At 35.6% G+C, this 57671-nt stretch carries 52 protein-coding genes (2 of these 52 running past the window's edge); 20 read left to right on the top strand and 32 right to left on the bottom strand.

The window, feature by feature from the left end; genetic code table 11:
- Nucleotides 1–480, bottom strand: partial view of an alpha/beta hydrolase fold domain-containing protein gene (locus tag U8521_RS02405; protein ID WP_334351749.1) — the start only. 564 nt of this gene lie to the left of the window's left edge; the window shows 480 of its 1044 coding nt (coding positions 1–480); its start codon is at nucleotides 478–480; its stop codon lies beyond the left edge, outside the window.
- Nucleotides 481–640: 160 nt separating this feature from the next.
- Between U8521_RS02405 and U8521_RS02400 the strand changes: the two genes are divergently transcribed.
- The 4 genes from U8521_RS02400 to U8521_RS02385 all read left to right on the top strand — a co-directional run bounded on the left by U8521_RS02400 (nucleotide 641) and on the right by U8521_RS02385 (nucleotide 4132).
- Complete coding sequence (locus U8521_RS02400) at nucleotides 641–1615, top strand: ROK family protein (RefSeq protein WP_334351748.1); 975 nt, start codon at nucleotides 641–643, stop codon at nucleotides 1613–1615.
- 65 nt (nucleotides 1616–1680) lie between these two features.
- The gene (locus tag U8521_RS02395) at nucleotides 1681–2496 is read left to right on the top strand and encodes a Cof-type HAD-IIB family hydrolase (RefSeq protein ID WP_334351747.1); all 816 of its coding nucleotides are present in this window, start codon (nucleotides 1681–1683) and stop codon (nucleotides 2494–2496) included.
- Nucleotides 2486–3325: a helix-turn-helix domain-containing protein gene (locus U8521_RS02390; protein ID WP_334333297.1), complete on the top strand. Its 840-nt coding sequence runs from the start codon at nucleotides 2486–2488 to the stop codon at nucleotides 3323–3325. The genes U8521_RS02395 and U8521_RS02390 overlap by 11 nt, the downstream gene beginning before the upstream one ends.
- Before the next feature lie 12 nt (nucleotides 3326–3337).
- Nucleotides 3338–4132 carry a Cof-type HAD-IIB family hydrolase gene (locus U8521_RS02385; RefSeq protein ID WP_334351746.1) on the top strand — a complete coding sequence of 265 codons (795 nt, stop codon included), beginning with the start codon at nucleotides 3338–3340 and terminating at the stop codon, nucleotides 4130–4132.
- Nucleotides 4133–4313: 181 nt separating this feature from the next.
- On the opposite strand, the gene U8521_RS02380 is transcribed toward U8521_RS02385, so the two are convergent.
- Nucleotides 4314–5033 (bottom strand): MIP/aquaporin family protein, encoded by a 720-nt coding sequence (locus U8521_RS02380; protein WP_334333299.1) that lies wholly within the window; start codon nucleotides 5031–5033, stop codon nucleotides 4314–4316.
- A gap of 113 nt (nucleotides 5034–5146) precedes the next feature.
- On the opposite strand from U8521_RS02380, the gene U8521_RS02375 reads away from it, so the two are divergent.
- On the top strand, nucleotides 5147–5716 hold the full coding sequence (locus U8521_RS02375) for a cob(I)yrinic acid a,c-diamide adenosyltransferase (protein ID WP_334351745.1): 570 nt from the start codon (nucleotides 5147–5149) through the stop codon (nucleotides 5714–5716).
- A gap of 91 nt (nucleotides 5717–5807) precedes the next feature.
- Entirely contained in the window at nucleotides 5808–6419 is a 612-nt protein-coding gene (locus tag U8521_RS02370) for a sugar O-acetyltransferase (protein WP_334351744.1), read from the top strand.
- Between the two features lie 627 nt (nucleotides 6420–7046).
- Here U8521_RS02370 and U8521_RS02365 read toward each other — a convergent pair.
- The 3 genes from U8521_RS02365 to U8521_RS02355 are packed head-to-tail and all read right to left on the bottom strand — an operon-like array spanning nucleotide 7047 to nucleotide 10094.
- Nucleotides 7047–7715 carry an ECF transporter S component gene (locus U8521_RS02365; protein ID WP_334351743.1) on the bottom strand — a complete coding sequence of 223 codons (669 nt, stop codon included), beginning with the start codon at nucleotides 7713–7715 and terminating at the stop codon, nucleotides 7047–7049.
- Nucleotides 7705–9297, bottom strand: coding sequence for an ABC transporter ATP-binding protein (locus tag U8521_RS02360; protein WP_334351742.1), 1593 nt, complete (start codon nucleotides 9295–9297; stop codon nucleotides 7705–7707). Before U8521_RS02360 ends, U8521_RS02365 begins: the two co-directional genes overlap by 11 nt.
- Nucleotides 9231–10094: an energy-coupling factor transporter transmembrane component T gene (locus U8521_RS02355; protein WP_334351741.1), complete on the bottom strand. Its 864-nt coding sequence runs from the start codon at nucleotides 10092–10094 to the stop codon at nucleotides 9231–9233. The genes U8521_RS02360 and U8521_RS02355 overlap by 67 nt, the downstream gene beginning before the upstream one ends.
- A gap of 122 nt (nucleotides 10095–10216) precedes the next feature.
- On the opposite strand from U8521_RS02355, the gene U8521_RS02350 reads away from it, so the two are divergent.
- Nucleotides 10217–10597: a DUF4430 domain-containing protein gene (locus tag U8521_RS02350; RefSeq protein WP_334351740.1), complete on the top strand. Its 381-nt coding sequence runs from the start codon at nucleotides 10217–10219 to the stop codon at nucleotides 10595–10597.
- A 289-nt stretch (nucleotides 10598–10886) separates the two neighbouring features.
- Here U8521_RS02350 and U8521_RS02345 read toward each other — a convergent pair whose 3' ends face one another.
- The 4 genes from U8521_RS02345 to U8521_RS02330 are packed head-to-tail and all read right to left on the bottom strand — an operon-like array spanning nucleotide 10887 to nucleotide 13498.
- Nucleotides 10887–11627, bottom strand: a complete 741-nt coding sequence (locus U8521_RS02345) for a hypothetical protein (protein ID WP_334351739.1) — start codon at nucleotides 11625–11627, stop codon at nucleotides 10887–10889.
- A gap of 24 nt (nucleotides 11628–11651) precedes the next feature.
- Nucleotides 11652–12422, bottom strand: coding sequence for a hypothetical protein (locus U8521_RS02340; RefSeq protein WP_334351738.1), 771 nt, complete (start codon nucleotides 12420–12422; stop codon nucleotides 11652–11654).
- Nucleotides 12415–13128, bottom strand: coding sequence for an ATP-binding cassette domain-containing protein (locus tag U8521_RS02335; RefSeq protein ID WP_334351737.1), 714 nt, complete (start codon nucleotides 13126–13128; stop codon nucleotides 12415–12417). The genes U8521_RS02340 and U8521_RS02335 overlap by 8 nt, the downstream gene beginning before the upstream one ends.
- Complete coding sequence (locus U8521_RS02330; RefSeq protein ID WP_334333309.1) at nucleotides 13121–13498, bottom strand: GntR family transcriptional regulator; 378 nt, start codon at nucleotides 13496–13498, stop codon at nucleotides 13121–13123. The genes U8521_RS02335 and U8521_RS02330 overlap by 8 nt, the downstream gene beginning before the upstream one ends.
- A gap of 162 nt (nucleotides 13499–13660) precedes the next feature.
- Between U8521_RS02330 and U8521_RS02325 the strand changes: the two genes are divergently transcribed.
- On the top strand, nucleotides 13661–14887 hold the full coding sequence (locus U8521_RS02325; RefSeq protein ID WP_334351736.1) for an SLAP domain-containing protein: 1227 nt from the start codon (nucleotides 13661–13663) through the stop codon (nucleotides 14885–14887).
- 40 nt (nucleotides 14888–14927) lie between these two features.
- Here U8521_RS02325 and U8521_RS02320 read toward each other — a convergent pair whose 3' ends face one another.
- Nucleotides 14928–16292, bottom strand: coding sequence for an NCS2 family permease (locus U8521_RS02320; protein ID WP_442886111.1), 1365 nt, complete (start codon nucleotides 16290–16292; stop codon nucleotides 14928–14930).
- 368 nt (nucleotides 16293–16660) lie between these two features.
- On the opposite strand from U8521_RS02320, the gene U8521_RS02315 reads away from it, so the two are divergent.
- Together U8521_RS02315 and U8521_RS02310 are read left to right on the top strand one after the other, a co-directional pair.
- On the top strand, nucleotides 16661–17104 hold the full coding sequence (locus tag U8521_RS02315; protein ID WP_334351734.1) for a hypothetical protein: 444 nt from the start codon (nucleotides 16661–16663) through the stop codon (nucleotides 17102–17104).
- A gap of 481 nt (nucleotides 17105–17585) precedes the next feature.
- Nucleotides 17586–17936, top strand: coding sequence for a GNAT family N-acetyltransferase (locus U8521_RS02310; RefSeq protein WP_334351733.1), 351 nt, complete (start codon nucleotides 17586–17588; stop codon nucleotides 17934–17936).
- 45 nt (nucleotides 17937–17981) lie between these two features.
- Here U8521_RS02310 and U8521_RS02305 read toward each other — a convergent pair whose 3' ends face one another.
- Together U8521_RS02305 and U8521_RS02300 are read right to left on the bottom strand one after the other, a co-directional pair.
- The gene (locus U8521_RS02305) at nucleotides 17982–20066 is read right to left on the bottom strand and encodes an ATP-dependent Clp protease ATP-binding subunit (protein ID WP_334351732.1); all 2085 of its coding nucleotides are present in this window, start codon (nucleotides 20064–20066) and stop codon (nucleotides 17982–17984) included.
- A 12-nt stretch (nucleotides 20067–20078) separates the two neighbouring features.
- Entirely contained in the window at nucleotides 20079–20300 is a 222-nt protein-coding gene (locus U8521_RS02300; RefSeq protein WP_135373868.1) for a transcriptional regulator, read from the bottom strand.
- A gap of 140 nt (nucleotides 20301–20440) precedes the next feature.
- Between U8521_RS02300 and U8521_RS02295 the strand changes: the two genes are divergently transcribed.
- On the top strand, nucleotides 20441–22156 hold the full coding sequence (locus U8521_RS02295; RefSeq protein ID WP_334333314.1) for a DUF6792 domain-containing protein: 1716 nt from the start codon (nucleotides 20441–20443) through the stop codon (nucleotides 22154–22156).
- Nucleotides 22157–22226: 70 nt separating this feature from the next.
- Here U8521_RS02295 and U8521_RS02290 read toward each other — a convergent pair whose 3' ends face one another.
- Genes U8521_RS02290 through U8521_RS02270 form a run of 5 tightly spaced genes read right to left on the bottom strand, consistent with a single transcriptional unit; the run spans nucleotide 22227 to nucleotide 27783 of the window.
- The gene (locus U8521_RS02290; protein ID WP_334351731.1) at nucleotides 22227–22982 is read right to left on the bottom strand and encodes an ABC transporter ATP-binding protein; all 756 of its coding nucleotides are present in this window, start codon (nucleotides 22980–22982) and stop codon (nucleotides 22227–22229) included.
- Entirely contained in the window at nucleotides 22970–23977 is a 1008-nt protein-coding gene (locus U8521_RS02285) for a taurine ABC transporter substrate-binding protein (RefSeq protein WP_334351730.1), read from the bottom strand. Before U8521_RS02285 ends, U8521_RS02290 begins: the two co-directional genes overlap by 13 nt.
- Nucleotides 23977–24738: an ABC transporter permease subunit gene (locus U8521_RS02280; RefSeq protein WP_334333317.1), complete on the bottom strand. Its 762-nt coding sequence runs from the start codon at nucleotides 24736–24738 to the stop codon at nucleotides 23977–23979. The genes U8521_RS02285 and U8521_RS02280 overlap by 1 nt, the downstream gene beginning before the upstream one ends.
- A gap of 18 nt (nucleotides 24739–24756) precedes the next feature.
- Complete coding sequence (locus U8521_RS02275; protein WP_334333318.1) at nucleotides 24757–26463, bottom strand: FAD-dependent oxidoreductase; 1707 nt, start codon at nucleotides 26461–26463, stop codon at nucleotides 24757–24759.
- Nucleotides 26464–26475: 12 nt separating this feature from the next.
- A complete protein-coding gene (locus tag U8521_RS02270; RefSeq protein WP_334351729.1) occupies nucleotides 26476–27783 on the bottom strand; it encodes a YeeE/YedE family protein in 1308 nt (435 codons plus the stop codon).
- A 252-nt stretch (nucleotides 27784–28035) separates the two neighbouring features.
- On the opposite strand from U8521_RS02270, the gene U8521_RS02265 reads away from it, so the two are divergent.
- Complete coding sequence (locus tag U8521_RS02265) at nucleotides 28036–28869, top strand: LysR family transcriptional regulator (RefSeq protein ID WP_334333320.1); 834 nt, start codon at nucleotides 28036–28038, stop codon at nucleotides 28867–28869.
- Between the two features lie 66 nt (nucleotides 28870–28935).
- Here the strand turns inward: U8521_RS02265 and U8521_RS02260 are convergent, their stop codons facing one another.
- Together U8521_RS02260 and U8521_RS02255 are read right to left on the bottom strand one after the other, a co-directional pair.
- On the bottom strand, nucleotides 28936–30276 hold the full coding sequence (locus U8521_RS02260) for a glucose-6-phosphate isomerase (protein WP_334351728.1): 1341 nt from the start codon (nucleotides 30274–30276) through the stop codon (nucleotides 28936–28938).
- A gap of 58 nt (nucleotides 30277–30334) precedes the next feature.
- Nucleotides 30335–30955 (bottom strand): VanZ family protein, encoded by a 621-nt coding sequence (locus U8521_RS02255; protein WP_334333420.1) that lies wholly within the window; start codon nucleotides 30953–30955, stop codon nucleotides 30335–30337.
- A 113-nt stretch (nucleotides 30956–31068) separates the two neighbouring features.
- Here U8521_RS02255 and U8521_RS02250 point away from each other — a divergent pair, with 113 nt between their 5' ends.
- Both U8521_RS02250 and U8521_RS02245 read left to right on the top strand, forming a co-directional pair.
- On the top strand, nucleotides 31069–33222 hold the full coding sequence (locus U8521_RS02250; RefSeq protein WP_334333322.1) for an LTA synthase family protein: 2154 nt from the start codon (nucleotides 31069–31071) through the stop codon (nucleotides 33220–33222).
- A gap of 89 nt (nucleotides 33223–33311) precedes the next feature.
- Nucleotides 33312–35477, top strand: a complete 2166-nt coding sequence (locus U8521_RS02245) for an LTA synthase family protein (RefSeq protein ID WP_334351727.1) — start codon at nucleotides 33312–33314, stop codon at nucleotides 35475–35477.
- 48 nt (nucleotides 35478–35525) lie between these two features.
- Here U8521_RS02245 and U8521_RS02240 read toward each other — a convergent pair whose 3' ends face one another.
- The 4 genes from U8521_RS02240 to U8521_RS02225 form a co-directional block, all read right to left on the bottom strand.
- Nucleotides 35526–37190, bottom strand: coding sequence for a 6-pyruvoyl-tetrahydropterin synthase-related protein (locus tag U8521_RS02240; protein ID WP_334351726.1), 1665 nt, complete (start codon nucleotides 37188–37190; stop codon nucleotides 35526–35528).
- Nucleotides 37191–37213: 23 nt separating this feature from the next.
- Complete coding sequence (locus U8521_RS02235; protein WP_334351725.1) at nucleotides 37214–37837, bottom strand: GyrI-like domain-containing protein; 624 nt, start codon at nucleotides 37835–37837, stop codon at nucleotides 37214–37216.
- 200 nt (nucleotides 37838–38037) lie between these two features.
- Nucleotides 38038–39531: an ATP-binding protein gene (locus U8521_RS02230; RefSeq protein WP_334333326.1), complete on the bottom strand. Its 1494-nt coding sequence runs from the start codon at nucleotides 39529–39531 to the stop codon at nucleotides 38038–38040.
- Complete coding sequence (locus tag U8521_RS02225; protein ID WP_334333327.1) at nucleotides 39531–40277, bottom strand: winged helix-turn-helix domain-containing protein; 747 nt, start codon at nucleotides 40275–40277, stop codon at nucleotides 39531–39533. Before U8521_RS02225 ends, U8521_RS02230 begins: the two co-directional genes overlap by 1 nt.
- A gap of 94 nt (nucleotides 40278–40371) precedes the next feature.
- Between U8521_RS02225 and U8521_RS02220 the strand changes: the two genes are divergently transcribed.
- The gene (locus U8521_RS02220) at nucleotides 40372–41148 is read left to right on the top strand and encodes a Cof-type HAD-IIB family hydrolase (RefSeq protein WP_334333328.1); all 777 of its coding nucleotides are present in this window, start codon (nucleotides 40372–40374) and stop codon (nucleotides 41146–41148) included.
- Nucleotides 41149–41250: 102 nt separating this feature from the next.
- On the opposite strand, the gene U8521_RS02215 is transcribed toward U8521_RS02220, so the two are convergent.
- A complete protein-coding gene (locus tag U8521_RS02215) occupies nucleotides 41251–42246 on the bottom strand; it encodes a zinc-binding alcohol dehydrogenase family protein (protein ID WP_334333329.1) in 996 nt (331 codons plus the stop codon).
- Nucleotides 42247–42620: 374 nt separating this feature from the next.
- Nucleotides 42621–43328 carry a hydrolase gene (locus U8521_RS02210; RefSeq protein ID WP_334351724.1) on the bottom strand — a complete coding sequence of 236 codons (708 nt, stop codon included), beginning with the start codon at nucleotides 43326–43328 and terminating at the stop codon, nucleotides 42621–42623.
- Nucleotides 43329–43645: 317 nt separating this feature from the next.
- Here U8521_RS02210 and U8521_RS02205 point away from each other — a divergent pair, with 317 nt between their 5' ends.
- Nucleotides 43646–44194, top strand: coding sequence for an NADPH-dependent FMN reductase (locus U8521_RS02205; RefSeq protein WP_334351723.1), 549 nt, complete (start codon nucleotides 43646–43648; stop codon nucleotides 44192–44194).
- 54 nt (nucleotides 44195–44248) lie between these two features.
- On the opposite strand, the gene U8521_RS02200 is transcribed toward U8521_RS02205, so the two are convergent.
- Complete coding sequence (locus tag U8521_RS02200; protein ID WP_334351722.1) at nucleotides 44249–44965, bottom strand: GntR family transcriptional regulator; 717 nt, start codon at nucleotides 44963–44965, stop codon at nucleotides 44249–44251.
- A 161-nt stretch (nucleotides 44966–45126) separates the two neighbouring features.
- Between U8521_RS02200 and U8521_RS02195 the strand changes: the two genes are divergently transcribed.
- Both U8521_RS02195 and U8521_RS02190 read left to right on the top strand, forming a co-directional pair.
- Entirely contained in the window at nucleotides 45127–46470 is a 1344-nt protein-coding gene (locus tag U8521_RS02195; RefSeq protein WP_334333333.1) for a PTS sugar transporter subunit IIC, read from the top strand.
- A gap of 14 nt (nucleotides 46471–46484) precedes the next feature.
- Nucleotides 46485–49103 carry a glycoside hydrolase family 38 N-terminal domain-containing protein gene (locus U8521_RS02190; RefSeq protein WP_334351721.1) on the top strand — a complete coding sequence of 873 codons (2619 nt, stop codon included), beginning with the start codon at nucleotides 46485–46487 and terminating at the stop codon, nucleotides 49101–49103.
- Between the two features lie 47 nt (nucleotides 49104–49150).
- On the opposite strand, the gene U8521_RS02185 is transcribed toward U8521_RS02190, so the two are convergent.
- Nucleotides 49151–51781 (bottom strand): glycoside hydrolase family 3 protein, encoded by a 2631-nt coding sequence (locus U8521_RS02185; RefSeq protein WP_334351720.1) that lies wholly within the window; start codon nucleotides 51779–51781, stop codon nucleotides 49151–49153.
- 370 nt (nucleotides 51782–52151) lie between these two features.
- On the opposite strand from U8521_RS02185, the gene coaBC reads away from it, so the two are divergent.
- Nucleotides 52152–53345, top strand: coding sequence for a bifunctional phosphopantothenoylcysteine decarboxylase/phosphopantothenate--cysteine ligase CoaBC (gene coaBC, locus U8521_RS02180; protein ID WP_334351719.1), 1194 nt, complete (start codon nucleotides 52152–52154; stop codon nucleotides 53343–53345).
- A 44-nt stretch (nucleotides 53346–53389) separates the two neighbouring features.
- Here the strand turns inward: coaBC and U8521_RS02175 are convergent, their stop codons facing one another.
- Both U8521_RS02175 and U8521_RS02170 read right to left on the bottom strand, forming a co-directional pair.
- Nucleotides 53390–53728, bottom strand: a complete 339-nt coding sequence (locus U8521_RS02175) for a type II toxin-antitoxin system PemK/MazF family toxin (protein WP_334351718.1) — start codon at nucleotides 53726–53728, stop codon at nucleotides 53390–53392.
- Nucleotides 53725–53976, bottom strand: coding sequence for an AbrB/MazE/SpoVT family DNA-binding domain-containing protein (locus U8521_RS02170; protein ID WP_334351717.1), 252 nt, complete (start codon nucleotides 53974–53976; stop codon nucleotides 53725–53727). The genes U8521_RS02175 and U8521_RS02170 overlap by 4 nt, the downstream gene beginning before the upstream one ends.
- A 232-nt stretch (nucleotides 53977–54208) precedes the next feature.
- Here U8521_RS02170 and U8521_RS02165 point away from each other — a divergent pair, with 232 nt between their 5' ends.
- A complete protein-coding gene (locus U8521_RS02165; RefSeq protein WP_334351716.1) occupies nucleotides 54209–55303 on the top strand; it encodes a hypothetical protein in 1095 nt (364 codons plus the stop codon).
- Nucleotides 55304–55376: 73 nt separating this feature from the next.
- Here the strand turns inward: U8521_RS02165 and lpdD are convergent, their stop codons facing one another.
- The 3 genes in view from lpdD to U8521_RS02150 are tightly spaced (at most 12 nt apart) and all read right to left on the bottom strand, a layout consistent with a single transcriptional unit that may run on beyond the window.
- On the bottom strand, nucleotides 55377–55784 hold the full coding sequence (lpdD, locus tag U8521_RS02160; protein ID WP_334351715.1) for a prenylated flavin chaperone LpdD: 408 nt from the start codon (nucleotides 55782–55784) through the stop codon (nucleotides 55377–55379).
- Nucleotides 55784–56356, bottom strand: a complete 573-nt coding sequence (locus U8521_RS02155; RefSeq protein ID WP_334333341.1) for a UbiX family flavin prenyltransferase — start codon at nucleotides 56354–56356, stop codon at nucleotides 55784–55786. The genes lpdD and U8521_RS02155 overlap by 1 nt, the downstream gene beginning before the upstream one ends.
- Nucleotides 56357–56368: 12 nt before the next feature.
- Nucleotides 56369–57671, bottom strand: the 3' portion of a protein-coding gene (locus U8521_RS02150; protein ID WP_334351714.1) for a UbiD family decarboxylase. The gene runs 173 nt beyond the window's last position; the window shows 1303 of its 1476 coding nt (coding positions 174–1476); its start codon lies beyond the right edge, outside the window — the gene reads right to left on this strand; it ends in the stop codon at nucleotides 56369–56371.

Genomic DNA, 57671 nt, shown 5'->3' with positions numbered 1-57671 from the left:
CCCCGCAGGATAAGGTTTTTCAGGTGCCAAACCATAATCAACGCTATAAATAATTCCGTTAAATTTAGTTGCAAGTAATTTCAAAAATGGCAAGGTATCTTCAACATTACCGCCATAATAAGCTCCGCCATGAATATAGACGACTGCCTTTTGAGTTGAAATTTCATCATTGTTACGATAGATTCTTAAATACCGAACATTCCTACCTAGCTTAGTACTGGCTTCAATATCAACTTGAATATTCATGTAAGGAATGTTGGGAACATCAGTCGGTTTAGTCCCATTTCTTAATTCCAATAAATCGTTTGATAAATGTGGCTCATCACTCAAATTCTTCAAATGGTCCCAAATAATTGGGTCATATGAATGTGAATCAACACGGTCTTTAACGATCATCGAAACATTTTTCAAATGAGGAATATCTACTGATTCAATTTGATTAAGTCGACTTAATTCAATATTATAATCGTTATTTATCATAATCGAGCCATCCTTTATTTATACTACAGTCAGTATACTTCTTGTTTAAACACCCAATAAACTAAATTATAATAAATATTTTTATTGATTTTGAACTATTACTCTAATGTTGACCCAATTATGGTTTACTCAATATAATCTTTAACAAGGAGGTGTCGCCTTGACACTTGAGAATCAATTTTCACGCCGCCAAAGAAATCTTTTAACTGTTTTACAATTACTCGACACTAACGGAGCTCTTTCCGCAAAACAATTATCAAATATGACCAATTTGAGTGTTGTCAGCATCAACAAATTAATTGATGTTTTATCTCAAAATAATTTAATTGATCTTAACTTTATCAATACCCGAGGTCGTCGTGCTAAAATTTATCAAATCAATTATAAAAATATTAATCTTGGTTTGATTCAAATCTCGCAAGTTAATTCAGAAATTATCATCGACTATTCTTTGACCGATTTATCTGGAGAAACCCTACAAAAAGCCAGCTTAAGAAAAAAAATGAATTCAATTTCAGAGATTTTAAATTTCATCAAAGATCAGACCCAGTTGAACAAGCCTTACAAATTAATTGTTGGTGTTTCTGGAGATGAAATGAATGACATCATGCAGTTGAGTGACGTAGCAATCTTAGAAGGCATCAACTTATCAAAAGCTCTAAAAATTAGTACCGATATTGATTCAATTATCGTCAACGACATTAATGCTGCTACCTTGGGAGCCGCCACACAATTGAATCAGAATCAAAATTCTGCAGTTGGGATTTACTTCCCGAAAGATTTTGGACCTGGAGTTGGAATCGTCATCAACAATCAGTTAATCACCGGTGCCGATGGCCTGGCCGGAGAAATCGTCTATAGCTCTATTAACCATAATTCCGAAGTCCACGAACAAATCACTGCCCACTTACAAAATATTATTGCCTTTCTAAATCCTAACCTCTTAATCGTTTACATTGACGAGTTAAATTTTAATTCCTTCCAAATCACACAAATTATTCAAGCTCTACATCGAAATTTACCATTACACCAAAATTACAAGCTCGACTTCAACCGAAATTTTCAACAAGATTATTCATTAGGCTTGGCTACAATCGGTAAAAATGATTACTTTAAAATCATAAGTTCCAATTGAAAACGTTTTACCTATTTGGTACAATATCCATATCTTAATTAACTAAGTTTAAAAAGAGGTTGAAAATGGATATAAAATTAATTGCTTTAGATATTGATGATACTTTATTAACTTCCGTAAGCAAAATTGCGCCATCTACAAAGTTAGCTTTAGATAAAGCCCTTGACCAAGGCATCAAAGTGGTTCTTTGTTCTGGCCGCCCCTTAGCCGGAGTAAGTCCTTACTTGAGAGAATTAGAAGTTAGCGGTGATGATCAATATGTCATTACTTATAACGGAGCATTAGTTGAAACTGTTTCTGGGAAAGTCTTAGCAAAAAAGGCTATTAAAAATGCTGGTTTCAAGAAAATTGTTAAATATGTTACCGATCACAATATGCCTTATTACTTCTTAGACGATCAGAGTCGCGTCTACACTGCTGACAAAGATATAAATCGTTTTGCCGTAGTTCAAGCCTGGGAAAATCAAGCCGGAATTTACGTCAGAACACCAGCTGATTTCGATGATGACTTTGAAATCACTAAAGTTGCTGTAGTCGGTGAAAAAGATGAATTGGATCAATATGAAACACCACTAAAAGCTGAATTTTCCGATGACTATTATGTCGTCCGCGCTGGAGCAAATTTCATTGAAATTATGAATTCAACAGCTAATAAGGGTAGCGGGTTAAAGAAATTAACGGAAATCTTAGGTTTGAAACCAGAACAAGTCATGGCCTTTGGCGATGAACAAAATGATTTACCTATGTTTGATTTTGTTGGTCACGCCGTCTGCATGGGCAATGGTTCTGATCTCGCTAAAGAACATGCTAACTACGTCACTGACACTAATGACAATGACGGAATTGCAAAGGCATTGGATAAATTAGTCTTTGACGATTAAACACGAAATTGTTCAAACAACCCCCAAATTACCCTTCAAATATTATTTTCATAATGGTAAAGACGTTCAACACGTCCCTGCTCATTGGCACCAAAGTTTGGAATTAGGCTTTTTAGTCTCTGATAATGTTTTAAAAATACGGGATAATAATGCTACTTTTACCTATAAAAAAGGTGATATTTGGTTGATCAATTCGCGTGATATCCATGAAGCACAATTTGAGAGTGTCGAAAACGTCTTTGAATTTTGTCTATTAATCGATTACGATTTTCTCAAGCGGATCTATCCTAATATTGACCAGATTCATTTCTCTTTACACGGGCGACCCACTCAGCTTAAGCAACTTATTGCCTATCAAGAGATTGAAAAACAATTGCGAATCATGATTCAATTACTTCAAGAAGAGCGAACTGATAGTAATAATCTTTCTTTAACGGGACATCTATATATCCTAATTTCACTTTTTTTGAAAAATTTTTCACGGCATGTCAATTCGGACACTTTAGTCAACGAAAGCTTGATCGACAAAGCCTTGAATACGATCAATACTAATTATGCAGAAAACTTAAATGGCACAATTTTAGCCAAGCGGCTCAATACTTCAGTCACAACCTTGAATTTGCAATTTCATCAAACTGTCCAAATGCCGATCAACAAATATATCACGACCGTGCGTCTGCTGATGGCACAGAAAAAGCTGCTCAATACCGACCGTAATATTGATTGTATTGCGATTGAATGTGGCTTTTCCAGTACAAAATCTTTTGTTCGTAACTTCAAAAATTGGAAAGGTACGACCCCTTTTCAATATCGAAAAAATTATGTATAGTGAGGACTTACCATGACGATAAAATTAGTAGCCACTGACATGGATGCAACTTTTCTAGATGATACGAAGCATTTTGATAACGAAAGATTCAAACGGATTTCTCAGTATATGGATGACAACAATATTTACTTTGTCTCCGCTAGTGGAAATCAGTATTACCAATTGAAAATTTTTTTCAAGGACTATCCTAAAACACTCTTTGTAGCTGAAAACGGTGCTTTAGTTGCCAGTCATACAGAAATTTTTCAAGCTTGGCATTTCCCAACAGATCTAGTTACTAGGATTTTGAACATTTTGGATCAGACACCAAACATTCAGTACGTCGTCTGCGGTCAAAAATCGGCCTATGTCTTGGAATCAGCACCAAAAGAATTCTTTGATATGACGTGTTTCTATTTTCCTAAAACTCAAAAAATTGCTAATACTGCTGAAATCAATGATAATATTTTAAAATTTTCAGTTAATTGCCCAGCAGCAGAAACTCAAAAATACATGCAATTATTACAAGCTGGTATCGGAAATGAGGTTTCGATTGTTTCTAGTGGACATGGCGACATTGATATTATCCAAACTGGCATCAATAAAGCAACTGGTCTAAATTATTTAGGTAAAAAGCATCACATCAAACCTGAAGAAATGTGTGCTTTTGGAGACGGTGGTAATGACTTAGAAATGTTAAGTTTTGTCGGTCACGGTGTTGCCATGAAAAATGCCAGTCCCATTGTCTTAGAAACCGCTCCATATGCGACTGTTGATAATAATGAACAAGGTGTTTTACAACATCTTGAAGAAATATTTGAGATCTAACTTCAATAAAATTTCACATTAAGACTAAAAAAGAATCAAGAAATTCTAATAATTTATTCATAGGTGGAAGTTATTATATAAACATAATCAAATGAATGTTTGATTACCTCCCCCTATAAAGAATAATCCTTAACAAAAACAGTCTCAAAATTCGGATATGAATTTTGAGACTGTTTTTAAATTATGGAATTAATAAATAGATAAAGGCCCCAACAGCACCGCCGGCCATTGGTCCAAGAATTGGCACCCAGCTGTATGCCCAATCCGAATCACCCTTGTTAGCGATCGGTAAAATTTGATGAGCGATTCTTGGTCCGAGATCTCGAGCCGGATTAATGGCATAACCGGTTGTTCCACCAAGTGAGAAACCAATAGCAGTGATCAAAAGACCAACGACGATTGGATTTAATCCTTGAGTGAATTTACCTCTAGTAAAGGCTAATAATGCAAAGACTAACACAAAAGTTCCAATAAACTCACTGATGAAATTCATTGGGTAATTTCTGATGGCTGGTCCAGTAGCAAAAACACCTAAAATAGCTTTAGAATCTTTGGTTTCCTGCCAATGTGGCAAATAATTGATCCAAACTATAATTGCCCCGGCAATAGCACCTAAAATTTGGGCGATAATATAAGGAATTACATAACTCCAATTAAATACACCGGCAATAGCCATACCTAAAGTAACCGCTGGATTCAAATGAGCTGGACTCAAAAAGGCAGAACAATAAACACCTAAAGTGACTGCTAAGCCCCATCCTAACGCAATTGCAATCCAACCGGCGCCCTCAGCTTTTGATTTTTTTAGACTAACTGCGGCAACAACTCCATCACCTAATAAAATCAAAATCATCGTACCGATGAACTCCCCGATTAATTGTAGTGTTAAACTATCATTCATAAGCTTTCCTCCAAATTGACAATGTTCACGCTTACAGTATTTGATTATACATACAAGCAGAAGAGATTGCCATGGTTAGCAATTGTGAAAATATTACTAAAAGGAGCAACAACATGAGAATCTATACTAGAACTGGCGACAAAGGCAAGACCAGAATCATAGGAAACGACGTTTTATATAAATCAGCTCCCCGAATTGAATCTTACGGAACTATCGATGAACTAAACTCCTTAGTCGGAGTCGTTATTGCTAATTTGTCTGACAAAAATAAAGTTTTGAAAGATGAATTAACTGAAATCCAACAACTATTGTTCGATTGTGGAACCGATCTAGCAGTTTCACCAACCGATAAAAAACACGAATTCATCTTCACTGAAGACAATCATGCCGTCGATTGGCTAGAGAAAAAAATCGATGAATACACAAGTAAAGTACCTGCCACACAAGTCTTCATCCTCCCTGGCGGGTCCAAAACAGCATCCAATTTACATTTGGCAAGAACTGTCACTCGTCGAGCAGAACGGTTAATTGTTGCGTTAATGCAAGAAGAACCTATCAACGATTACGTCTTGAAATTCATCAACCGCTTATCTGATTACTTCTTCGCAGCCGCCCGTTACAGCAACGTTTTAGATGGCGTTGAAGACATTAAATACCGCAACAGTAAACCAGTTTTCAGATAATAAATTTTGTACCCATTTGCTTTTAAAAATGGGTATTTTTTTAGAAAAAAATTGTTATCCTTGAACTATCAATTTTAAAAGAGGAAATAATATGCGTTCACAAAAAGAAAAAATGTTAGCCGGAGACTTATACGTCGCCAATGATCCCGAATTAAAAAAAGACTTTTTAAAAGCAAAAAAATTACTTCGCGAATACAATCAAACGACTGAAGAACAAAACAACCGTCGCAAAGAAATTTTAAAAGAACTATTTAAAAAGACCGGCAAAAAATTGCCATCCATCACCCCACCATTCTTTACTGACTACGGCTGTAATACTGAAGTGGGTGAAAACTTTTACGCCAATTACGAATGTATCATTTTGGACATCGCCAACGTTAAAATCGGTGACAACGTAATGTTTGGACCCCGCGTTGGACTTTACACCGCCGGTCATCCAATTGACGCCGCAATTAGAAATGAATATTTAGAATATGGCAAACCCATTGAAATCGGTGATAACGTTTGGGTTGGCGGAAATGTTGTTATCAATCCTAACGTTAAAATCGGCAATAATGTCGTCATTGGGTCTGGTTCAGTCGTAACTAAAGATATTCCTGATAACGTCGTCGCAGTCGGAAATCCTTGCCACGTATTAAGAGAAATCAATGATAACGATAAAAAATACTGGGAAATGGAAAAAGCCCGCTACTACGAAAACTAAATTAAATTTATTCTTTTTAGGGGTGGGATGTAGTATGCCGTCCTCCATAGCAAAGCCAATTTTGGGTGGTGGGCACGAGCCACTGAGCCAAATCGGCTTTGCTATTCCGGACTGAATTTCACTTCTTTTAGTTATTTGCTTTCCATTCCTTTAAAAATAGTAATTCTATTCTGATTTAGGATTTTATATTTTAATGGATTATTGTGTCCCCTTATTCAAAAAAGGCATAATAATTCAAAAAGAAAGAGGATCTTACTAAACTGCAGCAAATCTGCGGTTACTAGTAAGATCCTCTTTCTTTATAATTTAAATTAATTAAAAATTGAAAAAACATAACATATCCAAACTATAAACCAGTTCTTCACTCATTCTAAATAGAATGGTATCCACTTCATAATTTACTGATCAATTGCAAAGAATCGGATCCAGTCTGGAGCAACAGCTCTGGGAAATTCAGAAGCGAAATTTGACTTGGTGCTTTAGCACCTAGACAAAGGCCAATCTTGGAGACAATTCCCGGGTTTGGAATTGGCTTCAAGTTGTGCCCACATCGTTCCAGCAATTTTCCAGAGCTGTTGCGGAGGACGGCATCATAACCTCCCCAAAAAACTATAAACTTACACAAGTTCATTTAAACAAATCATACTTATTTTTATAGTTACCAAACAGCTTAATCCAACGCTGCCCAACTAACAACACTAAAACAGCCGTAAAAACAGCATGAACAAAATCGAAATAGAAACTAGCCGCAATTGAAGTTAAAACACTCTTGATAGTAATCGGATTGACAAAACCGATGATGTAATAAACATCCATGATCCAGCCCATGATAAAGCCAGTTAAAAAGCCCCATATGACTAATTGCCAGGTTTTTGGATGGTGCCCACTCATTAATCCAGAAACCAATCCAATCACTCCTAAGGCAAACATTTGCCAAGGAGTCCAGGCCCCTTGACCAAAATACATATTAGAAGTTAAAGCGATAATAGTTCCCATTAAAAAACCAGTTTCTGGTCCACTGACGATGGCACCCAAAATTAAAATAAAAAGCTCTGGTTTAACTGAGGGAATCGCTGCAAAAATAATCCGACCAACTACTGCCAATGCACAAATAATCGCGATAAAGACAATTTCTCGTGAAGTATGAGCCGATTTTTCGAACTTCCAAAAATAAACCCCTAAAGTCAAAATCAAAAAGATGAAAGAGAATAATAAGTAATTTTGACTAGAAAAAATACCCATCAAAATCAATAGTAATACTGACACAATTAATAACAAAATAGATTTAAGATTCACGTTTTAAAATATCCTCCCAAATTAAGGCTGTTGGAAATGTATCCCGCAAAGCCTGATTGATTTCTGTTGTATAAAAAAATTTATCCTTAAAAAATTGGCGTGGTTCCATAAATTGACTAAGTTTGCCATCAAACATCATCGCAATAAAATCAAAGTATTTAGCCGCAAACAATAAATCGTGACTGTTGACAAAAATCGTGCCACCATTTTCTTGATACTCATTCAACATCTTCCCTAATTCGATTCGTTTGTTAGGATCCAGTCCCTTCGTGGGCTCATCGAGAAATAATAATTGTGGTTGTTTGATAAAACCTAGGGCCAGTGCCAAGAATTCCTGTTGACCACCACTAAGATCATAAGGACTAGTCTTTTCCAAACCGACTAGAGAAAACTTTTGAAGAACTTCCTTCAACGTTAAATTGGATTGATAGTGCTCAATTTGGTATGTTAGTTCTTCAGCCACCGTTTCTTTCATGAATAAGATAGCTGGATTCTGTGGTAAAACAAAAACTTTCTGATAAAAATCTTCTTTAATTTTGTGTCCAGCAAATCTTAGTTGACCGGCTTGCTGCTTTAACTGTTGCGTCAAGATTTTCAGCAGTGTAGTCTTCCCCATCCCATTAGGACCAACGACACAAAAAGATTGTCCTGACTTTAAATTCAAACTGACATTATCAATAATTTGACGACCGTTATAATCAAATCGGAAACTAATCTTCTTTGCCTGCAAGATTATCTCACCAATGTTGTGTGATGGGACACTTGCCCGAAGTACCAAACTTTTATTTTGACTAACTAATTGACCAACTTTCTTATTGCTCAAAGGCAAATCAGTGGACAATTTTAGTTCCATTGCCAAACGGTCGACTTGAGTCAAATAATTTTTAAACTTTGGCAACGTGTAAATTTTCTGCAAGCCGTCACGCACAGCTTCATCCAGTATCAGGCGGCCTGAATCCATTACCAACAAACGATTCGCCAATCCAATTGCGTGGTCGATCTCATGTTCGACTAGTAAAACGGTGATATTTAGTTCTTCATTCACCTTTTTGATCATCTGCATCAACTTTTCTGAAGCAATCGGATCGAGTTGCGAAGTCGGCTCGTCCAGTAACAAAACTTTTGGTTTCAAAATCAAAGCACTCGCCAAATTGACCAATTGCTTTTGACCACCAGACAAATGTTTTTCATCGAGATCCAATAAACCAACGATTCCCAAGTAACTAGCAATTTCCGTAATTCGCATCTGACTCTGATTTTCATCGAGGCCTTGATTGTCCAAAACAAATTTCAACTCGTCTCTAGGAGTTTCCATGATCATTTGATTATCGACGAATTGCGAAACATACGCAAAATTATGATTGTCTAATTCCAAATCAGTTACTAATCGCCCACTAACAACTGATCCAACAACTAAATCTTGCAATAACTGTTTTAAAAGCGTACTTTTGCCACTACCAGTTTGACCAATCAGAACTAAAAAATCACCTTTCTCAACAGAAAGATCTATCTTATTTAGCGATAATTTTTGGCTGTTGTTGTATCGGAAACTGTAGTCTTCGAACCGTAAAATTTCCACCATAATAGATTAGTTCCTCCTGTTAAAATTGGTAATAAAACCAAAATGATATTCGTTAGTGCAATAAATTCAATATTTTTTGTTTGAGAAAAAATCCCGTCGGCAATTAAAATTAAACCAATAATCGTTAAGATCCACCAGTCGATTTGCTTGAATTCGACTTGACCCATTCGTTTTTGGCGATTATGAAATCCTCTTAAAATCAGAGTATCTGAAACATTCATAAAACTAGCAATGGACTTATTCAAAATATTTTCCGTTAAATCCATCGTTGATTTAATTCCAGTGGCTTTCTTTTGAGTGCGAAATTTTTGAATCGCTTTAGTTTCTGAAAAAATATCGACAATTTTAGGAATGAATTGAATTGTCAAAATAAAAATAATTGCAATACTCTTAAAGACACTTGCTAGCAATTCGAAGACTGTTTTTACTCGAATCAAAGCATCATACAAGTAAAAAGTCCACAATAAATTGACAAAAGACAAGCCAAAAGTTATTCCATTGCTGATAGATTCAGTAGTAATTTTCAAAAAAGTAGTCGTCCACAAAACGTTAGTACCTCGTTGATTCAAAATCAAATTGAAAATTACGGTTACTATAAAGATTACGCAAGAAAATTTTAAATAAGTGAAGAATTTTTCTCGACGTACCAAAATCGACATCAACAATAACGAAATCAAAGTCGCAACTGACAAAAGAATTTGCTTAAATAACAAGGCAATTAAAATGACCGCAATCAAATAAATAAAAACTGTTACACTGTTTGTTCGCTTCAAAAAGTTTAAAACTAGCGAATTCATTTTAACCACCACCTTTATTATCAATATTCCTATTTTAACGTATAAAAGAAAAAAATCTATTTGATTCAAACCATTTTATCTTTGCTATAATTGAAAATGTTGTAAATTCGAGGAGGAAAAGTATGAAAAAATTCACAGCATTTTTATTGTCATTCATCATGTTACTGGGAGTATTTGCCCCTGCAACTGCTACCACAGTTCAAGCTAAGTCAACAAAGAGTATCAAAGTGACTTACGTTCTAAAAAAGAACAAGAAGCAAATTGCTAAAAAAACTATCAAATTGAAAAAGGGTTCTACTGTAACTAAAGGCTTGAAGAAGGGCTGGAAAGTTACTGATAAGGGTGGTTTTATTTCAGCTATTGATGGTCACAAGCAAAACAACAAAAAGAAGATCTATTGGACATTTACTGTCAATAAGAAACAAGTTAATGTTTCAGCAGACAAAAAGAAATTGCATAACAAAGACAAGGTAGTCTTCACACTTGCCAAGTACAAAGGTTAATATTGACTTAATTTGAACCATTAAAATAAGCTGTACTAATGAAAAAAATATCATTAGTACAGCTTATTTTCGTTCCTCAATCAAGAAAAATACTGTGAAAAATTAAATAATGACCTTAAAACTAAGATAATTCCCACAACAATGATAATTAGAAAAGTTATTCCCTTGGTCGTACAAACATTTTGCCATGGAAAGCCTAATAAAAAACTAATTCCTATTAATCCTAACCAAAAAAATTTTACTTTGTAAAATTCACGGTTAAATTCCATACAACCTCCTTCTCAACCCATTATTTTTCAGTTTCTGATTGATTCTCTAGTAAATATAAATTACTAAGTAACGCAATCACTATAACTGAGATTTCAAATAAGCAAGCACTCAAAAAATTGTCGTTTGTAACGTCGATATAGCGGCTCATACCCACTTGAGTCATTTGAATTGTCAATAAATACGACATGGCAACTGTAAATATCGTCATTATCAAATTAAAAATACTTGTCATAACTTTTTGACCCTTAATCGCGAAAAAATTATCAATTGATTTTAAACCTAGATGAATCAAGGTACTAACTACGAAAATAACTAACATGCTTAAAATTATTAAAATCGTATTTTGCACCAACAAAATGATGTGGGTATTGTCATCAATTATTACGTGCTGAAAAGTATACCTGGTCATGTAATAATATAATGACATTATCAAGATAACTAATTGAACGACACTGAAATAAAGATAAGTCACAATAGTTGAAATCAAATTGCTCAAGTATAGCCGCTTAGTCGTTATCGGAATTAGTCGATACTGATTTGATACCAACACCCGCTCATTTTCTCTAATCAAAACAACTATGCCGCTGATGTAACCAATAACACTAATCACAATTAAAAAAGATTGTAAAGATTGACTTTGCTTGAAAATACCAACGATCATCACGCTTAAAAATCCAATGATTACCATTAATAAAACTTGATTGATGCGTTTAAATTTATTATTAAGTATAGATTTACTTACGTTCAAGACATTTCTCATGTTGAACCATCCCATTTGTTATTTTTAACGAATTGTTTCTACCCAGCGTTTCAATAAATAAATGTTGACCATTGAAAAAATCACGATCCAAACGAAGAATACTCCTGAAGAAATCCACAATACTTGATTTATTCTCATCATGCTTGAAGCATTGAATAAGTCGTAATAATTAAGGCCACGGAAAATGTTGATTGTTAAACCATTGAAAATTGCCAATGCAATCCAAATAACGATTAGATAAAGAATGAAATTAAACCACTTTTGTGATTTAAATGGCAAGGCAGCTTTGATCCAACTAGTCAAGAAATGGATCGCCGTTATAGCGCTATACAGCATCAAAGTGATAATAATAAACATCAAACTTGCCGACGCGATGAAACTGCCTAAATGTGGCACTTCACCTAGTTGGACTTCACCAATATCTAATCCGCTGAGCCAAAAAAGAATCGTTGAAATGATTTGACTAATTACTTGTAAATAAACGAAGGCTAAAAATGTAGTTAATAGATTACTAAAATACAATTTGACGTCAGTAATTGGCAATAGGCGATAATTGTTGCTAGTAAAGATATGTTCATTTTTCTTAGCTAATAAAATAAAACTAACGATATTCATAATCGACATACTGATTAAAAATAGATCAAGGATATATTTCATTTGAATATTTAAGCCATTACTGATCCAGTACATAATGGCGGAAACAATTACGGCTAAAATATCAATTCCAAAGACTAAATTTATTAACTTGAATTTTTCCATAAATAAGTTCTTACTTAATCCCATTAAATTACTCATTTGTTAGTCCTCCTTCATAAATTTTTTCGTAATACTCTTCAATTCCTAAATGATACTTCTCCTGAATATTCTCGACTGAGTTAACTTCGTAAATAGTTTGATCTTTAATAATTACTACATCATCAAGCAAACTGGCAATCTCAGTCACATAGTGATCACTGATCAAAATGGTCGAATCATCACTCTTCCAACGAATAATACTGCTAATAATTTTCTTACGTGTCATGCTGTCGATGCCGCTCAAAGGTTCATCCAGCAAGTACAATTTTGTCTCCCTTGACAAGGTCAATGCAATAACTAATTTGCCTAATGTACCCGTTGAGAGACTGGCAATACGTTTAGTCATGTCTAAACCTAAATAATCAGAAATTTCTTGAAACTTCTCAGTTGAGAAATCAGGATAAACGTTTTGGTAGAATTTTTCGATATCACTCAATTTTGTTCCCCGGGGGAATCCAGCCAAGTGATCGGTCATGCTGACATTTTGCTTAATGTCAATTTTCTTCACTGCCCCATCAACCGTTATAACGCCTTCTTTGATGGCATTGACTCCGACAATCAAGCGCATCAAAGTCGTCTTACCGGCCCCGTTCTCTCCTAATAGACCAACAATTTTTCCTTTATCTAGCGATAAATTAACATCTGATAGGATGACTTTATTATTTTTCTTATAATTAAGATTCTTTATCTCGAGTAGCTTACTCATTCTTCTCATCCCTTTTCTTAACGTAGTTATTGAAGCTAGCTACAATTTCTTGATCATTCATATTTAATGAACGTAGTTTTTCATAGGTTGTATCAAACATTTCTGTAACGATATGTTCTTTCATTTCGTCAATAATCTCCTCATCTGAAGTGATGAAGTTTCCCTTACCACGTTGTGGTGTAATAATATGTTCATCGGTCATTTCTTTAAGTGCTTTTTGAACGGTATTAGAATTTGCAGAAAACTGAACCGCTAACTGGCGTACAGAAGGCAATTGAGAACCTAATTCGTATTCATTGCTAATAATTCTTCGACTTAAAATGTCTTTTATTTGTAAATAAATCGGTATGTTGTCGACAAAGTGCATCATTTTACCTCCTATCTGTATTAATACACTAATACAGTATAATAAAACAATCAAAATAACAATAGAAATGTTCTTTAAATTTTTATTAATTAATCAAATTCGTTACTGCAGCCCAACTCAAGAAGACTATCTTTAAGTTGAATGAAAAAATAGGGGATCATAAAAATGAACAAGAAAAAAATCGTTTTAGCTTCTACTTTAGCAATTTTGATGGCACCAAGTGTACTCAATAATTTATCAGCAAATCAGCCAGTCCAAGCTGCTACAACCCAACTAATTGGGACAGTTAAACGTGGTGGTACTCAAGTCGTTGATGCCAATGGTAAATTCGTACCCGGAGCTATTTTAGGTAACTACACTTCTTGGAAATTAGGACCTGAAATTTCAATTAATGGTAATAATTATTACGAAGTCGCAACTAACCAATATGTTGACGCGACAGCTTTAAGTATCAGCGGTGGCCAACCTACCACTCAAACTTCACAACTGATTGGAACAATCAGACACGGTGGTACTGTAGCCGTCGATGCCAAAGGAAATCTGCTTACCAATGCAGTCTTTGGTAACTACACTTCCTGGAAATTAGGTCAAAGAATCTTAATCAATGGCAATCCATATTATCAAGTTGCAACAAACGAATACATCAACGCGACCGCTATGGATATCACACAAAATGGTAAACTGCTTAATCCAGTCGATTCTGAAATCTCAAACGTCAATGAAACAAAAACCGTCGGCAACACCGCTGCATCCGTCGTTAACGCAAATGGGGTCAGCTTAGGAATTACCTTACCAGCTGGATCATCCTGGCATGTCGATCAAACAAAGATCATTAACTCCTACCCTTATTACCGTGTCGCTACTAACGAATGGGTCAAAGGATTAGACTTTGTCATTGATGGTTCTGCAACAACCACAACTACTCCAACAACTGTTCTAAAAACTATCACTCTAAGGACTAATTCAGCAATTTACAACAGTCAAGGAGTCAATACCGGTAGTACTTTGCCCGCTGAATCTGCTTGGAAAGTTTCCCAAGTCAAGAACATTAACGGACATGAATTTTATCAAGTAGCAACAGACGAGTGGATTCTAGCAACCGAGGATAAAAATACCTCTATTTTTGCTAAAGGGAATCCAACTATTACCCTGTCTCAAAACACGCAATTGTATAACACTGCTACTAATTCTATGACAAGGTCACTAACAGCAGGAACATCGTGGAAAATTTCAAGCTCGGTTGAAAACAGCGCAGGCTATTATTTTGCACAAGTTTCCAACAATGAATGGATTCCATTAGGCGGTTCACTTTCAAAGGATAGTTTTATTCAAGAAGAACTTGCCAATTCTGCCGTTTACGAACCAAGCTTTGCAATTTCATTATTTAAATAAAAAAATCCAAGCATCTGCGAAAACAGATGCTTGGATTTTTTTATGCCAAACTAGCTTTTGGCAAAATATTGATAATATATAGCAGAATAACAAAGACGACGAACAATCCGTACATGATTGGATTGATCTCTTTTCTCTTTCCAGCGGCAAGCATTGTAATTGGATAAACTAAGAATCCAAAAGCGATACCGTAGGAAATATTATAAGTTAGTGGCATACCAACGATAGTCAAGAATGCTGGTAGCGCAATTTCAAACCTATCCCATTGAATTCCCCGCATCGATTGAGCCATTAGTGTACCAACGATGATTAGTACAGGAGCCGTTACATTTCCTGTAACGACAGTTAACAATGGTGAGAAAAACATTGATAGAGCAAATAAAACGCCAACTGTCACGGATGTTAAACCAGTTCTACCACCCACAGCAATACCGGCTGATGACTCAACATAAGCAGTAGGAGGAGTCGTTCCAAACACAGCCCCACTAACCATCGAAATTGAGTCAGCCATCAAAGCGTGACCAATACGTGGCATCTTACCGTTCTCATCTTGCATCACATCAACTTGTTCGGCTAAACCGATCAATGTACCAGCAGTATCAAAGAAAGCAACTAATAAGAAAATAATTACGACCGCCCAAAGTTGTGGTTGCTTGATGTCTCCCAAATGCGCAACCCCAACACCAAAAGTTGGTTTCAAACTTGGAATCGCTGAAACAATATGAGCTGGCATTGGAATCAACTTAGTTACTAAACCGGCAACTGTGGTGAAAACCATCCCGATGAAAATTGCACCAGGAATTTTACGTGCCATTAAAATTGCTGTAACTAACAATCCAGCAATCGTCAAAAGTGTTGTTGGATTAGTAAATGAACCAATCGCAACGAGTGATGATTTGCTTGAAGTAATCAAGCCCCCACCTTGTAAACCAACAAAAGCAATGAAGATTCCCAATCCTGATGCTACTGCTAATTTCAAGTCTTTTGGAATTGCATTAATAACAATTTCTCTGAGTTTAAGTAATGAAACAACTAAGAAAATCAAACTGGCCATAAATACTCCGGCCATAGCTGTTTGCCATGGAATACCCATTGCAATAACAACTGAATAACTGAAGAAAGCATTGTCACCTAATCCTGGCGCAATCGCAATCGGATAGTTGGCCAAGATTCCCATCAAAACTGAACCAACTACCGCGGTCAATGCTGTAGCTGAAAATAAAGCTCCTTTGTCCATCCCCGAGTCTCCCAAAACCTGGGGATTGACGAATAAAATATAAGCCATCGAAACGAAAGTCGTTAAACCAGCTAATAATTCTCGTTTAACATTCGTTTGTGCTTCTTCGAGATGAAACAAGCGCTCTAAAAAGCTCAAATTTCCTCGATTATTTAATGAATCCAATATAAACGCCCCTTACCAAATAATCTCTTTGGAACTCATCTAGTATTGCAAAAGATGGAACATTTTTCAAGAGAAATAGAAACATTTATATAAAATTCTTCAAAATAGTTCGTATATGTACATAAATATTTTTATTAAATAGTAGAATTAAGTAAAATTGACCCATTTTATCTGAATTATCACCCATTTTTCTAAAAAACAGACTCACACGAACATTATTTACATAAAAAAATATTTCAATAGCAATTAAACGAACTTTAGAAATTTTCTATTTAAAAATTAAATATCTTTGGGAACGTTCTTTCGTAAAAACCGGTTTCACTTAATGACCCCTTTGTGCATAATAAAAAAAAAGATCATTGGAGACAATTATGCCGACAACAATTAAATTGCTATTCATTGCAACTAGCCTTTTACTAATTCTAATCTTCTTATTTCAAATCTACTTATCAATACGTAATCAAAATACTAAATTCTCATTTTTATTTGGCGAAGATTCCAAAAAGCTTAAATTTAAAAATATGACTGATCTTTGCGATTTACACTTTGATTTGGAAAATAAAATCAATCAATTATTCGGACCAAGTTTCATGCCATTAACCAATTTATTTTGCGTGATAGCTATTTTCTTCGATTTCAAATTAATTTTAAAATTAATTAAAGACCCTAATCTTATTATTAGTGATAGTTATTATTTTCAAACACTCGCCAATCTAAGCTTAATCATCACTTATCTATTTTTAATTCAACTGATTTTTGAGCAGAAAAAATTCATTTACAGTTACTACAGTAAATATAAAATAAATTCTAAATAATAAACAAGTTCGCTTTTAAAAACAATTATTAAATATTTAATCAAATTAAAATGTTTATAATTTGAAAGAGGTGAAACCATTTGTTATTCCACTTTTTCAACAGGGAAGTATCAATTGCTATAAACAGTTTGTCAATTCATCATTGCAATCTCACTTTCACTGATGATCAAACCGCTATTAAGTTTTCTAATTATCCTGCTATGTTTGCTAGGACTCCTCTTACCTTTTTACAAACAGAAAAATCTAAAAAACAATAAACACCATTTAATCGTAGTTTCTCAAAAATACACTAACTATTTGCAAGATTTCACAAACTGAATTTACACTAACTGAAAGAAGATGACTGAAGTGACAAAACGTCGTAATTAATCTATCATCCCAAATTTTAAATAAAAGGACGAATTATAATGATAGATTACACATTCAAAAAGCCAAATTTTATTGATTCTAAGCAAATATTAAACCTATACCAAAGTGTTGGTTGGCTCGCCTATACACACAACAGCCTCAATCAACAATTGAAGCTCTTGATAATTCTGTTGTACTCTGGGCAATCAATGGAAAAAATCTAATTGGTCTATGTCGCGGAATTACTGATAATCAAACTATCCTTTATATCCAAGATATTTTAGTTGATCCAGCTTATCAGGGACAAAAAATCGGTACTAACTTAGTTAATAGATTTTTAAAGAGCTACCAAAATATTGGACAAACCGTATTAATTACTGATCCTGAGGAAAAGACGTTAAACTTCTATAAATCGTTGCATTTCTTAGAAGTTACCCCCGCTGAATACGGTCGCGCTTTTGTTATGGATTGCCGATTTAATTAAAACCAAAAAAAATGACCGTTACAAATTTTGTAACGGTCATTTCTATTATTTGGCTTCAGAAATTTTAATCGTTCCATCCACCAAATCAGCTTGTAAATTCTTAACATCCAAGTGATCGAGATAAAATTCCGCAACTTTATCTCTAATTTGTTGTTCGATAACTCGACGTAATGGTCTTGCGCCCATAGCTTCATCGTATCCTTCATCGATCAACCATTCCTTAGCTTCAGGAGTTACTTTCAAAGTAATTTGCTTCTTAGCTAAGTTAGTGTTGACGTCATTTAACATTAAGTTGACGATTTGATTTAAATCATCTTTTGATAGATGGGTGAATTCAACGATACCATTGAACCGATTGAGAAATTCAGGTTTGAAGTATGGTGCTAATTTATCCATCAATTTTTCATCTTCAGTAGCTTTGTTACCAAAACCAGCATTTGATGTGGCAATGATAATTGTGTTCTTGAAGTCGACCACGTTACCTTGGCCATCCGTCAAACGTCCATCATCCATTACTTGCAAAAGCAAAGTTAAAACTTGCGGATTTGCCTTTTCAATTTCATCTAATAAAACGATGGAATATGGATTACGACGAACCTTTTCTGTCAAAGTGTTTCCATTATCTTCGTAACCAACATATCCTGCTGAAGTACCAATCAGTTTAGATACGGCTGTCAAATCAGAATATTCACTCATATCTAAACGTACTATAGCGTCTTTTCTACCGAACATATCCTTAGCTAATTGTTTAACTAATTCTGTTTTACCAACACCAGTTGGTCCGACGAATAAGAAACTACCAATTGGACGATTGCCATCATCAAAACCAGCCCGATTACGACGAATGGCACGTACAACCATATCGACGGCTTCATCTTGACCAATAACCTTACTCTTTAATCTCTGACCCATTGTCTTGAGACGTTCAATATCACTGGCACCCATTTGTGAAACTGGTACACCAGTCAATCTTTGAACGGATTGAGCAATATCATTGATTTTAGCAACTGGTTCATCAGGATTTTCATCCCCATTGTTGAGTTTTGTTTGAACTTCCTCGATATGTTTCTTAAGTTTTGCAGCTTTTTCGTAATCTTCTTTTTGAGCGGCAACTTCCTTATCTTTTTCAGATTGCTTCAAGTCCTTTTCTAGACTGACCTTGTCAGTTACCGGATTCTTTGCGGCCAAGTGAGCAGCCGTCATATCGATCAAGTCAATTGCTTTGTCTGGTAATGATCTTTGTGGAATATATTGAACTGAATAATCCACTGCAGCTTTTAAAACATCATCTGGTAACTTGACATGATGATGATTTTCGTAAGCCTTACGCAAACCCTTCAAGATTGCCAAAGTTGCTTCTTTACTTGGTTCGTTAATAGTTACATCGTTGAATCTTCTAGCTAAAGCGGCATCTTTCATAATCGTATTACGATACTCATCTTGAGTCGTTGCACCAATGATTGAAATTTCACCACGACTCAAAGCTGGCTTGATAATATCGGCTAACCCTTTACTACCGGAATCTGAACCAGATGATCCTGCACCAATGATTTGATGAATTTCATCAAAGAATAGGATCACGTTGCCAGCTTTTTTAACTTCTTTCAACAAGTTTTGAATATTTTCTTCAAATGAACCACGATATTGTGTACCAGCTTCAAGTGAAGAAAGATCGATAGAAATAATTTGTTTGTCCTTGATAGCTTCAGGTACGTCACCTTTAACAATTGCTTGAGCTAAACCTTCAACTACCGCAGTCTTACCAACACCAGCGTCACCTACTAGAATTGGATTGTTCTTCGTTCTTCTGCTTAAAACTTCTGCTGTTTCTTGAATCTCTTTATCACGACCAATAACCGGATCAAGTAAGTTGTCTTGAGCTTCTTTAGTCAAGTTACGACCGAGTTTTTCTAAAATAGTACCCTTTTTACTTTTAGTATTTTCTGTAATTGGAATATTTTGTCCTATTGTTCTTGCCTCTTGATATTTTGCTAATTCTTCTGGAGTCAACTCGTGACCATTCACATAATACTTAGCTCGTGAATTGCCACTTTGTTGATTCATTAAACTTCTGAAAATGTCGTCCATATTATCGTTAAATGGATCGTTGTCCCAAAATGATCTTGCCATATAAAGCCCTCCTCATTTTAGATAATGCAACTCCAATTCACGCAGAACTTTCCACATTTCAGTATCCTGCGCTTTGGCAATTGCTTCTATATCGCGCAAATTAAGTGATGTGGCGGAGGATTGTTTCTTATTAAAAGATTTATGCAGAGTCGTGTAACCATACCCGCTTTTCTTCGAAATTACATAAATCGTTAAATGATTGTCTTCCAAGTATGATTTGATATCTATTTGCATATCTCTTACCTCCACAACTATATTATAGCACATCTGTGACATAACACAAATGTGAAGTATCACAATTGTGAAATAAAAACGGTTTCTAATTTCTTATATATCAACAATTTGTTAAAATGAAAATACAATGAGGTGATTTTATGAAACTTTTGAGCACCCTAAACCGTTTAAACCAAGTTTACGATCAACTTGATTTACTGAATTTTCGCGCCCATACCAATTTACCATTAACATTTAACAAAGAAGATAGTAAGAAATTACTTCCAAAGAATAAGCGACTCAATTTCAGCTATTCATATTTAAACAAAGAAAAGACACGCTTAACCAATTTATTATTGAATCAAGTAATTGATTTACGCGTTCCCGAGTTTGAATTTGACAAAACTATTCATCCCCAAATGATTGATAAAGCTTTAAAACTGAAGAATATTGATCAGAATCACACCAAGCAGCACTTGGCTCGCCCTTCAAGAAATCGAAAAATCAATAAACTGAAGCAACTGATTGAGAAAATTGAAGATGAAAATTTAGGTCTGTGTCATGGTTACTTGAACCAAATATACGTAATCTTACTGATCCATCATATCTTGCCATTGGACCTACGAAAAGAACCTTACCAAGCCGGAGAACTGCTCCAAGATAATGATTTTCGGACAAAACTGCTCCAATTTGATTACGATCGTTACTTGTATCAGGAATTTAAGCCTGAAAACTATCTACGTTTTTTAATTTATAATCATATTCATCGAATGCCCGACTATATCAGGTCATTCGATGCCCGTGATATCTTTCCTGAAGCAGCTGAATGCGGTTTCTCAGGCATTGCTTATGAAATATCGATAGACAATGTAAAAGAGTGCTACGTGACATTTAAGGGCACTGAGATCAATGTTGATTATACTGAAACTTCTCGAAGTAAGCGTTTTGAAAAAGCTATCCTTGAAACTTATAAAGATTGGGATTATAACGTCAACGCTATTTTAATCGGAAACGACAAAAGTCTTGAACAACTTTATGTCGCCCAAGACTTTATGCGTTTCATTGAAACAAAAATTGCTTCTGACTCTTTAGTATATGGAATCGGTCACTCGTTAGGTGGTCATTTCGTGCAGACATTACAATTAATGGATGATTATTTCGATGCCGGCTACACTTTGAATTCCGCTCCATTGAATCTAAAACTGGTTCAACAAGTTAAACCCACCTTGTTCAGCGATAATGTTTGGAAAAAACTCTTCACATTGACGGATGATAAAAATGATGTCAAAACTTTAACTCCTGAACTGAGAAATCAAATTAATCATCTCTTGCCACATGATTATTCTGAAATAATCAATGAAAGTTTTGAACAGGATATGACCCAAGTCTTTTATGAATTGCCTTTTACAATTTGGATCGGTCAAAAATGGGAATACAATTTAAGCAATTGGAAATACCCACTCAAAAATCATCCTCGGGCATATTTGAATAGTCAGGAAATTCATGCCTATCAGACCTTTTTTGAGCAGCTATTTGCTTACCTATCCAGTTCAAATAGTAGTAGTCAAGTCGTGCGTAACAGTTTGGGATTCATTAGATTACGCACAAAATTGTTGCGTGAAAACATTAATGATCCACTCACCGCTAAAACTTTCTACGACTTCGCCAATTACTTATATCAATCCGGTGGTTTTAAAGATCAACCACAAAAAGTCAGCCAGGAATTCATTGAACAAAATAATTCCGTTATCCGAGGATCCTTGCGAGAGTGGCCATTCTTGAAGAGTATTAATACTGATATGTTCAAGTTGGCAACTTATTTCCACGTGATTGACGGTGCTAAACATTTCCTCAATCGAACTCCACATAAGTTATAGATCAAAGTTAGATAGATAAACAGGCCGCAGTAATCACAAAAAGATTACTACGGCCTGTTTATGTTCTGACCTAACTATTAATCAAATTCAGTATTTGACTCCGGAATTTATCAATTTTCTTTTCTGTATCAAAATCATCAATATTTTCAACGTCAATACCTTGAAATTGGTTGGAAAAAGTTTGGATAATTTTTTTATCATGATTATTCATAACCGCAATTCTACTACCACAACGAATTGCTTCATTCAAATCGTGAGTGATCATAAAAATACTAGTTTTCTCTTTTTGCCAAATATCCAAAATCAATTGTTGCATTCTAAATCTTGTAAATGCATCCAAAGCTCCAAATGGTTCATCCATCAAGAGAAGTTCCGATTTGTTTGCTAAAACTCTAGCAATTGTGACTCTTTGCTTCATCCCCCCAGATAACTCAAAGGTTTTCGATTTTCTCTGTTCACTTAATCCGATAATGTCTAACAAATAATCGACCCGTTGCTGAATTTTTTCTGGAGAAAAACCACGAGCCTTTAAACCAAAACCAATATTTTTTTCAACTGTAAACCAAGGATACAGTGAAGAATTTTGAAAAACGACCCCTCGATTCCAATCAGGCTCAGTGATTTTCTGCCCACTCATCAATAATTGCCCATCAGCTGGTATAAAACCGGCCACTGCTTGCAAAATCGTACTTTTTCCACAACCCGATGGACCAACCAAGACAAAAATTTCATTATCTCGGATTTCAAAATCAGTCTTATCAATCACATTCTCCGTCGTATTGGGATATTTAATCGAGAGTTTATTAGCTTTAATCAACGTTTCCAAAATTTTTCACCACCAAATCTATAAGTAAATTTATTGAATTCTGCAAGTTTTGGCGGATAACTAATAGTTTGCTGACCATACATGAACTCCCCCGCCGTCTGCATTTCCTTGACGAATTGTCCAACCGAATCTTTATCACCTAAATAATCAGTTGAATACTCTTGGTCTATCGAAATCCAGTCTGTACCTTCCATTTGCTTATCCGCATCACTCTTGCTGATACCGGTTTGTTTTGCAGCAGCTTTAACCGCCAATTGATAATTAGATTTTCTTAAATCATGAGCCTTGGATAGTACTTTAACGAATTTTTTAACATCATTGGGACGATTTTCTAAGAACTGTTCCCTAACCAAGGTAACATTCCCCGTGGAATAGCCCCAATTAGCCAAATCTGAACTGTCTAACAGAGTTTTTCCATCGCTTTGTAATTGGGTCAAGGTTGGCTGCCAAGTGTAAGCTGCATCAATATTGCCTCTTTTCCAAGCGGCCACTATATTTTGTGTATCCATATCTAAAATTGTCACTTTATTTTCTAAGTGATATTTTTTTAGAGCAATCATCAAGCTGTAGTGTGATGTAGATGCAAATGGTGTTGCTATTTTCTTACCTTTCAAATCTTGAACAGACTCGATGTGTGATTTCTTTTTAACTATTAATTGTTCATTGCTTCCACAAATTTCATTGATCCAAAGTAGTCTCACGGGAATTTCAGCAGTTAAGGCCACAATACCATTAGTGTCCCCCATCGTTGCGAAATCAACTCCGCCTGACATCAAGGCTTTATTGGCATCAACTCCGGAATCAAAGGTGATGAACTTCAATTTTTGATTAGGAAATTCTTTTTGAAAGTAATTTAAATTTCTGGCTACAGCAACATCATTGGGTGTATTTAGAATGCCTATTTTTATTTCATCGTCACTATTTTTGCCACTACTGCAAGCGGTCAAAAATAAAAACAGCGACAAAATTAATATCAGCAATCGGCTTTTTTTCATCAGCTCTTACCTTTCCAAAAAATCCACTTTTGTTCAATTTTTTGCAAAATAAAATCTAATAATAATCCTAAGCCACCTAAAATGAAAATCCCTAAAAACATCACACTACTCTTCAGATATTTTGAAGCATCAATGACCATCCAACCGATTCCAGAAGTTGAGGCTACCATTTCAGCGGCTACTAAAGTTGAAAAAGAAACTCCCATTGCGGTCCTGATCCCGGTAAATATATCTGGCAACGCTCCAGGAAAAATGACCCATTTGAAAACCGACCACTTGTTGGCTCCTAAAGATTTCGCACTTAAAATATAATCGCTATTAAGGTGTTTAACCCCCTCCACGCAAGCTAAATAAATTGGCGCAAAAGCAGCTAAATAAAGTAACACAATTTTGGAAGTTTCACCGATCCCTAGCCACAAAATTAAAATTGTGTAATATGCCAGCGGTGGAATTGGACGATAAAACTGGATCAATGAATCAACAATTGCATTGAAGGTTTCTGACATCCCAGATAGCAATCCTAAAGGTACGGCCGTAACAATTGCCAAGATTATCGCTGAAAACAATCTAAACAAGGTGATTCCTAAGTGTTCCCAAAACGGAATATTATTATAACCATGGCTAATTATTCCGACGAACGTTTTAAAAACTTCCTGTGGGGATGGAAATAGGATGGGGGATACCCATCCTGCATTAGTCACTACAAACCAGATAATTAATATGAAAGTCCAAACAGAAATAGTTAGTGACCTTTTCTTCATTTCCACAACTCCTATTTTTTACAATAAATCGAACCTATAGCCATTAACAATTGGCTTACGATCAGTTGTTTGATCCTTAAAATATTCATATTCACAAATTTCTAAGTATGAACCAGCAATATTATACACATTGCTGAAACCTCGATTGTTTAAAGCACGTACCATATTGTAACTACGTTGGCCTGACAAACAGTGAACATAAACTGGCCTATCAGTTGGAATTTCATCCAAACGATCTCTAAATTGGCTCAATGGAATATTAATTGCACCATTAATATGGCTTTCTTCATACTCTTGTGGTTCACGAGCATCAACAATGAAAGCACCATTTTCAACTAATTGTCGAACATCACGAGCTTGAACTTCTTTGTATTCATCGTTTAAAATGTTTTCCGCTACAAGACTTGCCATGTTAACGGCATTCTTGGCTGTACTGAACCAAGGTGAGTAGCAAAGTTCCAAGTGAGTCAAATCAGAAATATTTCCATGCATTGAAATCATTGTTGCAACAATATCCATTTGTTTGTCGACATCAGACTTACCTAAAGCTTGTCCCCCCAAAAGTTCTCCATTTGGATAACCAAAAATCAATTTAACATGTAATGGTGTAGCATTTGGCATCAAGCCAACTCTGCTCTTAGGAATAACTGTTGCTATACGATAATCGATTCCGTTTTTAACACATTCTTTCTCAGTTAAACCTGTTGAAGCAATGTTCAAATCAAAAATATGAATTGCTTGTGAGCCAATAACACCAGGATTCTTAGTCGTTCTACCATACATATGATCAATCGCATCACGAGCTTGCATTTGCGCTGGGAAGGCTAAAGCTAATCTAGTTTTCTTGCGAGTCAACATATTACTTACTTCAATTGCATCCCCCACAGCATAAACATCAGGAATACTTGTTTCATAGTGGTGGTCAACTTGGATTCCACCTGTTAGACCAATCTTACAGCCAATTTTTTCAGCCAATTGAGTTGAAGGTTTAACACCGATAGCAACAATAACCATTTGAACTTTAACTTCTTTACCGGAACCTAATTTAATACTATCATCCGTGATTTCTGCTAAGCCGTCACCTAAAATCACATTCACCCCGTGGTCATAAAGTTCCTTATGAACAATTTGGGCAAAATCTTCATCAACAGTTGCTAGAACATGATCTGCTGCTTCAACTAAAGAAACCTTTTTACCAGCAGAAGCCAAGTTTTCACAAACTTCAAGTCCAATAAAACCACCACCAATAACTGCAATATCGGTAACGTTATTATCATCAATATATCCTTGAATACGTTTAATATCGACCACGTTTCTGACCGAAAAGACGTTACCACGCTCAATTCCTTCAATACTCTTTGGCATGATTGGATCTGCACCTGGGGAAAGAATTAGTTCATCATATTCAACTTCTTTAACATCGCCAGAATTAGTATCCTTAACATCAACCACTTTCTTATCAGTATCAACATTGATTACTTCAGAATTGACTTGAGCATCAATGTTGTATTGATGTTTAAATTGATCCGGTGTCATCAAAACAATATCGTCGGCGTTAGGAATTATCCCACTCAGATGATATGGCAATGAACAATTTGAAAATGAAACATTAGGTCCCTTTTCAAACATAGTGATATCTGCAAATTCATCCAATCTACGAGCTCTGGCGGCAGCTGATGCTCCTCCGGCAACTCCACCTACAACAACAATTTTTTTCTTATCCATTTTAAATTCCCCCTAATTTGCATTTAAAGTTTTTGATAATTTATTTCCAATGATTCCTCCTAGGACTAAAGCAACCAAGAAAATCCAACCTGAAACTGAGAATTGTGCGATTGGTGTGTAAAGTGCACCAACGTTACAACCATTTGATAATCTTGTACCAAATCCCATCGTGAAACCACCTAAAGCAAATAATGACGCACTCTTCATATTTAAAGTAGAAACTGAATGCATTGTTTCTTTAAACAAACCTGCTGTAAAAATGAAAATAATAGCTCCTAAGAAAATACCAAAGTCTTGAACAGTGACTCCATTAGCCAACAATGGTCCTGAAAATACTTCAGCTGGCTGATGAGTAAAATTAGCTAATGATGTAGCTGAGACTCCAAAAGTATTAAGCACTTTCCCGAACCAGAAACCATAAGGTGTAGATGCACCCCAACCAGATTTAGTTAATCCCATCATCAAAACAAAGATAATTGCCATACCAACTGCGCCTTGCTTTAATGTCCAAGGTTTTCTAAACAATACGTTATAAGTTGATTCACTATTCATTGTAAAATTAGCAATATCTTCCTCTTTAGGATTATCTTGTACACGCTCTGAAGGAACACCCACGTATGTTGATTTTTGGCGACGTTTCTTTTCGTAACGGTATGAAAAATAAATTACAACACTAACTAAAATAGTTGTTAAAACGATTGATCCGAGATAACCATCTAAACCGTCCCATTTAAATAAGTCTGGCATATAAACGCCTTGGGCAAATTTAGTACCTGTCTGTGACGTAAACATTGAACTTTTGATCCATGATTGTGTAGCTTGAAGAGGAAAACCGATAAAGACACCAAAACAGAAGAAAACCAATGTTACTCCAGCTCTTGGTAAATCAGTTGCCAAATCGGTCATAACACCAGTAGCACAACATGAAGAAAAGGCCATGCCAAAACCAAAAAGCAATCCACCCAAGATCAAACCTATATTAATTGGGTTAATTGATAGTGAATAAACCGTTAAATCTTTAGCAAACATCAAAAATGTCACATTAGCAATTGCGGTAATCAAAAACATGAACATCATAGTTCTCATTAATTTTGTCGGACCCGTATTATATGCACGATTGACACTTCCGGCAAATCCCGTATAAGATCTAGATAAAATATAACCAAGTGCAAGCCCCATTAATAACCTTAGATAATGCATATTTGAAGGTAAAACAAAAGGTGCACCGATAACTAAGATAAAAAATAAAATAAATCCAACCAGTCTATCCCAACTTCTAATAGGACTGAGTGGTTCAATACTTCGATCTAAATTTTCCATTATTGCTAGCCCCCTATCTGTTTTTGTACCATCAATGTAGCATAGATTATATTTATAGGTTACTGTAGCAGGAAGAAATAGGCTTGTTTTTTCTTGTGAATTTTTTAATTTAGTTGTGTTATTATAAAAACATTTTTGATTTTACTCATAGTAATAGCAACAATCTACTAATGTAATTTTTTCACAATCTATTAGCTCCATGATATTTATAAATCGGTTCATAAATATTATTAATAATAAGGAGAAAGCTTGATGTTTAGGGATATAAGAGCATTTCAAAAAGTATATGAAACGAGAAGTATTACGCGTGCTGCCGAGGAACTATATGTAACCCAACCGACTGTATCTATTCAAATTAAACGATTAGAGAAAGAATTAGGAGTAATATTTTTCAAGCGCAATGGCAATAAAGGATTAATACCAACGGAAAATGCCAACAGATTTTACCGTGATTCTCAACTTTTAATGAATGGATGGGAATCTTCAGTAAATCACTTAGTCAGAAAAAATTCTAATAATCACATTAAATGCTCGATTGGTGCTTCACCGATGAACGCAATTTATACCATTCCACAATTGATCAATAGTTTAGAAAAGAAAAATACATTCTTTGATTTTGAAGTTGTTGTATTGGATTCTGAGCAAATCCTCGACTCTATTTCTAAACATGAATTAGATTTTGGACTTGTTGAAAGACCCTTTGTATCTAGTAATGTCGAACAATTACCTTTTGCAAATGATGCCTTGGTTCAGGCTGGAAATCAAAACAATCCCATCTGGATTTTAGGAAAGTCTGGTTCCATTCAACGAGAGTATACCGAAAAATATTTTTCAGAAAATAAAATTAAACCAAAACAAATATTAAAAGTTAATGATACAAATTTAATCAGTCGTCTTGTTACTTTAGGAATTGGTCAATCAATTATTTGTAAAAAATCTATTGAAGACACAATTGTTCCCTTTCAACAGCTTTCAAAAGATTATTCAATCAAATATTATTTGATCAACGCAAAAATCCCTAATTCCAAGGAAATTCAAAATCTAATTCACTTAGTAAGAACGTTGTTGCCACAACTTCATTTTTAACAAAAAAAGATAGTAATTCCAAATTTGGAATTACTATCTTCTTTTAATTATCAATTAATTTTAAAATTATAGTCTCTTGTTCAATTCTTTGCCAAGTTCTTCATAGCCAGGACGACCAAGTAGAGCAAACATGTTATTCTTGTATGCTTCAACACCTGGTTGGTTGAATGGGTTGATACCATTCAAGTAACCTGAAATACCAACAGCAATTTCGAAGAAGTACATCAAGTAACCTAGGTTATAAGCATCTTGTTTTTCGATATGAACTGTCATAACAGGAACGCCACCGTCAGTATGTGCTAGAACAACACCTTCGTAAGCCTTCTTGTTAACGTAATCCATTGACTTGTTTTCCAAGTACTTCAAACCGTCAAGGTTATCTTTTTCAGCTGGAATTGTAACATCATGTCTTGGTTGGTCAATCAAAACAACAGTTTCCATCAAGTTACGACGACCTTCTTGGATATATTGACCTAATGAGTGCAAATCAGTTGAGAAGTTAGCTGATGATGGGTAGATACCCTTTTGATCTTTACCTTCAGATTCACCCATCAATTGCTTCCACCATTCACCAAAGTATTGAACGTTTGGTTCATAGTTTTCTAGCAATTCTGTTGTGTAACCCTTACGATACAAGATATTTCTTAGAGCAGCATACTTGTAAGCATCATTCTTTGTAAGATCGGCTGATGAGTAGTCACTGCGTGATTGTGCAGCACCTTCCATCAACTTGTCAATGTCGATACCAGCAACGGCGATTGGCAATAGACCAACAGCTGTAAGAACTGAGAAACGACCACCGATATCATCAGGAACAACGAATTCTTCGTAACCTTCAGCATCTGATTCTGTCTTCAAAGCACCCTTTGCACGATCTGTTGTAGCATAGATACGGCCTTTAGCACCTTCAGCACCATACTTTTCAATCAACTTAGCTTTCAAAATTCTGAAAGCAATTGAAGGTTCTGTTGTTGTACCAGATTTTGAAATAACGTTGATACTGAAGTCACGGTCACCGATTACTTCAAGCAAATCTGCCAAGTAATTTGGTGAAATTGAGTTACCACAGAAGTAAACTTCTGGAACATCTTTTTCATTGTGAACGTTGTAGAATGATGAACTTAGAAAATCAATAGCGGCACGAGCACCTAAATATGAACCACCAATACCGATTCCAACGAAGACTTCTGAGTCTGATTGAATCTTTTTAGCAGCTTTCTTAATGCGAGCGAATTCATCCTTGTCGTAATCAACAGGCAAATCGATAAAACCACGGAAGTCGGCACCGGCACCAGTACCCTTACGTAGTTCGTCGTCAGCAGCAGTTACAAGTGCTTGCATCTCGCCAAGTTCATTTTCATGAATGAACTTGTTTAATTTCGAATCATCAAATTTGATTTGTGTCATTTTTTACTCTCCTCCACATATATCATCAAAACTAGATTAATCATTTTTGAAGAAAATATCAAATTTTTATTAGCTTTTTTATCCATTTTCCAACAAAATATAATAAATATCCTAGTGCTGCACCAATCGTATTAAAGATAACATCATCTATATCAGTAACGCCAGTATTTAACACAAACTGAAGCGTTTCAATAGATATAGAGATCAAAGCTCCTAATATGATCATTTGGAAAAATCCTACAGGCTTCTTTTTTAATGCCGGTATGAAAAATCCCATTGGTACGAACCACATAATATTACCATACAAATTGTAAAAAAAGTCTACTAAAGACTGGCCGTTGACCAATTTCATCGTTTCAATGAAAGGTTTTAAATTGATCTCCGACAATGGACGATGCCAGTAAAATTTGAATTGCCATAGAAAATAGCCATCCCGAAAAACTGTTAAAGCAAAAAGTAGGAGCACATAAAAGACAAAAACAACTAGCCAAAATTCATAGTGAAAACTAGTTTTCTTCTTCTTAAACTTTATCCACAAATACCTTAAAATTATGAAAAATAAGGTATACAATATTGCTTTATCCACAGCATAAAAAGAAAGCCTTATCAATGGAAAATGATTTATCCTAGTTGCATATGTTTTATATATATAAGCATACAAAGGTCCTAAAAATATCATTTTACTCATTCTTTCCCACTTTTTACCTATTACGTATTATACTAACAATTAAGTAATTTATTTAGTACTTTAAGATATATTTATTAAAGAATTTTTACAATAAGGAATTTTCAATGAACAAATTAAAAAACTTTTTGAGTAAGCGACTTGGTTTCTTAACACTTCTCGTTGTTACTCTATGGCTCAAAACTATTATAGCTTACTATGTCGACTTTTCTCTAGGCGTTACAGATCCGTTACAACATTCAATTTTGATCATCAATCCTATCGCCACGGCAATTATTTTATTGAGTATAGCGTTATATGTCAATCGAGCTCGAATTTCATATATCGTTATGGGCGTTATATATGTTCTTGAATCGGCCCTGCTCTACGGTAACGTTCTTTATTATCGTGAATTCAGTGATTTTCTGTCTTTCAACACGATTGCTGGAGCTTCAAAAGTCTCTAAGGGCCTTGGTGGTAGTGCTGCTAATTTGGTTCAAGGACATGACTTTATTTACGGTATCGATTTTATTATCATCGCCATTCTTTTACTGACACGTTTCATCAAAATAGATCCACGTCCAATGAAGAAATTAACAGCTGTAGCGACAACGATGCTGGGAATTTTTCTTTTTTCATTTAACTTGACGATTGCTGAAAGTAACCGACCACAATTACTAGGTCGAACTTTTGACCGTGCATACATAGTTAAATATTTAGGTTTAAATACTTTCTTAGCCTATGATTCAATTAAAACTGTTCAAAATAACCAAGTCCGTTCTGAGGCTGTCGGAACAGATATGGATGACGTTTTAGCCGAAGTTGAAAAAAATTATGCCAAACCAAATAAGAAGTATTTTGGCAAAGCCAAAGGTAAAAATATCATCATCATTCACTTGGAAAGTTTTCAACAATTCTTGATCAATGATAAAGTCAACGGTCAGGAAGTCACACCGTTTTTAAATAGTCTTTATAATGATAAAAATACTATGTCATTTGATAATTTTTATCATGAAGTTGGTCAGGGGAAAACTAGTGATGCAGAAAACATGTTGGAAACTGGACTCTTTGGTTTACCTGAAGGATCCTTGTTCACCAAACTCGGCAGTGACAATACTTTCCAAGCCGCCCCGGCTATTTTAGGACAAAAACAGGGTTATACAAGTGCCGTCTTCCACGGAAATACAGGAACGTTTTGGAATCGTAACTCCGTTTACAAAAATATGGGCTATGATTATTTCTTTGATGCCAGTTATTTTAATAAGTCTAATGATTCTAGTTTAGGTTTTGGTATCAAGGATAAATTGATGTTGTCCGAAAGTGTTAAGTATCTCGAGCAATTACAACAGCCGTTTTATGCTAAATTCATCACCGTAACTAATCACTACCCATTCCAATTACCCGATGAAGATAACGATGGCTTCACAGCTCCAGATACTAGTAACAGTACTGTCAACGGCTATTTTGAAACAGCGCATTACTTAGATAACGCCTTAAAAGAATTCTTTGACTACCTCAAGAGCAGCGGCATTTACGACAATTCAATGATTGTTCTTTATGGTGACCATTATGGCTTATCAAATAGTCAAAATCCTGATTTGGCTCCCCTATTAGGCATCGATACTGATGATTGGAATGACTTCAATAATTCTCAAATGCAAAAGGTTCCTTTTATGATTCACATGAAAGGACTTAAAGGTGGCATCAATCACACTTACGGTGGTGAAATTGATGTCCTACCTACATTGTTACATTTGGCAGGAATCAACACGAAACAATACATTCAACTGGGGACTGATCTATTATCTAAAGAACACAATCCAATCGTGATTTTTAGAAATAAGAATTTTGTCACCCCACACTATACTGTTCTCAAGGACAATGAGGGCAATCCACAAGTATATCGTAATAAGACAGGCGAATTGGTCGATTTGGATAAGGATCCAATTCTAAAGAAGAAAGTCGAAAAATGGCAAAAGTATGTCAATGACAAATTAAAATTATCTGATACGATCAACAATAAAAATCTCTTGAGATTTTACACGCCAAGTGGCTTTACACCGGTCAATCCTAAAGATTATGATTATCAAAATGAAATTGAGCGACTAGTTCAAACAAGAGATGCTCTCAATTTGAAATCAACAAGTGTTTACTCACAAAATAACAATAAATCAACTACAAATTTATATAATACTGACGCCCCAGAATTCAACGGTGACCGAACTTATATTGATAGTTGGTCCAGTATTTTGAAACAAGGCACCAAAGAAACAAGTAGATAGACTAAAGTCGGAGAATTATTCTTCGGCTTTTTTTATTGGCTTGGATAAAGTATCATTACTAATGGAATTACTTTATTATGAGGTCTAACATGGAAAAAATTAAATCCACATTAAACACACGTCTAGGATTCATGACCTTTTTGATCCTACTATTGTGGTTAAAAACTGTTCTTACTTATTATTTAGATTTTTCATTAGGTATTGAAAATTTATTACAACATTTTTTATTGATTGTTAATCCCTTTGCGACGATTGTTTTTCTAATGAGTATTGCTCTATATTTCAACAAGCCACTCATTTCTTATATCGTGATGGGGATTCTTTACGTTGCTGATTCAATTTTTATTTACGCAAATGTCCTTTATTATCGCTCCTTCTCCGATTTTTTATCTTTCAATTCAATCACTGGTGCAAGTAAAGTTGCTAAAGGTTTAGGAACGACAACTTTGGGAGTTGTCCAAATTCGAGATGCAATTTATTTAATCGATTTTGTGCTTATCATAATTTTATTTGCGTCACGCTTCGTGAAAATTGACCGCCGACCTTTCAGAAAATTAAATGCATTAGCTACATCTTGTTTAGGAATTATGCTCTTTTCAGCTGACTTAGCTGGTTCAGAATCTAATCGTCCTCAATTATTAGGCAGGACTTTTGACCATTCCTATATCGTAAAATATTTAGGAATCAATAGTTTTTTGCCCTATGATTCAATCCGCTCAGTTAAAAATGACCAAGTTCGCTCTGAAGCAACTGAATCAGAAATCGACCAAATTTTGGATTATACCAAGCAAAACTATGCCGAACCAAATAAGAAATATTTTGGCAAAGCTAAAGGCAAAAATATTATTATCATCCACTTAGAAAGTTTTGAACAATTTTTGATTGGTTTAAAGATCAACGGTGTTGAAGTAACGCCATTTTTAAACAAGTTATACAACGACAAAAATACACTTTCCTACGACAATTTCTTTAACGAAGTTGGAACCGGCAGAACTAGTGATGCTGAAACAATGCTAGAAACAGGACTTTTTGGACTACCTACGGGAACTTCAGTCTTTACCAAACTAGGAACTGAAAATACTTTCCAAGCTGCACCAGCAATTTTGGCGCAAAAAGAAGGTTACTCCAGTGCTGTTTTTCACGGTAATGTAGGTAGTTTTTGGAGTCGAAATCTTGTGTATAAAAATATGGGCTACAATTATTTCTTTGATAAAAGTTATTATGACACCGCCGATTCAGAAACGAATTCACTCAACGGTTATGGTATTAAAGATAAGATTCTCTTCTCTGAAGGTGTTAAATATTTAGAGCAAATGCAACAACCGTTCTACACTAAATTCTTAACTGTTACTAATCACGTTCGTTATCAATTTTCTGACGATGACAACGGTGATTTTCAATCTACTGATTTAGATGATGACGAAATAAATGACTACTTTAAAACAGCTCATTATTTAGATAAATCAATCGAAGAGTTTTTCAAATACTTAGATGATACTGGATTATCAACTAATAGCATGATTGTCCTTTATGGTGATCACTATGGTTTAGATAAAAATAGTGCCGGTGAAAGTCAACACAAAGAACTTGCTTCGAGATTGTTTAATCAAAATACTGACAATTGGAGTCAATTCAACGAAACCCAGTACCAAAGAGTTCCCTTCATGATTCATATGGATGGCCTAAAAGGTGGTATCAAACACACCTATGGCGGTGAGATCGATGTCTTGCCAACCATCCTCCATTTAGCGGGGGTGAATACCAAACAATATGTTCAACTGGGAACTGATTTGCTATCAAAACAGCACAATCAAGTAGTTGCTTTTAGAAAAAAGAGCTTCATTACACCGAAATACACCGTTTACCCAAATGACAATGGTGATGCAAAGGTTTATGAGAATAAAACTGGTGCTGAGATTCCGCTAAGGGATAATCCGGAATTGGCAATGAAAGTGGATAAGTGGCAAAAGCAGGTCAACAAAAAATTGAAGATTTCTGATGATGTCAACAATAAAAACTTATTACGTTTCTATACCCCAGCTGGATTTACACCAGTTGATCCATCGAAATATGATTATCAAAATCAAGTTGAGCAACTCGTCAAAGCACGCGATGAATTAGGTGACAAATCAACCAGCATTTATTCAAGAAATGGCAATAAGTCGACGACCAACTTGTACAATACCGATGCTTTACAACTCCAAGACGATCGTACTCCAATTGATGATTGGTCATATTTGAAAACAAATAAATAGAACATTTCATAATAAAAAAACGAGTTTGAGTATAACATTAGAGCAATGTTATGTCCCAAACTCGTTTTGTGTTTTTTCATAAATCAATGTTGCTATCACGTAAAGCCATGTCACCAAACTTATAATCATAATTACCCGGTTCATTGGAAAAAGATAGGTGATTTCAATTTTTAAACGATGATAATCTTGGGGTACTTGGAAGCGAACCGTCCCGCGCTTACTTTTGATTAAATTCACTCTCTGTCCATTTACTAATACGTGCGTATAACGATATGCGATGTATGGTAAATCAATAATATTATCCTTTTTAACGTCCTTCAAAATAAAAACATTCTCTTGCTGATTTTTTTGCGGCTTTTGATGTGATTTGTTCCCATCGATCATCAAGACGTGTCCTTCAATTGTAGATAATTTGTCTTGTGCATTACGTGGAACGTATTGTTCAAGATAATTTTCAGGGATTTTCTTTTCTTGGATCATCTTTTGACTAATTACCAAGTTATCATCAGCAATATATGAATCCACCAATGCTGATTTAAACGACATTCCCCACAAACCAATAATCGCCACTAGAAAAATTAGTGTGATTGGAATTTTCAATGAAACGGTTTTAATAATTTGGCCAATAATAACTGAAATAATTATGGAACCAAATAATGTCGTAAACATCAAGAAACGGAACGGAAATTGAATCACCTGAATTGGTGTTTTGTTAAAAATAGTCCACGGAAATACTTTTGTTGCCATCACAAAGGTTAAAATACTCATTAAATAAATTGCCTGATATTTTCGTTCCAGCTTTTTCCAGAAGAATAAACCAAATATCAAGCCCAGTAGAATAACCGTCCCCACATTATAAAGATGTCCTTCGAATTGACGACCACTTTCATTAAAAAAACTAGCCTGTACTAAGGCGAAAAAATCTTTTCCAATTAATTTTTGTGGACTGGGCATGCCATATTTTTGTGACAACGTTTCAATTACAAACGGAATACTAAAAATTGCCGTCATTAAAACAGTTGCAATAATTGCTTTAAACAAGTTTTGCAACCGATATTTGTTAAACTTCACTTGCTTAATAAAGATTAAGGCTATTAAAACAAACATTATTAAACACATCAGAGTAGTTAAAACGTGTGAAAGGACCACTAATGACATTCCGATGGCTAAAACTTGCCAGTTACGTCCTTTACCGAAGAACAGCTCATAAAATCCTAAAAAACATAATGGCAAAAAAACAGTTGCTAGAAATTCCGCCAATGCTGCTCTAGAAAAAAACTCAATCAAACGGTAAGTACTGAAGTTATACACTACAGCAAAAATGACCGCTTCAAAAGTATTGCCTGAAAATTTCTTCATCGAATAGTGTCCAATGAGAAATGAGACAAAAAAGTAAAAAGCTAATCCGAGGTAATAGGCAGCTATCCAATCACCCGTCAATAAATTCATCAAATAAAATGGTAACAATGTTAACCACGGATAAAACAGATTAATCCCATATCCCATCCGTCCAAAACCATCTAAAGCTACATTCGATCGTAAAAAACCATTTTGAAAATTATCACTTAAATTGATTATTCTCAAGAAATGATAGTAAGTATCATCCCCATACCAAACCACATCTGCTTTTATCATCTGATACATTAAAACCGTTAATCCAAAATAAAATAAAATATAAACAATTTGTCGAAAGTATTTTCGGTCAAGTAACATAACTTACCCTCCCATATAATCGATTATTCAATTTTATAACGTAAAATCGTCTTCAACTTGTCCGGTGCAACCCGGCGGGCGTCTGACAAATAAATTTCCCGATGAACCTTGGAGGCACGTTTCTTACCACTTTCCTCGACCAGTTGGTCCAATTTTTCAAAACTAGCTGGTTCATCATCGTACTTGCCAACGTGAAGAATTTGGCCGACTTCCATTTGGGGATATTCTTTAATTTCCAATTTTGGCAACAGTGGTAAATCCTTTTTTACACTTACCGACTCAATCGCTGATTTAATTATTTCATCAGGCACAAAGTCAGGCACACGAATCATGACATCATAAGCAAATTCATCTTTGTCTAAATAATCTAATTGTTGACCCTTTTTCGTCAACGACCAAACTCCTTCTAGTGGAAAAACTACATAATCGTCGAACTCAAAATCTTTATTGACTGCAAATTTCTTATAGGCCATTTTAATTCCGTAAGCGACCGGATAGAGAGTTTGAATTCGTTGTTGGAAACCATCTTTGTTGGGATCTCCAACACCTGGTAAAGAAATAAACCGTTGTTTCGGAACTGTCAGCAACACTGGCTTTTTCTTAGTCGAGTACAAATCTTTTTCTTGCTTGCGTGATTCATATTTCATTATTTCCACCTATCCTTTTTATACTAAAAATACTCCTAATCATAATTAATTAGAAGTATTTTTATTATTGAAACGAGTTGCACAAGCCAGACTCAGCCATATAGCTACATTCCCCAAATCACACACAAACTCGGTGCGCAATTCGTGGAATTAGGCTATCTGTCCGAGTCTAACCGGCTTGTTCCACTCTCTAATTATAATTATTCAGCTTTTTCTTCGTTCTTGTGTTCGAACCCTTCGTCAAAGAGTGTCACGATGAACGTCGTTCCTTCATTGAGCTTACTCTTGACTTCGATTTCGCCACCGTGATTCTCGATCAACTGATGAACGATCGACAAACCAAGGCCGGATTCACCATACTTACGATTCTTCCGCGATGGATCAGCTTTATAATAGCGATCCCAAATGTTTTTCACCTGATCCTCAGACATCCCAATTCCGGTATCAGAAATGGTAAAGACTGAAGCATGACGATCCTCATCACGCGTGCCATTGACAAAAATCTTGCCATTTTCCGTGAATTGGATAGCATTTTGAATGATGTTAAACATCACTTGAACGAATCGGTCGTAATCAGCAAAGGTCTTCAATTCGCCATCGTACTGCTTCAAGATCAATTCATCACCTGAAGCAGTAGCTTTTTTCTCCAACTGTGAAGTAATATCTTGCAATGGTTTATTGGCATCAAAGACTCGCTTAGCCATCGTGATTTGATTAGTCCGAATCTTTTCATAATCAAGATTTTCATTGACCAAACGAATCAAACGTTTAGTCTCATTTCTCATCAACTGGATACTTTGACCTTTCGACTCTTCAGGAATAGCATCATAAGCTAAACCTTCCAAAAGGCCATTGATAGTCGTCAGCGGCGTTCTCATCTCATGAGATGCATCAGCCATGAATTCCTTGCGTCGTTGTTCCTGGCGCTTAATTTCTTTATCTGAAGCTTCTAGTGACTTAACCATCTGGTTGAAATCATCAGCCAAATCATCCAATTCATCCCGATTCTTACTTTCGATATGAACTGAGAAGTCATTGTTGGCAACTTTCTTCGTCGCACCACGCAGACGGTTGATTCGATTGACTTGATATCTAGATAGTAAGAAACTCAAAATAACCGCTGCTAATAAGGAAATTAATAGGGCAAAATAAAGTCGACTATTGATTTCACCGATATTTGTCTGCAATTCTGAAACATCTGATCCTGCCCAAACGGCCGCAATCAATTTACCATTTTGGAACCACGGTGTCAGAACGTAAACATAACTTCGATTGTCGTCCTTTCGCAGTCGCGGATTTCCATCAGTATCTTGTAGTTTTTGGACATTACGAATCGTTTTGCCTTGCTTTAATTTCTTCCAATAAGACTGTTTTAAATGCAATTTAACATTGCTAGGTGGATTTGGATAGACTTGATTATTTTGATAATCAAAAATTGCAAACTGGACATTACGTTCTGACAGAACCTGTTCAACGGTTCGAATATTATCGCCAGTTATATTATGAATCTGACCAGTCTTCGGATCAGTTTTCAAAGCAATCTTTTCCAAATTTCCAGCATAACTTTCCAAACTCTTATAAGTTCGATTGTATTCCCAACTCGTAGCCGCACTAGTGACTGAATACAGAATAATCCCCAAAGTCGTCAGAATAACAACCAAAAAACTTATCATATTTTGATAGATTAGTTTCATTAAGCTTTAGCCTTTGCATCAGTATCGTCGAACTTGTAACCCACTCCCCAAACAGTTTCAATAACTTGTGGACCAACTTTTTCGATCTTTTGACGTAATTTCTTAATATGGGCATCGACAGTTCTTTCTTCCCCGAAGTAGTCGTAATCCCAAACTAATTCTAGTAGTTGTTCACGGGAGAAGACTTGTTTAGGTTTACTTGCCAAAGTCTTTAACAAATCAAATTCCTTCGGTGTCAAATCAGGAATTTCCTTATCATTTAAATAAGCTTCACGCGTACTTGAATTCAACTTGAAGAAACCTGTGTTGATATCAAAACCATCATCAGCTTCTTCAACTGTAGCATTAACTGAACTTTCAGCTAATTTCTCGGCCATATTTTCATCTCTACGATGAATTGCCTTCATTCTAGCAATCAAAGTGATGGGGCTAAATGGCTTAGTAACGTAATCGTCAGCTCCAAACTCTAACCCTAATACTTGATCACTTTCGGTATCGCGAGCGGTTAACATAATAATTGGCACCGTCTTAGATACCTTACGGATCTCCTTAGCAACTTCCATTCCGTCTTTTCCCGGAAGGTTTAAATCCAAAGTAATCATATCCCAGCCATCGGGGTTCTCATTGAACATGTCCATGGCTTGATTTCCATCGTAGGCAAAACTTGCTTCCCACTTCTCCTTTTGAAAAAACATCCCCATCATTTCGGAGACGGATTTATTATCCTCAATCATCAATATCTTCATTTAAATCACTCCATTGTAAAGTTAGACTATATCATTTAAGAAAAAATTGTTACCATGTTATTAGTATACAAAATTTATTTAGGTTGGTGATCTTTTGCAAACAAATTATAAAGGAACTGTCTTCTTCGATCTTGATGGAACCTTACTTAACGCTAAATCGGAAATCGATCCTGATGTAGCCGAAGCTACTCGTCAATTAAAAGAGAATGGTTATTTACCAGTCATCAATACTGGTCGTTCTCCAATTGAAATCGATCCAGTTCTTAATTCAACTGACATTGACACTTACATCACACTCGACGGTGCCTACGTTCAATCTGCTGGAAAAGTTGTCTACGAGAACAATATTAAACCAGAATTGATTGAAAAGCTTCTAAAACAAGCTGATGAGTTCGGCGATACAGTTAGTGTTCACACCGCCAGCGAGTCCTACTTGAATGCTGCTAATCCATTCGTTGAGGATTTCTACAAAAGTGTTCACCTAGACTTGCCAGAAATCGACCCTAACTTTTATAAAGGCCACAACGTACCTATGATCGTCATTGTTACAGCCGGAGACGGTTCTAATTACCAAGAGAAATTCGACGACCTAACTTTCTACAAAACTGGTCCAAGTTCTGTTGATACTGTCAATAAAGGTGTTTCAAAAATGAGCGGTATCAAGCACCTCTTAAAAGAACTCGACCTAGAAGACAAGCCAGTCTATGCTTTCGGCGATGGTAATAACGACTTACCAATGTTAGAATTTGCCGACTACAGTGTTGCCATGGGTAATGGTTTAGATTCTGTCAAAGCCATTGCTTCTTATATTACCACTGAAAACGTTAACGGTGGTATAGTTAACGGCTTGAAACACTATAAATTAATCTAATCGATAAAAAGGGAATGGTACACAACGTATCATTCCCCTTTTTTATCTGAAATGAGTTGCACAAGCCAGACTCTAGATAGCCCAACCGGCTTGCTCCACTCTCTATCCTATAATAACAACTTTTCCCATCATGTGGCCGGCTTCAACTAGTTGCGTGGCTTTTTTGATATTTTCCAAATTAAAACCATGGAAAACTTTTGTGACGGTTGAGTCAATCATTCCACTATCCAAACCATTAGCCAATTTTTCCAAGTAGGCTCCTTGGGTAGACATTGAATCTAATTTGAATTTAGCCTTAGTAAACATCCATTCCCAAGCAAAATCAACTGACTTTTGTTTCAAATCCATAATTTGCGATTCACGTAAATTAGTAATTGTCGCAAAGGTTCCAAATGGCTTGATCAAAGTGACAATTTCTTGCCAATGGGGATCGTTATCACTCAAACCTAAAATGTAATCGACGGTGTTGATCCCTAAATCATGAATTTGCTGAACTAAGTCATGATGGTGATTAACTACTAAATCAGCTCCTAAGTCTTTAACCCAATTGACCTTCTCGTCGGTCGAAGCGGTCGCAATTACTCTTAAACCGGCTAAATGAGCCAATTGAATGGCGATTGAACCAACACCACCAGCACCATTGATAATCAAAATAGTTTTTTTACGATTATCAGCTGCTGGATTTAAATGTAATTTTTCAAATAAAAGTTCACTGGCTGTCAAAGTAACTAATGGCATAGCGACGCTTTTTTCAACTGAAGTTTTTTTAGGAGCATGGGCTACGATTCGTTCATCAATCAGTTCTTCTTCTTGATACGAACCATCACGAGTGTAATCACCAGCAAAGAAGACTTTGTCGCCAACGTTAAAGTTTTCAACACCCTCGCCAACTTCTTCAACAACACCGTAACCGTCGTAACCTAAAATTTTTGGATCAGACAATTCCTCACTAATTTTCTTTCGGGTTGCGATATCCACTGGATTAATTGAAATTCCTTCAATCTTAACTAATAAGTCTCGACCAGTTGGATGCTCTCTTGTTTTATCAAATTCAACAAAGCTATCAAATTGATTATTAGTAACACCAAATGCTTTCATTTTTTCAACCCCTTTTATAATTATTTCTATTCTACAATAAAAATGGTTATCTTTGAAATTGTGAGGTTGCATCGTTCTTTTTGAAAGTAGGGGTTATCATGGCTTGAGAATGTACGGCAGCTGAGCATTTCCCAGAGCTGTTACTCCAGACCAGATACGAATCTACGCTGTATTTCCATAAATTCTGAATTGGATATAAGTTCCATTCAAAATTGATTGGAACCTGATTTATGGTCTGGATACGTTATAGAATTACTATTTCTAAACGAATGGAAAGTAAATAACCAAAAAGTGTGAAATTCAGTCCGGAATAGCAAAGAAAAAACAACATCTATTCAAAAATAGATGCTGCCTTTATAATACCTATTCAACTGTTAACCGATAATTTCTACTGTTGCACTAGTAATTCCGTATGAAGGAATCATGCTATTTGGCATGGCAACGTCGATTTGATATGGATTACTGTATGCAAATGTTCCTGTATCATTAACTGTTCGATACCAAACATCCCCTTGTGCAGTGGTAATCTTTAATCTTGAACCTCTTGGAATAACTCCTAGGTTTGTGGCTACTCCTGAGTAACCCATGTTTGACCCTAATACGGCTGGATCATAAAAACTGATTTTGAATGTTCCAACGTTTCTAGTTGTTGGTTGTTGTACTGTCTGTTGTACTTGTTGCGTCTGCTGAGTTTGAGTCGTTTGTTGAGTTTGATTTTGGTATTCAACTGGTGGCTCACTAGCTCCTTGCGTGATGGCAACTTGTGAAGTTTCTGATGATTCGTTTTCTACAACTTCTTCAGTTTCAACTTCATCCATATCCATGTTAGGATCTTTTTCACTGTATTCAATTCCAGGCATAAATTCTTTATTGTCTGGTAATGTAATTTTCTTATTTAGTTTATCGGCATTATCACTGACTTGTTCTTTTGTTTCCAAATTAGTCAATGTTTTTCTAAAATCCGTTGCATTACTTGTTTGGTCTGTTGTTGAATCTGCGGCATAAGCGACTGTGTATCCCATACCCCCTGTGACGATCAAACTAATAATAAGTAGTGCTTCTAATTTAATTTGCTTAAACAACTAATCTCTCCCCGGCTTTTCGTTTACCAGAAGACACTATACAAGATGAATATTTCATTTAGATTACACGAACAATAAAAAAATCGGCGTGTTAGTATTTTTTGTAATGTTCCTGTAATCAGGGTTATTTATTAATAAATAATATTTTGTATTTTGACGTTTTTTAATTTTTAGAGCACATTGTGAATTCTTTGTCAATATTTTTATAACCGATTTCTAAGACAAAATAATTTATTTTTGTTTGCGAGAACAAATATTTGTTGAAAAAAACTATTTATGTTAATTTAAAAACATCAAAGGATTTGGAGGAATTTTACATGTCAAAAAAGATTGCTATTATTGTTGGTAGTTTACGTAAGGGATCATTCTCAAAGCAAATTGCTAAAAACGTTGCTAAATTATTCCCTAGTGACTACGAACCAGAATTTGTTGAAATTGGTAATTTACCATTGTACAACGAGGATATCGACACTCCAGAAAATGTCCCTGCTGCTTATACAGAATTCAGAAATCAAATTAAAGATGCTAGTGGTGTAGTATTCGTTACACCTGAATACAACCGTTCAATTCCTGGTGGTTTGAAGAATGCAATTGATGTTGGTTCACGTCCATACGGCGAAAGTGCTTGGGATAAAAAGCCTGCTGCTGTAATCAGTGTTTCACCTGGTGCTATCAGTGGTTTCGGTGCTAACCACGCATTACGTCAATCATTAGTATTCTTGAATATGCCTACATTGCAACAACCAGAAGCTTACATCGGTAATGTTACAAAGATTCTTGATGACCAAGGAAACGTTGCTGAAGGTACAGTCGGCTTCTTACAAAGTATTGTTGATGCTTATGTTGAATTGTTGAACAAATATTAATCAGTCTGCTATATCAAAAAAGTCGTTACACATTTGTGTAGCGGCTTTTTTGTTTTACCAATTACTTGAGCGATGCACGTCAAGTACAAACTTGCTCTTATCACTCAAGAAACTAGAGTGAGAATATTCAAATGCTACACCATTTTGATCAAAAGCAACTTGTTCAATCGTCAAAATTGGTGATTTTTCTTCAACTTTCAGAGCGTTAGCAATTTCTTTATTAGCACCATCTGCATAAATAATTCTTCTCGCATCAGTCATCATTATTTTGTGTTGACCCAAGAAATCATAAATTGATCCTTCAATTACTTTTTCATCTAGAGGAACAATACTTGTCGGCATAATCGTATGCTCAAAACTATACCTTTTTCCATTCACTAATCGCACTCGCCTTATTTCATAAACCGGTTCATTCGATTTGATCGACAAGTTCTTGCGTTCCTCCTCAGTCGGCAATCGTGCTCCAAAACTAATAACCTTACTAGTAATCTTTTGGTCACGATGCGAATAAGTCACACCAATCGGCATATCCAATGGTAGTAATTCATCATTTCTAGACAATGGTTGGTTACGTACATATGTACCTGAACCTTGCTTACTAACAATCAAGCCTTCATCTAGTAATAAATTTAAAGCCTTTTTTAACGTCAAGCGACTGACATCATACTTATTAGACAGTGATTCTTGCGTAGGTAATGGCTTCCCCGCTCTATAGTGATTGGTTAAAATATTCTTTTTAATATCAGAATATATTTCTCTATATCTATACATAAAAGTACCTCTCATACATCAATTGTATATACTAATTTTACCACATTTTTATAATTTGACTATACAAATTATAAAAATCCCCTTTACAAATTATTAATACCGTTTATAATTATGAATTGAAAGTTAGCGCTTACTTTTACAAAATAAACGGAGGAACAAAAATGAAATTTGATCTCGATAAAATCCAAGGACCATTGTTAAAAATGTCCTCGTGGGTCGAAAAAAATACCATTCTACAAGCCGTAAAGAACGCTTTCATTAGAACTATTCCATTTACCGTTGTGGGTTCTTTCTCAAACCTAATCAAAATGCAGTTGGACGCTTTGATTAAGTCACAAAAAATTGATAACCCTTGGTTGACAAATACAAGTAACCTATTTGGATACTTAGGAACTGCTACTTTAGGTATCGTTGCTTTGATAGTTGTCTTATCTTCAGCTTATTCATACGCAAATGAATTGAAACGTAAACCTAAAAATGCAAATCTAAATCCTATTTTAGCGACATTATTAGCACTTGCAGCATACTTTATCATGGTACCTAACAATATCAACTTTGCTGATCCTAAGGCAAAAGTGATTGAAGGATTTGCTACTTCCTTCTTCAGTTACGAGGGAATGTTTACCGCACTGATTGTTGGAATGCTAGCGGTTTATCTATATAACAAATTCTCACATAGTAAGTTTACTATCAAAATGCCTGGAAATGTACCACAGAATGTTTTTGATTCATTCTTTTCATTAATTCCAATTTCTGAAGTACTTTTGATTTTCGGTGTAGTTAGAATTATTATTCAAACGCTTGGTTTCTCATCTCTAATTGAATTGATTTCTGTTGTAATCATTAAACCTATGTTAAGTGTAGGTACTGGTCTACCAGCAATTATCGTTGTAATTCTACTTGAACAAATTCTTTGGTTCTTAGGACTTCACGGTTTCAACATCGTTTGGGGTGTTGTTTCAGCTTTCTGGCTACCTCTTTTCTTACAAGACGTTGCCAAATTTGCTAAAACACAAAGTTTTGCTGGAATTTCCATTGCTCCAAATACCATGACTAACGTTTACGCCATGATTGGTGGTTCTGGTGCTACTTTTGGTTTAATTATTGCCATGTTAATTTTTACTAAAAAAGGTGAAAAGGAACATGAGGTTGCCAAATTAGGTTTGATTCCTGGATTATTTGGAATTAACGAACCAATTATCTTCGGTCTACCAATCGTTTTGAACCCTATCATGTTAATCCCTTGGATTTTAGTTCCAGTTGCCAATGCCGTTATTGCATATGTTGTAACAAAAATTGGTTGGGTCGTTCCATTGGTTGTTCTGAACTCTGGTAATGAGCCAATCTTCATTAGTACCTGGATTCTAGGTGCGTTCCATCTGAGTCCAGTAGTCTTAACCTTAGTTCTTGTAATTCTTGATATCTTTATTTACTCACCATTCGTTATCATTAATCAACGTAACGAACGTGAACTAGCATTAAAAAACGCACAACCAGCAGCATAAGGAGTTAATTTAAAATGAAAAAAGTCTATGCAATTGCACACACGCATTGGGACTTCGAATGGTATTTTACTAGACAAGAAGCACGCGTCCAGTTTGCATATCACATGGACGAAGTTTTCGATGCACTTGAAAAAAATGTCCTAAATTATTATTTACTAGATGGCCAAATGTCGATCGTCGACGATTATTTAAATAGTTTTCCCGAAAAAAGAAATTTAATTAAAAAATTTGTTACAGAGAAACGTCTCTTCATCGGTCCTTGGTACACTCAAATTGATGAAATGGTTACTTCTGGAGAATCTATCGTCAGAAATCTATCAATAGGAAGAAAAATTGCCAATGACTTAGGTGGTTCAATGGATGTCGCATATTTACCTGATTCATTTGGCCAAGGCACCGACATGCCTAAAATCTACAATGGTTTTGGAATTTATGATGCCGTTTTCTGGCGTGGTATGTCTAAAGAAAAAAATGCTCGTTACTTTTATTGGAACAGCAAAGATGGCTCAAAAGTTTTAACTGCAAATATCAAAAATGGTTACTACGCTGGAGTTCAACTGGTCGAATCCAATGATTTTAAAGATCTAATGAATAAAATCAGCTCCGACACTGACGTAAGTAATTTAGTACTCCCTATCGGTGGAGATCAAAGAGCCATTGACTACAATCTAAAAGAACGAATTCAAGCGGCTAATGAAAAATTAACTGACGAATACTTTATTAAAGAAAGTAACTATCCAGAATATTTTGCTAATCTACGTAAAGAAAAAGATTTGCCAAACTACTCTGGCGAATTCATCGATCCCTCAGCCTCAAAAATTCATCGTGGTATTTACTCATCCAGAGCTGACCTAAAACAAATTTATGATCAGCTTGAACGTCGGATGACTTATCAAGTTGAACCCTTGATGGCTTTGGCAAAATCATATGGCATCTCTGCCAAACAAGGTTTGGTTGATGATATTTGGAAAATTATTTTTCGCGGTCAAGCACACGATAGTTCTGGTGGTTGCAATAGCGATAAAACAAACGATGATATCCTCCATCGTGCAAAAGTTGCCGATCAATTATCATACTCTATCATTGACTATTTGATTAGAAAACTCAGTATTTCTCAAGAAACACCATTTGATGTTTATCTTTGGAATCCATTGCCAATTGAAAAACATCAAATAGAGACTATTCAAATATCGACTAGATTCAAAGAATTTAAATTATTAGATAAGAATAATCAAGAGATCCAATATGATTTAATCAATCAAAAACTGGAAAATGCCGCTGCTTTACGTAGAAACGTTGAAGAAAGAAAACAAGATTTATATTACATTTCAACAATTTCTTTTATGGCTGACATTCCAGCTACTGGTTGGTCTGGTCTCACAATTCAGGAAACTAAAGAATCAAAATCTACTATTAATAGTAGTAAAGATAATCATATCGATAATAAGTTTTATGAACTTAGTTTCAGTGACGGTCAAATTGATTTGACGAATAAATCAATTAACAAAACGTATCCAAACTTTCTTAGTTTTGAAGACGGAGCTGACGCTGGTGACACATATGATTACTCACCTTCATTTAATGATTGGATAATCAACTTAGATTTCAAGCAAGCTGACATCGAGACTGTTATTGGTCAAAATATTAGTTCTCTAAATATTACAGGTCAATGGGAATTACCCGCTAACTTAGAAGACCGTAAAAATAAAAAATTATCATCTAAATTAGCTTACAAATTATCATTAACTTTAAAAAGAGATTCGCAAACAATTGGCTATAAGTTAGAGACCAACAATCAAACTCTAGATCATCGCTTAAGGTTAGTTTTGAACCCTAATTTAAAATCAGAGTTCTCATTTGCTGACACGCCATTTGGTATCATTAAACGTCCTGTAACCGATCTACATTTAAACGATTGGCAAGAGATTGGTTATCATGAGGAACCAACCGCAATGCGTCCATTTATCCATCTTGCAAATATTCATTCCCAAGATGAAAGCTGCACTTTCCTCGGGCTTGGAAGTAAAGACTTTCAAGTAATTGGTCCAAACTTTAATAAGTTAGCAATTACTATGTTCAGAAGTGTCGGTTATCTGGGACGTCCTGATTTACTCCGCCGCCCTTCCGATGCCTCAGGACTAGAATCAAAATATGTTGAAACTCCACACAGCCAATTACAAGGAAAACATGTTTTTGAAGGTGGAATCGTTGTTAGTCAAACTTTTGATGCCGCACAACTACAACGCGAGCATTTATTACTTTCAACTAATCCCCTCTTCTTCCAAAACCAAACTTTAAATCGCTTTACTAATCCGCTCAGATATTTCATGATGAATAAAGTTCAAAATTATAATCAACTAAATCAAAACTTGATTCAACTAAAGAGTGATCAACTAGTATTAAGTAGTTTTCACCTGACAAATGATGAAACTGGGTTTGTGTTAAGGCTTTATAATCCAAGTGATGACACTATAGAAAATGGATCTATCAAATTAGGTAAGTCTGCTACCATCACTGAACTCACCTTAGATTCTCATCTTGTTACTACTTTAAAAACATCAACTGATAATTTTAAAATACCTTCCTTCAAGCCAGGTGAAATCAAAACTTTTGGTATCAATTTTATTAAATAGAGCATAAAAAAGCTGCTGGACAATATCCAACAGCTTTTTTTCATATCCTAAAATTTCAATTTCAAAACAGTTCTTAAAACATTGATAGCGGATTTTTGTAAGTCTCCTAAATACAAATTATTGTTATCTTTCCACTTGCCTGTCAACAAGACGTGTTCTTCATCAACTATTTGGGCAATTCCTTGGTAAACCCAGTCTCGAACATTCTCATTTAATGGTGAATCATCACCGATTCTAACTTTTACTAGTACGTTTCCATCGGGATCCAGTACAAAATCATTCCAAAGTTGTCTTTCAGTCGTCTTGTTAGTTAGAAAATCAAAATCTTTTTTAACCTTGATATTTCCTTGAGCATCAAACTCTGGTCCGTTGTCACTAGCAGCATTGAGTAATTCTGACTTTGAGGCTCCTGGCATGATTAGATCATTTCCGGCATGCATGCTGTTAGCAGGTTTTGCTGAACTGAACCAATCGGTCATGACTAGACCGTGGAAATGCCATTCATCACGTAAAATATTGGTCAATAACTCAAAGTTTTCTCCTGAAAAGACTCCATTGACTTTGTTGTAAGAAGTCATAATAGCTACTGGTTGGCAATTTTTAATGGCAATCTCAAAGTTACGAAGATAAATATCTCGTAAGGCTTGCTCGCCAATAATACTATTGCCAGAATTACGATCAGTTTCTTGATTATTTCCTAAGAAATGTTTAATTGTGACTCCGATACCTTTGTGTTCTTGAACACCCTTGGTAACAGATGCAGCCATAGTACCGGAAAGAATTGGATCTTCAGAGAAGTACTCGAAATTTCTGCCACCGAGTGGATCACGATGGATATTCATTCCTGGTGCTAACCACAAGTCGACCCCAAACTCATTCATCTCGATACCGACTGCGAAACCAACTTTCTCTACTAATGAACGATTCCAGGTTTGGGCTAAAGCCGTTCCAATTGGCCAAGCAGTTGCAAAATGTTCAACTGTTTGTCCATTTTTTTCATAAGTTGGTTCAACTCGAATACCCGCAGGACCATCTGCCATCACGAAAGCGGGAATGTTCTTACTATTAATAGTCCCTGTTTGTCCGGCAGCTCCCGGCAAGATATCTGAAGAAATTCCAACAACACCATTTTTATCGGATGATAATTGGCCTTCAACTAACTCAACTAACTGTGGAATTGACAAACTAGCAACAAATTCGGCTAATTCAACTTCACCACTATTGACGTCTGATAAAGTTTTTCCAGCCGCATTTCTGACTTCTTCGACGACTTGTTCCATCCCTTTCCCTGGCAATGGATCTTCATCAGCGATAAAAGTTGTAACACTATTTTTTTCTTGGTATTGAACAAATTTAGTCTCAGGAAAATTCTCAGCTTTCAAAATGAAGTAAGGAATTCCGGCGATTTGTTCCAAGTCGACTTTATTGTCAGTGAAAACAGTTGGATCAACGCTTGATTTCATGAGATGTTCAACTTTTTCTAAAATCACTTTTTGATCCAACTTAAATGTGGCCACTACTTGAGTATTACGTGAACTGTTACCCACGCGAAGTAGATAAGTTCCTGGCAACAAGATATAAGCGCCCAATTCTTCATCGTAAACTTTTAGATCCGTGATGGGAATTCGGAAATCAACAGTTTGCTTGGCATTGGGCCGTAAAATTGTGGTTTTCTCGTAGCCTACCAAATCTTGATATGGTACAGGAATATTAGTCTGAGGTTTGGAGACGTAAACTTGGACTACTTCTTGACCAGAAAATTTATGGCCGGTATTTTCAACATCAACACTGAGACGAATCCGTTTCTCATTGATATTGACTTTCTTAGTATCGAGATAGAACTTGGCATAGCTCAAACCAAATCCGAACTCATACCTAGGCTTAATATCAAAACTATCAAAATATCGATAACCAACATAAATACCCTCGACATATTTTGGATCAGTCATCCCAAAATTCTCAGAAGTTGGATAATCATTATACGATTTAACCCAAGTATCTGACAATTTACCAGAAGGTGTCACGGTTCCATCGATTACTTCAGCCACAGCATCACCAGTCGTCATTCCCAGTTGTGATACTAACAAAACGCTATCTAAAAGTGGACAATCGTCGATAAAACTCGTATCCATGACTCCGCCAACATTTAATAACACGATACTGTTAGTGTAGTATTCACTCATTCTTTTAATGTTGGACAATTCATTATCCGTTAATAAGAAGTCACCTTTTTCATTTTTACGGTCGTAAGCTTCACCAGAACTACGTGACACCACATAAATTCCAGTAATACTATCTTCAAAATCCCCAATTTCTGGATCATCAAATTTAAAAGCTGGACGTAAAAGTGCTAGTGGATCATCTTTTAACTTCTCATCATGAGCTTGTTTTTCTTTTTGGTAAAAACGTTCCAAGCGGTTCAACCAGGATTTAGTTGTGATCGTAAAACCATGATTTTCTAATCCATCTAAAATACTGATAGTCCTGCGAGAATTGACATCCCCAGAGCCAGTTCCACCTTTAACAGTCGCAAAAGCTCCACTACCGTACAATGCCACCGTTTTATTTTTAATCGGCAAAGTTGCATTGCGATTTTGTAGCAAAACTATCCCCTCAGAGGCAACTTGTTTAGCTAATTCTTGATTTTCTGATTCTCTTTGTGAAATAACGTTTTCCATCTGCAAAATCTCTCCTTTGGTGGAAATGTAATTACCTTAATTTTACACTTTTACGTGTTAAAAAAGTGCTGCTAAGAGCTACTGATTTTCACAATCGTTACTTTTTTGGGAAAAATCTTCGTAAAATAAATTTATGAATTAAAACCATTAAAATTATTATGATTATTCCGACAAAAATCTCACTAGCAATGAAACTTCCAAAGAGAAGACTTTGAAAGAATCTGAGTAGGGGATCGTTAATAACCAGTATCAATAAAATCGTGACAATAATATCTAAAGTATAAATATTCATAGTTTTCTCCTAATATCCAAATATTAACATAATGGCAATCATGTATAATATAGTAAGAAAAAAATTTGAGGTGGAAAAATGTTAACAGACAAACACATTGCAATTTACGTTACTGGTGGAATTGCGGCTTATAAATCGTTGAATATCGTGCGAGCTTTAATCAAACAAGGTGCACAAGTTCAAGTGGTCATGACTAAATCCGCTCAAAAGTTCGTCACTCCACTAACTTTTGCGACTTTGAGTAAGCGTCCGGTTATCACTGACAATTTCAAACCTCAAAGTGCTGCCGACGACTTCATTCCCCACATCAAAGTGGCGCTCTGGACTGATTTGGCGGTCGTCGTTCCGGCAACTGCTAATATCATCGGCAAAATGGCTAATGGTCTAGCTGACGATGTTGTTTCAACTAGCCTTTTAGCAACCAAAGCCCAAAAATTGGTCTTTCCAGCTATGAACACCGACATGTACGACAATCTCGCTGTTCAAAATAACCTTCAGACCTTAAAAAAAATGGGCATCCAAGTCATCGAACCAGCTACCGGATTTTTAGCTGAAGGTATGACTGGCAAGGGCCGCCTACCCGAATTAGACGTCATTGTCAAACATATTCAAGCACAATTCACTGAGAAAAAACTAAATGGTAAAAGAGTCATCGTTACTGCCGGCGGAACTAAGGAAGCTATCGACCCAGTTCGGTTTATCGGTAACCGTTCTTCTGGCAAAATGGGCTTTGCAATGGCAAAAGTTGCTCGAGATCTTGGTGCAGAAGTAACCTTAATTACCACTGTTCCCACTTCTTTTGCCGGCATGAACATAATTCAGATTCAAACTGCCGATGAGATGATGCAACAATTAAAAAACGTCTTCCCTAAAGCTGACGTTTTGATCATGGCTGCCGCAGTAGCTGACTTCAAACCGATAAAAGTTGCCGACCAGAAGATCAAAAAAAATGACGATGAAGATATCTTCACCATCAAATTAACTAAAAATCCTGATATTTTACAAACTATCGCTGCCACTAAAACTAACCAACAATTCGTTGTCGGTTTTGCGGCCGAAACTCAACACCTCTTGGACAACGCAGAGAAAAAGCTCAATAAGAAACACGCCGACGTTATTTTGGCTAACGATGTTTCTCAAAAAGACGCTGGTTTTAACGTCGATACCAATAAGGTCACTCTGTTGCAAAAAAATCATAAACCAGTTAATTGGCCTTTGATGTCTAAAACCGAAGTAGCTAAGAAGTTCTGGGATTTGTATTTAAATAAATAAAAAATAGGACGAAACGTCCTATTTTAGATACAAACTGAACTTTATTAAAGATCCAGCATATCTTTTACATAGACCAAAAGTTCCTTATACAAATTGTGATTAATTTTATTGATAATGACTCCATGCCGGGAAATATAATCGAAGTTTTGCAATTGCCACACGACGACGTATCCCTTCACACCTGTGTGTTTATCACCTGGAATTAAAATTGGATAATAACCTACACGATTAGCAACTCTTTGTGAGGTTGTTATAGGCATCACTAAAATAAATCCTGTTGATTTATTATAATCACTAGAACTCATAACGACCATATGTCTTCTAATATTACCTGAATCAGCATCAATTACCACAATGTCGCCCTTTTCTGGAGTATTTCTCATTGTAATTTCTCCCTACCAACTGGTCTTAATTCCATGGTTTCGGATATTTCTTCCATATCTTTATGGAAATCATGCTCCATAAATTTTTTTGTACTAAAAACGTTGACATGTTTAACTGGTTTATAAATAATAGTTCCATCTTCCTTAGTTGAAACTGAATATTTGGCACCAACCTTATCTTTAACCCCAGATGGAACTGTTAAAATAAGACTATTTCCAGACTTTCTTAATCTCACTTCTTTACTCATAATGGTGCCTCCTAATTTTCATACTATTATTAGTATGGAATATTTTAGCAAAAAAGCAATACATCCGTATATACATGTGTCAGAATTTCAAAAACAAGATTTCTCTGCCATAAACAAATCATTAAAAATTGTATGTAAATGATTATGTTTCAGTAATTGTATTGCCAATGTTTTTACCATAATAGATACTTTAACTAATAAAATGCTAATTGTTAGAAAGAAGGTAAACTCCATGGAAATATTTCGTACCAGCCTTAATTACGACCATTTGAACAGCTCTGAAAGAAAAAGTATTATTAATAAATTATCAAGATCTCAACTACAAACTATTGAGCAATATAAACAATACAAGTTTAATTCGATGCTTCTAAATGATTTCAATGAAACTGGTACAGAGTGGCAATTTTTAGAAGAACAGGTCAATCCTAATTTCGATAAATCCAATCCGAAAGAATCTTCATTACATTGTTCGTGTGGCCGTGGAGTAAAATATCTCTACATCTGCCAATCAAAAGAAAATAACCGCACACAAGGCTTTGGAATAGAGCATCTCAAACAAGAAGCTGGAATTGGTGAAGATATCTTAAGAGACATAAAAAAGGGAAAGCACAAAATAGATCGTGGACTGGATGAAATTCTTATTAGATTTGACTGGGGGGAGACTTTCCCATCCAAAAATTACCAACTACTAAAAGAAAAAAACACTTTGGAAAGTCTATTCTCTAAAAACAAACTCGTTTATCTACAAGAATTTTGTCGTGAATCGTTGCCAATTTATCTAAAAGATGAGCTTACTATTAATAAGGCCGCTAAACAATTATTCGAAGAACAAAAACAAATAGAAAGAAAAAAGTGGCTAAGAACGCCTGCAGGAATAAAATTTACTCAAGAACAAGAACTTCTGGCTGAACAAGAGAAGTTACAAGCAGAACGCGAAGATTTGTGGAAAAATAATTCCGTTAACCAAAGCTCCTCTTTCCAATCACCCAATAATAATCCATCACCAAAAGAAATAGTTATAAAAAATGCCAAAATCACCTTCAAACAAGTATTTAGTCGTCATCAAAATATCGCGGAACTATATGGAATTGAAAGCAGTAGTGATTTAGACGTCTTAATTATCAACGGTATCTTTGGCAATGGTTTTATCACCCGTGGAAAGGCCGTCATTCCAAAAGAAACTGTCTTCATATCAATTACAATGTTGAATAAAAAATTTAACTTAGAAATAAGCGACCTTGAAAATAGATTAAATGAAATATACGCAATTTTAGAACACGAGCAGTTAATTATAGATAAACGTGGCATGAAACTAGCAGCATATTAACTTAAATAGCCCAATGGTAATCAAAATTTAATTACCATTGGGCTATTTAATTAATCAAGATTAACTGACTATTTTATTGAGGATTTTCCGAATCACTATAATAAACTGGATCTGGCACATCAAAATCGGTTGTCTGTAACCAAGTTTTGATTTGTTCACCTAAATTTTGCGCCATCGACGAAGACACTGCAATTTGTTTTTTGGAAATATGGTTCACATGGACACCAGCAGTTATCGTGCAACTGCCTGGTAACTGACTTTGAATCACTTTCCCAACTCGTTTGGCCAAAACATCATCTTTATGGAATCTGCCATCATGGCTAGGATAACGAATCGTTTGCAAATCTGAATCCTTAGTCAAAGTCGTCACGGTTCCAATATGAGGATTATCGCCACCAGTAATAGCAATGAATAAATCTTTTCCGATAACTTCCACATTGGCAGTCATCGTATAATTTTCTTCGGTAATTGAGAATCTCATTAGATACCCTCCCAACGTCCGCCAATTTCGTTATCAATTCTTAGTGCATCTAGTTCTTTCATCGTTTGATGATCGACTAAATCTTGAATGGTTTCTGGATGGTTATAAAAAGCTGGAATTGGTGGAATCATTTGTACACCCATTTTCGACAGCTTAGTCATATTTTCTAAGTGAATCGTATTCAATGGTGTTTCTCTTGGTACCATGATCAATTTACGTTGTTCTTTTAAGGTCACATCAGCCGCTCGGGAAATCAAATTGTCACCGATACCGACAGCGATACTAGCAACGGTCTTCATGCTGGCAGGAACGATGATCATCCCATCAGTCAAAAACGATCCACTAGCAATCGTTGCACCCAAATCACTGTCACTGTAAAAGTAATCAGCTAATTCTTTAATATCAGCCAGCGACAGATCGGTTTCCAGTTGTAAGTTTTTCTTGGCCCAACCACTGAAAACAACGTGGGTCTCAACCTTGTCGATCGATTTTAACTTTTTCATCAAATCGATTGCGTAAATGGTACCTGAGGCGCCGGTCACTCCAATGACGATTCTTCTTTTCCGAGTCATACTCACACTTCCTTATTTCAAATATTTTTGCCAGTCATCGACTTCTTTGAATGAAGCACGGATGAATTGGTCTTTCATATCAAATGGTACGGTACCATCGATAATTGTCTTCGAACTCATGCCACGAACGCGAATGGATTTAGGATCGTATTCGGGTCGTTCGGAAGGATCGAGTGGGTGATTTCTCATTCCAGGTAAGACTAATATATCTTTGTCCCCTTGGAATCTAGTATTCATCGTCCAAACGACATCGTTCATATCGAAAATATCAACATCTTCATCAACCAAGAAGACGGTCTTTAATTCCTTGAAAGCGGACAAGGCCAAGATGGCAGCTTGTCTTTGAATTCCTTCATCAGCTTCATTATCCTTGTGGATTTGCATGATGGTCATCAACTTACCACCACCTGCTGGAGGATTGTAGACGTTGACAACTTTTCCAGGAATCGCTTTGTCGACTAATTCGAGGATACTTGCTTCAGTCGGAATTCCAGCCATCGAAACGTGTTCTTCACTAGGTCCGATTGTTGTTTGCATGATAGGATTATCTTTTCGGTGCGTGATGGCTTTAACTTTGACAACATTAACTGCTGGATTAGCGTCACCATTATAACCAGGGAACTCGGGCATAGCTTTGCCGGTGTTAGTATTGATATCCTCTTGCATAGTTTGATTAGGCATGATTTCAGCTTCAATGACGAACTCAGCTCGAGCAATCGCTTTTTCATCAATTGTTTTAGCATTAACTAATTGAACCGCTTGGTTACGCAAGGCCCCGGCAATATTCAATTCGTCATAGCCAAGTGGAGTTGTAGGTGGCTCAAAAGTAGCACCGATGGTAATAGCAGGATCCAAACCAATATTGATAGTGATTGGCATTGGCTTATTCAACTTTTCAAATTGCTTTTGGAAGTGTCCGATGTGACGACCACCAGGCATGATATACATCCCAATAGTATCTTTATCTTCCAAAACCATTCTGTGAATAGTAACGTCAGTCATAGTCTTGTCAGGATCTGAACCTAAAACTAGTCCCATAGTGATATAAGGACCAGCATCGTATTCAGTATTAGTTGGTGCTGGCAAAATTTTTCTAATATCAAAATCTTTATCAGTTGCTTTATGAACAACTTCTTGAACTGGAGCTTCATCAGAATCGACTACTACTGGAGCAACTGGGTGCTCAACTGAATCTTTTAACAAACGGCCCAAAGTTTTATAGTCATGATGTAAAATTAAACCGTCACGCTTGCGACTGGCCATGGCACCAATAAATACTCGTGAACCTGGGAAACCTTTGACGTTGTTAAACATC

Source organism: Companilactobacillus miaonis, assembly GCF_036913615.1.
In the GTDB taxonomy this organism is placed as follows: Bacteria; Bacillota; Bacilli; order Lactobacillales; family Lactobacillaceae; genus Companilactobacillus.
The sequence above is the reverse complement of the archived record's forward strand: the minus strand, read 5'-3'. Positions and strand labels throughout refer to the sequence as shown.

Coding starts and splice junctions, on each gene's coding strand:
- U8521_RS02360 (WP_334351742.1), bottom strand. CDS start 9,297: ATGGTGGAAATTTTACGGTTCGAAGACTACAGTTTCCGATACAACAAC.
- U8521_RS02370 (WP_334351744.1), top strand. CDS start 5,808: ATGCGTTCACAAAAAGAAAAAATGTTAGCCGGAGACTTATACGTCGCC.
- U8521_RS02385 (WP_334351746.1), top strand. CDS start 3,338: ATGACGATAAAATTAGTAGCCACTGACATGGATGCAACTTTTCTAGAT.
- U8521_RS02380 (WP_334333299.1), bottom strand. CDS start 5,033: ATGAATGATAGTTTAACACTACAATTAATCGGGGAGTTCATCGGTACG.
- U8521_RS02255 (WP_334333420.1), bottom strand. CDS start 30,955: ATGATATTTTTAGGACCTTTGTATGCTTATATATATAAAACATATGCA.
- U8521_RS02240 (WP_334351726.1), bottom strand. CDS start 37,190: ATGTTACTTGACCGAAAATACTTTCGACAAATTGTTTATATTTTATTT.
- U8521_RS02175 (WP_334351718.1), bottom strand. CDS start 53,728: ATGAGAAATACTCCAGAAAAGGGCGACATTGTGGTAATTGATGCTGAT.
- U8521_RS02375 (WP_334351745.1), top strand. CDS start 5,147: ATGAGAATCTATACTAGAACTGGCGACAAAGGCAAGACCAGAATCATA.
- U8521_RS02275 (WP_334333318.1), bottom strand. CDS start 26,463: ATGGATAAGAAAAAAATTGTTGTTGTAGGTGGAGTTGCCGGAGGAGCA.
- U8521_RS02260 (WP_334351728.1), bottom strand. CDS start 30,276: ATGACACAAATCAAATTTGATGATTCGAAATTAAACAAGTTCATTCAT.
- U8521_RS02215 (WP_334333329.1), bottom strand. CDS start 42,246: ATGAAAGCATTTGGTGTTACTAATAATCAATTTGATAGCTTTGTTGAA.
- U8521_RS02280 (WP_334333317.1), bottom strand. CDS start 24,738: ATGAAGAAAAGGTCACTAACTATTTCTGTTTGGACTTTCATATTAATT.
- lpdD (WP_334351715.1), bottom strand. CDS start 55,784: ATGAGATTCTCAATTACCGAAGAAAATTATACGATGACTGCCAATGTG.
- U8521_RS02325 (WP_334351736.1), top strand. CDS start 13,661: ATGAACAAGAAAAAAATCGTTTTAGCTTCTACTTTAGCAATTTTGATG.
- U8521_RS02295 (WP_334333314.1), top strand. CDS start 20,441: ATGAAACTTTTGAGCACCCTAAACCGTTTAAACCAAGTTTACGATCAA.
- U8521_RS02165 (WP_334351716.1), top strand. CDS start 54,209: ATGGAAATATTTCGTACCAGCCTTAATTACGACCATTTGAACAGCTCT.
- U8521_RS02155 (WP_334333341.1), bottom strand. CDS start 56,356: ATGACTCGGAAAAGAAGAATCGTCATTGGAGTGACCGGCGCCTCAGGT.
- U8521_RS02285 (WP_334351730.1), bottom strand. CDS start 23,977: ATGAAAAAAAGCCGATTGCTGATATTAATTTTGTCGCTGTTTTTATTT.
- U8521_RS02235 (WP_334351725.1), bottom strand. CDS start 37,837: ATGAAATATGAATCACGCAAGCAAGAAAAAGATTTGTACTCGACTAAG.
- U8521_RS02305 (WP_334351732.1), bottom strand. CDS start 20,066: ATGGCAAGATCATTTTGGGACAACGATCCATTTAACGATAATATGGAC.
- U8521_RS02355 (WP_334351741.1), bottom strand. CDS start 10,094: ATGAATTCGCTAGTTTTAAACTTTTTGAAGCGAACAAACAGTGTAACA.
- U8521_RS02190 (WP_334351721.1), top strand. CDS start 46,485: ATGAAAAAAGTCTATGCAATTGCACACACGCATTGGGACTTCGAATGG.
- U8521_RS02225 (WP_334333327.1), bottom strand. CDS start 40,277: ATGAAGATATTGATGATTGAGGATAATAAATCCGTCTCCGAAATGATG.
- U8521_RS02345 (WP_334351739.1), bottom strand. CDS start 11,627: ATGAGAAATGTCTTGAACGTAAGTAAATCTATACTTAATAATAAATTT.
- U8521_RS02205 (WP_334351723.1), top strand. CDS start 43,646: ATGTCAAAAAAGATTGCTATTATTGTTGGTAGTTTACGTAAGGGATCA.
- U8521_RS02340 (WP_334351738.1), bottom strand. CDS start 12,422: ATGAGTAATTTAATGGGATTAAGTAAGAACTTATTTATGGAAAAATTC.
- U8521_RS02185 (WP_334351720.1), bottom strand. CDS start 51,781: ATGGAAAACGTTATTTCACAAAGAGAATCAGAAAATCAAGAATTAGCT.
- U8521_RS02315 (WP_334351734.1), top strand. CDS start 16,661: ATGCCGACAACAATTAAATTGCTATTCATTGCAACTAGCCTTTTACTA.
- U8521_RS02330 (WP_334333309.1), bottom strand. CDS start 13,498: ATGATGCACTTTGTCGACAACATACCGATTTATTTACAAATAAAAGAC.
- U8521_RS02170 (WP_334351717.1), bottom strand. CDS start 53,976: ATGAGTAAAGAAGTGAGATTAAGAAAGTCTGGAAATAGTCTTATTTTA.
- U8521_RS02335 (WP_334351737.1), bottom strand. CDS start 13,128: ATGAGTAAGCTACTCGAGATAAAGAATCTTAATTATAAGAAAAATAAT.
- coaBC (WP_334351719.1), top strand. CDS start 52,152: ATGTTAACAGACAAACACATTGCAATTTACGTTACTGGTGGAATTGCG.
- U8521_RS02250 (WP_334333322.1), top strand. CDS start 31,069: ATGAACAAATTAAAAAACTTTTTGAGTAAGCGACTTGGTTTCTTAACA.
- U8521_RS02270 (WP_334351729.1), bottom strand. CDS start 27,783: ATGGAAAATTTAGATCGAAGTATTGAACCACTCAGTCCTATTAGAAGT.
- U8521_RS02200 (WP_334351722.1), bottom strand. CDS start 44,965: ATGTATAGATATAGAGAAATATATTCTGATATTAAAAAGAATATTTTA.
- U8521_RS02245 (WP_334351727.1), top strand. CDS start 33,312: ATGGAAAAAATTAAATCCACATTAAACACACGTCTAGGATTCATGACC.
- U8521_RS02350 (WP_334351740.1), top strand. CDS start 10,217: ATGAAAAAATTCACAGCATTTTTATTGTCATTCATCATGTTACTGGGA.
- U8521_RS02265 (WP_334333320.1), top strand. CDS start 28,036: ATGTTTAGGGATATAAGAGCATTTCAAAAAGTATATGAAACGAGAAGT.
- U8521_RS02230 (WP_334333326.1), bottom strand. CDS start 39,531: ATGAAACTAATCTATCAAAATATGATAAGTTTTTTGGTTGTTATTCTG.
- U8521_RS02195 (WP_334333333.1), top strand. CDS start 45,127: ATGAAATTTGATCTCGATAAAATCCAAGGACCATTGTTAAAAATGTCC.
- U8521_RS02300 (WP_135373868.1), bottom strand. CDS start 20,300: ATGCAAATAGATATCAAATCATACTTGGAAGACAATCATTTAACGATT.
- U8521_RS02395 (WP_334351747.1), top strand. CDS start 1,681: ATGGATATAAAATTAATTGCTTTAGATATTGATGATACTTTATTAACT.